The sequence below is a fragment of the Rhodococcus sp. T7 genome, assembly GCF_009872365.1.
Classification (GTDB): Bacteria; Actinomycetota; Actinomycetes; order Mycobacteriales; family Mycobacteriaceae; genus Rhodococcus_F.
Genome location: NZ_WXYH01000011.1, coordinates 1 through 57671 on the forward strand (window position 1 = coordinate 1; position 57671 = coordinate 57671).

Sequence of the window (57671 nt, forward strand, 5' to 3'; positions counted from 1 at the left end):
GACTTGACGCTCCACAGCGGATCGCCGGGTTCGGCGTTGTACGAGAAGATGGTGGCACCGCCCATGAGAACCGCGATCGCGGCGGCAGCGCCTGCGATGGGTCGCAACAGGCGGAGCTTGTCGCGGGCGGCGCTGCGTGCCGAACGCGTGTCGGAGGCGTCGATCGCCGCGATCACGTCGTCGAGCAGCGGTCCGGTCGGCATCGGCGTCGACACGATGTCGGCACGCCAATTGGTCAGCAGAAGCGCGAGCTGGTCCTGTTCCGGCGAATCCGTTGCGCCGGGACCGCCACCGGCGATCGCGTCGATCAGCGCATCGTCGCGGCGCACTGCCGCGAGGTCCACGGGTGCGTCGTCGTCTGGGAGGTCGGCATCGGGATTGCCGTTGCGATTGGTGCTCCTAGCCAAACCTCTCACCTGCCCTCGTCACTTGCGATGGCTTCGTGTCGAGCGAACAACTCCCGTGTATTACCCACGGCCGCGGCCGTCTCCTCCGCTGACATATCGACCACGAGCCGGAGGGTCAAGATCTGCCGGTGCTTCTCCGGCAGCGTGCTCAGCAGTTCGTTCACCTGCCTGCTCTCTTCCGAGTCCAGCGCCCGTTGTTCGGGCCCGTCATCGTTGGCTACGTCATCTGGTTTGTCGGCGACGGGCTCCGATTTGTTACCGCATGTCAGTGGAGTGAGACTAGAAATCGGAGCCCTCCACGTCCATTGTGGGTTCGCGGTGTCGGTTCGAACGCAGTCGGTGACCCCACGACCACACCCGTCGTCTGTGGGCCGACCCCGGCGCACTCGGGCGGTCCTGAGGCCCTGGGCCGGGGTCGACGTTTTTGCAAGGGCATCGCTTCGTCGGGGTGGACGATCCTCCTGGTTGGATTATTCCACCGGTGGCCGCCGGCTGGCGAGGCTCAGCAGTTGTCGCACACCCCGCGCGGGCGAAGATGTTCGTTGACGAGCGGCAGATGTTGCCCACCTGGTCGGAGTCGAGGCGCTCTCTACATAGGTCTGGCCCACTACGCCAGCTCGTTGTGGTCGGCAACGATGACACACGGCGCCGGACTCATCTTCTGGGTGCTGATCCAAATGTCACCCGTGCAAATCGGAGTTCCCCTCGACGGGATACGCGCTCGGATGAAACCAACCGGTCTTGTCGAGAAGTTTGTGTCATCGCGTGATGCCGGAATGGTTCGGGTAAGAGGCTGTCTCATAACCCGTGTTGGCGAATTGCTTGGGGGTTCGGTCTCGATATCCGGAACGCGTAAGTCCGCAACCTGAAGGTCCGCATCGGCTGACTACAACAGCGTCCTTTCGTTGTCCCGCACGAAATTTGAGTAGTCGGGAGCGGCAGGACCGCTCCTGTGCTCGCCGTGATCGACGTGGTCCGGACCCGCGTTCGAGGCCGTCAGGGCTGAGCGATCACGGCCGCATGGCCAGCAGTTCGCTGACGGTGATGAACCGGTAGCCGTCGGCGCGGAGGCGGTCGATGATCTGCGGCAGCGCTTCCCGATCCGCGGCGCATTCGGCCTCGCAGAACGGGTGCATGAGGATGATTGAGCCGGGACGGGTTTGGGTCACGGCGTAGTCGGCGCACGCCCGCGCGTCGCCGGCGTGGTAGGGGACGGGCTCGATGTCCCAGGTCACTGACGTGGTGCCCCGTTGGGACAGTTCCCACGGCAGGTCCAGCAGATCCTTCCCATAGGGCATGCCGCTGAAGGATCCCTGAGCGGACAGCTGGACCAAGGTCGTGCTCCACCCCTCAGGACTCTCAGCGTGCCGGTTCGAAGCTGGCCAGCATCTGCTCGAGCGCGGCCTGGTCGGGTCCGACGAAGGCATCGGCTTGCGGGGCGGCGGCGAGCATGTCGAGATACTCCGCAGTGCGGCCGTCCGCCGGTGGAAGGTGAGTGCTGAGGAGGCGTCGCGGTTCGAGAGAGCTCAAGGCCGACACGGTGGCCATGAATTTCTCCTGGTCCACCGTGTGCACCCAGGGGCTGTCCACGGTGGCCCACAGGTGCTGGGCGGCGCGTACGGCGCTCGGCAGGCAGTAGCCGATGTCGTCGGCGGTGGCGAGCTCCGCGGTCTCCATCGGGGCCCCGAAGCAGTCGGACGAGAAGTACGATCCGCTGTGGTTGTCGAAGCAACCGACCGTGCTCGGATTGTCGAACAGCGGCGGACGCAGCGCGGTCAGCAGTCGGTCTCCGACATCGAGGGACTGCCCCGGGTTGAGCAGGTACATGCGGTCCAACGGGACGGACCGTTCGCACGACATGATGCCGACACCGGCGAAGGTGGTGATCAGCCGCGCGTGGGGCGCCTGGTCGAGCAGGTCGAAGAGCGAGCCGGTGTGATCGCGGTCCGGATGGGTCAGCCATACCCATTCGACGTCGGCGGGGTCGACCACCGATCCGAGTGCGTCCAGGAACCCGCGGTCAGGCAGACTCAGTCCGGTGTCGACGACCACCGGTTCGGCGGCTTGGAGGACGTAGGCGTTCACCGGGAGGTGTCCGATGCCGGGCACTTCCAGTTCGTCGCTGAGGACCGCGATGTCGGGACTTATTCTGTTGATACGCATGGGAACTCTCCTTGACCGTCGTTGTCGACGCGGATCAGAGACCGGGCGATCTCGGCCGGCTCGGCTTCGAAAGGGACGTATCCCCGGGGAACCTTCAGGCCGAGTTCGAACGGTGAGGCCCTGTCGTCGAGAGCGGCACGGAATGGGGAGCCGGCCCCGGCGGGGTGGCCTCGAGCAACAGGGCGCCCTCGGCGAACCCGGTCGCGGTGGGTGACCATCACGGGTGCGCCGCCGGCGAAGTTGAACCGCCAGGGCCGCTCGGTGAAGATCAGCAACGGATCGACCAGCACCATCAATGGGGGAGGCGGGGGACTCAGCCGCACCTTTGCGGTCTCGGACTTGGACATGTCCCCGACGCTAGGCCCGGCACGGAGGGGGCACCATTCCAGATTTCTGGTATTTCCGGCGGTCGATCCGGGCTCCTAGGATGGACGGGTGAGCACGGATTCCGTGCAGTGCGCGGCCGACAAGATCGCACGAGTGTGCGCCGTACCGCGCGGCCTCGTCGCGTTGTGGCGTGACGCGTCGGAGGTCGTGGCCGGGGTGGTCCCGTACTACTGGACGCCGTGCTGGTTCACCGTCGACCCGTTGTCGTTGTTGATGACCAGTCACTATCACTTCGGCATGGACGAGTTCCCCAATGAGTGGCTGGCCGCCGAGTACTACGAGGACGATGTCCAGTCGGTACCCGGCGTGATGCGTTCGGCCACAGGTATTTCCACGCTGCACGACGCAGCCGAGGGGGATCCGTCGCGTAGCCCGCGCTGGCGCCGGAACCGCACACTCGGTGGCGATCAGGAGTTGATCGTCCGACTGCGCACCCGCTCCGGCGAGACCTGGGGAGCGCTGTCGCTCTACCGGGACGAGGGCATGCCCCGGTTCACCGACACGGAGAAGTCCTTCCTTCGTGAGATTTCGCCGATCCTCGCCGGCGGCGCCCGACGAGCGTTGCTGTACGGGCAGGCCGAGGAGCCGGAGTATTCCGATTCGCCGGGCCTGCTCGTCCTCGACCACAATTGGGACGTCGAATCGGCGACCCCGGGTGTCGACCGATGGATGGCGGATCTTCCCGGCGGGAACTGGGATCGCGGCGAGTTGCCGGCCGCCGTGATCGCCCTCGCCGCCCGAGTGCTGCGTTCCGCGGAAGATCGCGATCACGTCGGCGAGGTCGCGCTCTCACGGGTGCTCTCCCGCTCCGGAGCGTGGCTGGTGCTGCACGGTGCGTGCCTGGCGTCGACCGGCCGCCAGCGGATCGCCGTGATCGTCGAGCCCGCGCACCCCAGCCGGCTCTACCCCCTGCTGATGTCGGCCTACGGGCTGACCGAGCGCGAGAGGGAAGTCACCACGATGGTGTTGCAGGGGGCGTCGACCTCGCAGATCTCGGCCGCGCTCTCCGTATCTGCGTACACCGTGCAAAAACATCTCGAGAGCATCTTCGACAAGACCGGCGTCCGCAGTCGACGCGACCTGGTCGGCAAGATGTTCTTTCACCACTACGAACCACGGTTCCGCGACAACGAGAAACGCACGCTCGCCGACCGGCCGCTCCGGGGTGGCCCCTGGCCCGCGGATCGTTCACGCCGCACAGGTCGGTAGACGATCGCTGACCTGTCCGCGATGTGCACGGACCTCTCAGCCTGTCATCTGGGCATGACACCTCCACAGCCATTGGTTCGACACCGGCATCCCACTCGTGATCGAACTAGAGTCGGCGAGGTGACCGGCGTTCGTCCCACACAGAAGATAGAGCACGTAAATGCCAGTCGGGCAGACCTCGGCGATGTCGACGTCTCCCCGACCTATGCGGACTTGTTCACTCGCTGAGGTTGATCGATGTGCCGATGCCTCGTGCAGTGGCGTGTTCGATGACGAGCTCGGCTGCGGCGAGGTCTTGGAGTCCGATGCCGACCGATTCGTACAACGTGATGTCGGCATCGGACGTGCGGCCTGCAGCCTTGCCGACGATGACATCACCCAACTCGGTTCGTGCATCGTCTTCGGTGATGAAACCTTCGGAGATCGCGAGGAGCACGCCCCCCGATTTGGCCATTGACGTCGGGAAGCTATCGACGACTACCTTTGCTCGTTGCATGCCGATGCCGTCGACTTCCCGGTGATCGGCGCGGGGCGGTGCACCGACTGCATTGACATGTTGTCCCGGTCTGAATGACACACCACGCACGATGGGCTGCCGGGACGGAGTGAGCGTGCACACGATGTCGGAGACCGCCAGGGCATCTTCCGGGGATCCCGCCGATTCGACCGGGATACCGAGAGTTGCTGTTGCAGAGCGGAAGCTGTCGATCGTCGCGGCGCTGCGTGACCAGACCGCGATCCGTGTGATGTCCCGAACGGCGGCGATTGCGAATGCATGCTCGACCGCCAAGTTGCCGGCGCCGATCATCCCGAGTATCGAGGCGGACTGCCTCGCGAGATGGTCGGTGGCAACCGCACTCGCGGCGGCGGTACGGATCGCAGTGATCGCCCGCCCATCGAGGATGGCAAGGGACTCACCGGTGATGGCGGAGGACACCATGATCGTCGAGCGCTGGGTCGGCAGCCCTCGGTCGCGGTTCGCAGGTACATCGCACAGAAGTTTCACCGCCACCATCCCGCGCCCACCGGTAGCCATCGGGAGCGCGGTGCCGGATTCGGGTAACGCGATGGCAGAGGGAGCTGGGTTGGCACGCTCACCCGTCGCGAGACCCGCGTGCGCCTGCTCGACGGCTTTGCGTACTTCGTGTCGATCCAGGACCGAAAGGATGTCCGAGTGCGTCAGCACGAGAGTCATTGCAGGCTCTTTGAACTGGCGATGGGGGAGAGTTGATCGACGATACTGGTGTCGACCAGTTGCTCGAACGTAGGTGCCGTTCGGACCATCTTCTCCTCATGCAGAATTCGCATCCACCGGTTGGTTGCATCGGCGTCGATGCATACGGTGTCCCACGTACGCGAGTGCAGCATCGTGTCGCACGACTTCGCCAGGACCGCCGCCGGAATTGTCGGCCAGTGAGCGGCGAGGAGGGGGGCCAGGTCCTCCGAGGTCGCCGATTTGAGTAGCTGCATAGACTCCTGCAACGCTGATACGAACACGAAGAGCCGGTCGCTGAGCTCGGCGAAGCGGTCGGTGCGGCAGTAGTAGACGCTGTTGGGTCCGAGGCCGCCCGCGACGGTGTAGTCGATGGCGATGTGCCCGGATGCCCTGTGCTGCAGGGCTTCCGCAGTTGTCATGTCGAGGATGATCGCGTCGCCCAGCCCCGCGTCGAACAGTTCGACGAACATCGGCGTCGACAGATCGCGTAGGAAGGTGATCGAGGAAGGGTCGACGCCGGACTCTCGGATCAATCCCGAGGTGAAGGCGTAGGGGGCGCTGCCTCCGATTCCGGGTGCCAGTACCGTGGCGCCTTCGAGGTCGGACCAGGTGAAGTCCGGGTACTGCTTTCGAGTGACCAGCGCCTTGGGGAACTGGTGATTGACTTGTGCGAACACCGTGAGATCGCGTGGCCCTTGTGCATACATTCCAGGAACCCACAATCCGCCGAGTGCGATGTCGGCGGCGCCGCTGTCGAGGTCGTCGAGGACGCCGGTCCACGGATCGCATGCTGTGTCGTTGACAACGATGTCGCGTGCGGCGAACAAGCCTTCTTGTTCGGCGTAGTACTGGGGCAGGTAGTTCGGTCCGTGTGCGGTGGCGGAGATGTCGAGGTGCAACATGCCAGTTCCTTTCGGGGTGGTGGTCAGGCTGCGGTTGCAGCGAAGACCGGTTTTTCGGTGACGGTTTCCAAGGACTTGCCCAGCGTTTCGGGGCCGAAGCGCGCTGCGACCACGAGCAGGGCGTACATGACTGCGATCATGGAGAAGACGCCGGGAACCCCGAAGCGGTCGAAGAAGAACAGTGCGGCGAACGGCATGACTGCCCCCGCTACGTTGCCGATGCCGTTGACGACCGAGGTGCCCATGGCGCGCACCGATGTCGGAAACAGCTCGGGTGACCAGACGGAGAGCATGGTGTTGAGCATCATGGTGAAGAACTGAAAGATCATTCCCAGCAACAGGATCAGAGCTGTGGTGTTGGCGAACGAGGCGAAGCAGACGGCCGAGATGCAGCCCAGGACGGCGGCGACGGTCACGGTGAGCTTTCGGGGCGCTTTGCCGGCGAGGTACGAGGCGGCGCAAGCGCCGAACAGCGAGCCGATGTTCATGATCATGGTGAACGCCAGCGAGTCGGACAGGGAGTAGCCGCGTGAGACCAGCAGGATCGGCATCAGGAACAGCAGGGTAACCTGTGCACCGAACGACATCCAGGACGCTGCTCCGATTGCCGCTGTGCGCCGCAGGTTTTGGCCCTTGAACACCTCGGCGTAGCTACTCTTGGTCTGGAGTGGGATATCGGCAACGGTGACGAATTGCTGTGTGGGGCCGGGGTTTCGCAGTCCGGCGATGCTGCCGCCGGCCAGCCGGGTGAGGCTCTTGTTGGCGTCGAGGACCCGTCCCTTGGAGAGTAGGAATCGGGGGGATTCGGGCAGGTATCGGCGGAAGAACACCACGAGTACGGCAGGGAGGGCGAGGAGGACGTAAGTCCAGCGCCATGCGCTGTCATTGCCTCCGAGTGTTTCGTTGAGCGGGCCGAGGACGAGCCAGAAGAAGCCGAACGATGCGATGTTGCCGATTCCCCCGGAAGAGATGTTCAGCGTGGCCAGTAGTGATCCGCGGTGTCGGGTGGCGACGATCTCCGCCAAGATGGCCAGGCCGACGGTGAATTCGCCGCCCAAGCCGATGCCGACGATGAAGCGGCTGGCCAGGAGCATTTCGTAGCTCACCGACATCGCGCTGATGAGGCCGCCGAGGGTGTAGACCAGTAAGTTCAGGCTGAGTGCGGCTCGGCGCCCCCAGCGGTCCGCGATATAGCCGCCGACGATGCGGCCGACCAACCCGCCTATCACGGTGGCGGTGTTGATCATGGTCAGCTCGGTGTTGCCGATGCCGAAGGACTCTTTGAGAAGCGTGCCCATGGCGCCCGTCGAGTTCTGCTCCAGGGAATCGAAGAACAGGCCGGCCATCAAAAGGAGGATCAATGCGGCCTGCACGCGACCGAAGCCGATGCGGTCCAATGCTGCTGTGAGTCCGGGTGTAGAGCTGGGATCCGGGGCTGCAGCGGTAACAGCTGTCTTGTCTGGTTCAGAGGAGAGTGTGTCGTTCTGGTTCTGGGACATGGTGGGCTCCGGGTGCTGAGTTATGGCACCGGCAGCAATTCTGTCGGCGAGCCGATCGCAAGTCGTCCCTGACTCCAACCGCGCTGCACCAATTTGTATACGAAATCTGTTACGTCACCGTTTCTCAGCTGGGCGTTTTCGTTACCTTCCTGAAAACACACCCGAATCGGTATACAATCAGGTCTGTTGGCGGCGTCAAGCTCCCGTTTGATCGTGATCGAACTTCTCTGCGAAGTAGCGTTCGTCGCGGCGAAGGTGCTCGTCCATGAGGTATCCGGCCTGGGTGGCAGACCCCTTCACGATGGCCATTGCGAGGATGCGGTGGTCTCCGGACGAGGCTTCGGGATTGTGTCCCAATCCCCACTGCACTCGAAGGTTTATCGACTTGAGCATCTCGACCAGTTGCTGATTTCCGGACGCTTCGGCCACCAGTTCGTGGAACGGTGTGTGGTCATCTTCGATGGCTTCGCCGTCGGCAATCGCGGTCAATTCACGCATCACGGAACCCCCATGGTTCTGGGCGGCGAGCTGCGCGGACAAGGTCTCCAGGCCTCGTCGAATCTCCAACAATTCTCGGCCGCCCTTGAGCATGGCGTCGGATACGGTTGCACCCTTGTTTCTGACGATGTTGACGAATCCCTCGGACTGTAGGCGTGTCAATGCCTCGCGAACCGGGATTCGTGACACTCCGTATTGCTTGGCGAGCGCATCCTCGATCAGGCGCTCCCCGGCGGACAACCGTCCAGCGAGGATGTCCTCCCTGAGTGCATGCGTGACCGAATCGCCGGTCGACCCGGGATGTGATGGAGGCTCAGTCATGACGAGAAGCCTAATGCCGAGCCGAATCCAACTGCTGGTGCTCAGGTCGGTAACTTCGGCTCGTCCTACTCCGGGGTGTGGTCGCCGAGCTCGAGGGCGACCGCACGCGTGAGGGCGTCCTCGGCGGGAAGCGCGGCCTGCTCGGCGGGCGAGAGATCGTAGCGGGAGACGGCGATCGGCTGGGTGGTGCCCGCTAGCGCGTACCGGACGACGGACTCGTTCTTGTCCGCGACCAGGAGCATTCCGCCCGTGGGCTGGTCCTCGACGAGGGCGACATAGAAACCGAGCTGGCCGGCGTCGCGCGGATCGAATTTCGTGGTCTTGAGTTCGATGACCACGTACCGGAGTTGGTCGACGTGAAAGAACAGTGGACCTGACGGCCAACGAACGCGAACCCGGGGCCGAACTCGCGAAGGGTGTCGATGATGCGCTCGACCAGCCGATCCTCGAGCTGTCGCTCGGAGGCGTCCCCGTCGATGGCGAGGAACTCGAGCGTGAACGGATCCTTGGTGATCTGCTGAGCGAGTTCGGAATCGGTGCGCTCCAGGGCGTGCGGGAAGTTGGACGGGGCCGCACCCTCTCGGAGGTGCAGCTGGGTCTTGATCTGGTGAGCCAGTACGGGACGACTCCAGCCATGGGCGATGTCCTTGGCGCTGTACCAATCGCGCAACTCGGCGTCATCGAGCTTCTCGAGCTACTCGATCACGTGGCCCCAGGGCAATTGGCCAACGGGTCGTTGACCGATTGCATCGTGGTCTGGCCACGCCTCGGCGAGCGGCAATGGAATCTGGCCTACTGGCGGTCCGTTTGGAAACCCTCGCGGTGAGCAAGTGTTGACGACCACCTAAGTTGCGTGGGTCAACGCGCTGGGTCGTGTCGGCCGGGATCTGAACGTGCGTCAGTACGGCGCCCGCTGGGTGGGTGCGCAGGTCTTCGTCGATTCTGTCGCGAACCGGCAAAAACGTGTTCCCCGGTTCATCCTCCTGTGTAATAGACGGTATTCGGATGCTCATCGACTCTCCAGACCGTGCCCTGAGGCCCGACAAATCGTAACGCCATCCGCTTTGGGACAACCGTCGGCTGCGCAAGCGCGACAATAGGAGAATGACCACGCTGCAGATCCGCGAGGTGACGCCGGACGATGCCCGGATATGTGGGCGCATCATGTTCGACGCTTTCGAGGCGCTCGCCACGCGCCATCACTTTCCGATCGAAGCAGGCACGCCCGAATTCGCAGACTTCCAGATCAAGGCAATGCTGGCCACCGATGGCATATACGGTCTGGTTGCCGAGCGCGACGGCCACATCGTCGGCAGCGCGTTACAGGACGAGCGCGGCAAGGTCGTCGGCATAGGTCCCGTCGCCGTTGATCCGGCGGCGCCGGACGCGGGGGCGGGTCGTGCATTGATGAATGCACTGCTTCAGCGATCGGAGGAGCGTGACGTCGCTGGCATTCGGTTGGTACAGACGGCGTACAACTACCGGTCTTTCTCCCTGTACGCCAAGCTCGGCTTCGCTGTGCGTGAGCTGTTGACCGTCTTCCAGGGAACGCCAGGCGGGTCCGCGATTCCCGGCGCAGTCGTGCGGCCGGCGACACCGGACGATATCGCTGCCTGCGACGAGATCTGCCGGCAGGTGCACGGCCACGACCGCCACGGCGAGCTGCAGTTCTGGGTCAATGTCGGCACCGCCCGGGTGGTCGAGCGTGGTGGCCGGATCACTGGCTATGCGACGGGCTTCGGCTACACCTGCCATGCGGTCGGCAAGGCCGACGACGACGTCATCGCGCTGCTCGCCGCTGCCGAGGAGTTCACCGGCCTCGGGTTCCTCGTGCCGTCACGCAATAAGCGCCTCATGGCCTGGTGCTTCGATGCTGGACTGAAGATCGTCCAGCAATCGACGCTGATGACGATCGGGCTCTACAACGAGCCCCAGGGCGCGTGGCTGCCGTCGGTCGGCTACTAGTCGTCCTGGCGCAACGACGCACCGCGCAGCCCCGTGGTACACACCGAGGCTGAGCCGCACCCGACCGGTGCGCAGTCGCCCGGTCCATGCCAGTAGTCCGGTGACGATCGTCATTCCGGGGCGCTGATCGGGACACCCTCGAGAGGCTCGTGGACGCGGGGAGTCGGCGCGTTTGTCGCCGCGTGGGAGGTCTGGCTACCGAGAAGTCATTCCGTTTCCCGGGGCGTCGACTCCTCCTGCTGGTCGAGGACGCTGACGGTGACGCCGTAAGGGAGGAACCGCACCGAACGGTGGGGATCGGTGTTGTGCTTGTGCGCGCGGAGGGCATCGAGTTCGGTGGCATACACCTGCTCGACGCGGGCGACGCCCTCTCCGTCGACGGTGTAGATCGCCCACACGCCGTCGCCGGTCTCCCCGGTCGTTTCCGGCTTCGACGCGGCGCGCGGCGACCGGGCGAAGTCCGCGAACACACCCGTCCACGGGATCTGTGAATCCGCCTGGTCCAGGAACCTGACGATCCGGTCCTTGACGCCCTGCAACTCCTCGCCGGCCTCACGGATCACGCGGTCGAGATCGTCGGGGTCGAACCCGAACGGCCTGTTGTCGCCCATCACTGTCTCCTGACTTCGGCGGGACACCTCCAGTGTGGTCGCGAATGCCGATCGGCGCCACGAGGGTCGGCCGATCGGCATCCGCAGGGGGTGCCGCCTGCAAGGGACGTCAGGCGCACGGTGCCGCGTAGACGCGGTCGCCACCCACGTAGGTGAGGACTGCCCGGGTCTCCGCAATCAGCTCGGCGGGTCCGGTGAACGGATCCCGGTCGAGGATCACCAGGTCGGCGAGCTTGCCCACCTCGATGCTCCCCGTGTCGTCGAGGTGATTCACATACGCGGACCCGGCGGTGTAGGCGGTGAGTGCGGACGTGAGGTCGATCCGCTGGTCCGGTAGGAACACCGGACGCCCCTGACCGTCTCGACCCGGTAGTACACGATTGACCGCGACATGGATTCCATGGATGGGGTCGGCACTGCTGACCGGCCAGTCGCTGCCGGCCGCCAGCGTTGCACCCGAGCGCAGCAGGGAACCGAAGGGGTACTGCCGTCGGGTGCGTTCGTCGCCGAGGAACGGGATCGTGAGCTCGTCCATCTGCGGTTCGTGGGCGGCCCACAGCGGTTGCATGTTGGCGGTGACACCGAGCGCGCGGAACCGGGGGATGTCCTCGGGGTCCACGACCTGCAGGTGGGCGAGGTGAGGGCGGGTGTCGCGGAATCCGTTCGCAGTCCGGGCGGCCTCGACCGCGTCCAGCGCGTCCCGTACGGCCCGGTCGCCGAGCGCATGGAAATGCACCTGAAATCCGAGGGCGTCGAGCTCGGTGACGTAGCCCTGCAGTTCGTCCGGGTCCACGAAGCTGGTGCCGGAATGTGTGGTCGCGCAGCCACATCCATCCAGATACGGAGAGATCATCGCCGCGGTGCGGGATTCGGCGACACCGTCGAGCATGATTTTCACGGTGTCGGCCCGCATCCTCCCGACGCGGAGACGGGAACGCCTCCGGAGCAGGTCGGGGATCTGCTCGGCGCCCTTGTCGCGATCCCACCACAGTGCGCCCGCCACGCGAGCGGTGAGGGACCCGTCGCCGGCCGCGGTCAGGTAGGCGTCCGAGACGTCGGAGATTCCGGAGGTGTCACCGAGCAGCGCGTCCTGCCAGGCGGTGATGCCGAGCGAATGCAGGTACTGCTGGGCGTGGAGCAGTGCCTCGAGCCGGTCGTCGGGGGTGTGCTGCGGGGTGTGGCGGCCGACCAGGTCCATCGCGGACTCCTGGAGCATGCCGGTCGGCTCGCCGTCGGCGTCGCGTTCGATGCGTCCGCCGACGGGATCGGGAGTCTCACGTGTGATTGCGGCGATTTCCAGGGCCCTTGTGTTCACCCACGCGCCGTGGTGGTCGCGATTGGGCAGGAACACCGGCCGGTCCCGCACCACGGTGTCGAGGAGTTGCGCGGTGGGTGTGCCCCCGTCGAACGCCTCCATCGACCACCCGCCGCCCACGATCCACGGCAACTCCGGGTTAGCGTCGGCATAGCTGCGGACGGCAGCGAGGGTGGAATCGGCATCGCTCGTGCCGGTGAGGTTGCAGCGGGCATGCTCGAGGCCCGCCACCACAGGATGGATGTGCGCGTCCTGAAAGCCGGGCAGCAGCAGCCTGCCGGTGAGGTCGACGACCTCGGTGCGGGCGCCGATCAGCTCCCGGACCTCGTCGTGGCCGACGGCCGATATCCGGCCCCCGGTGACGGCGACCGTCGTGGCTCGGCGGCGGGCCGGATCGAGGGTGGCAATCGATCCGCCGGTGAAGACCAGATCTGCGGGTAGTGCTGACATCGAGAATCTCCTGTCGGGAAGTGCTTTTCGTCGGTATTCGGAGCACGCGGCGGTGGGCTGATCAGGAGCGGGTGGTGACGGCGGCTTCTGTGGGCGCATCTCCGGCGAGCAGGGTCGCGTCGTCGGCGTCGGTTCCGCGGCCGGTGACGAAATAGGGTGATCGGCGGACCCATTTCGCGTGCGCGGCCACGATCAGTCCCGAGATCACGACGACGACCGGGAACAGCAGCTGAAACCATCCGTTGGTCGCGCTGATTTCGAGGTGATCGGCGGAGGTGTAGAAGATCCAGCCCAGATATCCGCCGAGCGCCAGTAACACCAGGGCACTGAGCGCGGGAAACACGACCGCGCGCAGTCCCTCCCACGGATGTTCCCGCAGGAGTCCGCGGAACCGCACAGCGGCCGCGAGTGCCGTCAGGCCGTACCAGAGTGCGACCACCAGTCCGATCGAACTGATGCCTGCCCCGAGAAGATCGCTCAGCTTGGGGATGACCGTGGCCAGCAGCGCGACCACGGCGGAGATGCCGCCGAGCAGCACGGTACCGGCTGCGGGGGTTCCGTAACGGGAGTGGATCCGGGTCCACACCGGGCCGAGGGTGCGGTCCCTGCCCATCGCGAACAGTCCACGCGCACTGGGTATCACAGTGGCCTGGAGTGAAGCGACGACGGAGAACATCAACGCCACCACGGGGAGCGCGGCCAGCGGCTGATCGGCGAGCGCCTCGCCGAGATACGCGAGTCCGACGGTCCCGTTGTCCGCGAGTTCCGCGGGGGTGAGGACGCGCTGGAATGCCACGGCTCCGAGCAGGAACAAGCCGAGAACCAGAAAGACGGTGATCACACCGGCGCGGGACGCGTCGCGCGGATCGCGCACCTCCTCGCTCACGCTGAACGCCGCTTCGAAACCCCAGTAGAAGAAGACGGCGATCACCATGCCCTGCGCCAGCACGGCGAACGACGGAATTTCGAAGGGGTTGAACCAGGAGAGCGAGAACGGCTGGCTCCCGGCGAACAGCCCGTACGTGCAGAAACCGATCAGCACGACGTACTCGAAGACGAGGAGGTACTTCTGCAACCGTGCCGCGACCGCGACGCCGCGGACGGCGGTGAACGTCACCGCTCCCAGAACGGTGAGGCCCAGCAGCGTCGACTGCAGTGTGGAATCGGGATCGAGCGGGAGTCCGGCGACACTGTGCACGCCGGCCATGCCGCCGAGCTGCAGGATCGCCGACCCGGCGATCGCGGTGGTGTAGGCCATGAACACGACGACGGCGACGATGGCCATCCAGCCGGTGAGGAAGCCCAGCCACGGACTGAGGCTGCGGCCCACCCATACGTAGCTGTTGCCGCAATTGGGTTCGACCCGGTTGAGCCGGGCATATCCGCTGGCAATTCCCAGGATGGGGACGAAGGCCAGCAACAGCACCACCGGCATCTGGAGCCCGACCACGGTGGCGACGACTCCCAGTCCGACACCGATGCTGGTCGTCGCCGCCGTACTCGAGGCGGCGATCGCAATGCCGTCCATGACACCGAGGGATTTGCGGAAGGCCGTCGCCCTGGGTGCGCCGGCCGCGCCGTCGTTCACTGTTGCCATCTGCGTCGCTTTCGCTCGAAGGGTGGGGAGGGTGCGATGTCACGCGCCGATCCAGACGTGTCGTGCCCGGTGCCTGGGCTTTCGCTCCCTGCGTGTGACATGCAACACTGTCGATGTCGACATGGTCAACGGTGTTGGCATAAGGCAGGGTGCGAGGGAAGGAGCCCGGAATTGGCGAAGCAGATGGTCTCGGACTCGCCCAGGAGGAGACACCGGCCGACGAAGCAGGGCGTCGTTCTCTCGGAACAGACGATCATCGAGACGGCGCTGCGATTGCTCCGGCATCACGGCAGCGCAGGGTTGTCCGCCCGCCGTCTCGGGGCTGCGCTGGGTGCCGACCCGAGCACCCTGTACCGGTACTTCCACGGCATCGACGACCTGACTCTGGCGATCGCCGACGAGCTGATCGGCCGGTCGTTCGACGGCTGGGAACCCACCGGGGACTGGTGGCGGGACCTGTACGCACTCGGAATACGTTCACATGCGGCATATCTGGACCACCCGCAGGCGGCAGTCCTGTCGGCCAGCAGGGTCAGCGGCCGCGCGTCCGAGCAAGCCGCCGTCGACACGATTCTCGGAATACTGCGTGAGGCGGGTTTTCCCGACGGTGCAGCCGTCCGCCTCTACCGGGCGTTCGTCGATCAGATGCTGGCGTTCGCCGCACTCGATGGCGCCGAACTCGCGCTACCCGACGACGTCCGCGAGTCCGACCGGGAACTGTGGCGATCGTCCTACACGCAACTGCCGGCCGAGACGCACCCGCATATCGCTGCGACCGCGGGACTTCTCGTCGGACTCTCCGACCGCAGTGCATATCCCGACGCACTCGAACTGTTCCTCGACGGAGCACGCGCCCTGCTTCAGCGACTCGAAACGACGAGGGACCCGGCGAGCACGTGACGGTCGGCAGACACCGGCTGCCCGGTCGTAGAATTCAGCGGGGGAGAACCTGATGCGTTCCATTCGTCGAACCGTGTTGATCGCTGCCGCCGTCGCCGACGCTGCGGCGGTAGCCACCGGCGTGTCCGCCGCACGGAAAAGGGACGTGCCGCCACCGGCTTTGGACGGCGAGTTGCGCTTCGACCAGGCGACGCGCGACGCCACCGCCGACGATTTCGGGCACCTGGTGGGTACGTCGCCGGACGTCGTTCTGCTGCCGGGTTCCACCGCCGACGTCGCCGCGACGATCTGCTGGGCCGCGAAGCGGGGCCGCACGTTCGCCGCGCAGGGACAGCGGCACTCGGTGTGGGGACGATCGTCCGCCCCGAACGGTGTCGTGGCCGACATGTCGACTCAGCGGTTCGTCGGCAGGGCCCGGGGCGACCGTATCGTCGTCGGTGCGGGCGCGACGTGGAGTGAGGTGCTCGCCGCCACGCTGCCGCAGGGAAAGACCCCGACCGTGCTCACCGACTACCTCGGGCTGTCGGTTGGCGGGACACTCGCCGTCGGGGGCGTCGGAGGCACGACCTGGCGGCACGGCGTCCAGAGCGACAACGTCCTTTCGATGGTCGTGGTGACCGGTGCGGGGCGGACGATCACCTGTTCGGCGGAGCACCACCCGGACCTGTTCGACGCGGTGCGCGCGGGCCTCGGCCAGGTGGCCGTGATCACCGAGGCGACGCTCGCGCTCGTCGAGGCGCCACAGCAGGTCCGCAGGTTCGTGTTGTCCTACCCGGACCTGGCGACGATGCTGCGGGACGAGCGTCTCCTGGTTCGCGACGGCCGCTTCGGTGCCGTGCAGGGGGCGATTCCGGTAGCACCGTCCGGTGGAGTGGCGTTCCAGGTGGACGTCGCGAAGTTCTTCACCGGGAGCCCACCGGACGACGGCGTCCTGCTCGCCGGCCTGTCCGACGATCCGGCCGGGCGGAAGCCGAGCACAATTCCGTACCCCGACTACCTGGACCGGTTGGCCGGGCTGGAATCGGCGTTGCGCGCCAACGGTCAGTGGTTCCACCCGCATCCCTGGATCACCACGTTCATCGGTGACTCCCGGGTCGAGGACGTGGTCGACGACGAGCTGGGCAGGATCGACCCCGCACACGACCTCGGCGCACTCGGCCAGATCGTCCTGTCGCCGATCCGCACCGGGGCGATCACCAGTCCGCTGCTGCGCACACCCGCGGAGGAGTTGTGCTTCGCGTTCAACTTCGTCCGGGTGCCGACGACCGCCGACCGCGGCAACGCCGACCGGCTCGTAGAATCCAACCGGGCCGTGTACGAACGAGTCCGACGCAACGGCGGCACGCTCTACCCGGTCAGCGCGTTCCCCATGTCACCCGAAGACTGGCGCCGGCATTTCGGGCCTGCGTTCGACCGCCTCCGTGAGGCCAAGCGCACCTTCGATCCCGATCACGTCCTCACCCCCGGCTACGAGATCTTCGAGGACGGTCCGCGCCGAATCGTCGAAGGCGTTCCACGCCGCCGCCTCAGCCGGCGGTGAGCGGCACCAGGGTGAAGTGGCCGACTCCGCGGGCCGCGGAGAACACCTCCCACGACATCGGACCGCCGGGACCGCGGCCCTCCCCGTACCGGAGGTCGAAGGCGGGGTTTACCGGCGCCAGCCGGTAGTCGAAAAACGCGTAGTTGGCGCGCAGCAGCGTTCGCGCCGGCTCGGAGGCCTCGGCGAGCCGCGGCACCAACCGGTCCTCGACCACCAACCCGCGGTCGGAGAACTCGTCGACGATGACACATTCGCAGAAGTACGCGAGCGTGCCGATCTCACCGGGAGACCGGACCGGTGCGTCCCCGACGAGTGCCCCGACCGCACGGCCGACCCGCTCGTAGTCCTGCGCACTCGCCCAGTTGCCGAAAATGGGTGGTGCCTCCCACGGGAGGCCGCCCTCGACGTCGAAATACACTGCGCCGGCGCCCAGCACGGCGAGCAGACCGGCGAGTGCACCGACGGCGGCGCGGTCCGTGGTGTCGCGAGCGGCCGTCCAGTAAGTGCCGGCGGCGAGGACGGCGAACATCGCCAGCGTCGTTGCGGGCGCCACGTAGTACCAGTGGTACGGCACGGTGTCGAGGACGACGTAGGCGATGTAGTACAGGGCGCCGGACAGCCCGAGCGCGAGGATCGCCCCTGGCAAGGGCGCAGGTCGCTTCCGGTAGCGGGCGTACGAGAAGAGCGCGAGGAGAAGCAGGACGAATCCGAGTGCCGCGGGCCCGAAAGCGGCGACGGTCCGCCATAGGCTGGACTCGAAGTACATGATCGGGCCGGTGAGGTAGTTGAACCCGCCCACGTCGGAAGCCTGGCCCTGCTTGATCAGGAAGGTATCGGGCAGGGCCGAGCCGAGGACGAGCCAGCTGAACAGGTACCACGGCCCGGCGATCGCGGCGAAGCCGGCGAGGGCCCGACTCACCTGGCCGCGAATCGCCGGCGACAGGGTCGCGATGACGAGAACGAACACGAGCAGGTCCAGTCGCACCAGCGCTGCCGTACCCGCGGCCGCACCGAACCACACGGCCCGCCCGTCGAGCGCGAACCACACCATCACCGCGACCGCGGCAGGGATCAGAAGCACCTCGAGCCCGACCGCCGACAACACGAACGGGTTGAACACCACCAGCGCACCGGCGAGCGCCGCCCAGAACGTTCCGAGGCCGAGTCGCCGCCCGATCAGGGCCAGCACCCACCCCAGCAGCGCGGTGACGGCGACGTTGAGCATCCCGAGAGCGAGCAGCGGATCGCTCGGGCCCCACAACCGGGTCAGGAACGTCAGTGCCCCGAGCACCAGCACGTTCAGCGGGGACGTCGACGTGTTCGCGGTCAGTCCGTGCACGATCGCCCACTCGCCGTGGACGGCCAGGTTCCGGGCGGCCGACAGACTGATGTAGGCATCGTCGGTGAGGCTGCCGGACACGACCCAGAACAACACGGCCGCCACCACCGCGCCGGACGCGGCGAGGATCGCCGGCGCCCGGTGCGGGTTCGCGACCGGCGACGGGGTGGACCGATCGAGCGGTGGGTTCAGCAATCCTGTGGACACCGCGACATCGTAGAGGGCAGGCGCGGGCGCCGCGCAGCCACCGAACCCGAACGTGACGAGGTCGTACGCGCGGTGAGTGTTTAGCGGCGCGGGTTGGCGGGAAATCGACGGCGCAGGGTCGGAGGCGCAACCGGTGGCACACCCGGTCCAGGTTCCGCGGGTTGAGTCCCCAGGCCGCGGGACCGCCCGCCGCCGATGGGTTCCGGCGTGCTACTCGCTGAATTCGCCCATCGCAGGCGCCCATTCGCGGATCTGCACCTTCGCCACGAGGTTCTCCTCGGCGAACGGATCGTGCGCGAACAGCCGTGCGACCGCGCCCTCGTCCTCGGCGTCGACGATGAACAGCGCACCGTGACCGCTCGCGAGAGGTCCGCTCGATCGCAAGATCTTGCGACGGAGAAGTTCGGAGAGCCACGCACGGTGCTGTGTTCGGTGATCGTCGCGAAGGGCCGACGTCTCGGGGCTGTACGTGTACTCGACGACGAACAGGGGCATGGGGTCCTCGCTCAGCCGTGGTCGATGTAGGACTCGAGTTGGTCACGTTCGGTCTGCAACTCGCCGATCCGGCTCTTGACCACGTCGCCGATGCTGACGATGCCGACCAACTGGCCGTCCACGATCACCGGCAGGTGCCGGATCCGGCGTTCGGTCATCGTCTCGGCGAGACTGTCCACGGTGTCGCTCGGCAGGCAGGCGAACACCGACGTCGTCATGATGTCCACGACCCGCGCATTCAGGATGTCGGGGCCGCGTTCGTGGATGCGGCGCACGACGTCGCGTTCGGTGACGATCCCGACGACGGCGTCGTTCTCCGTGACCACCAGGGCTCCGACGTTGTGCCGGGCGAGTTCGCCGATCAGGGTGCTGACCGGCATTTCCGGATCCACCGTCACCACGGCGGGACCTTTGTTCCGCAACACATCCGCGATTCGCATCTGGACACCCCGATCCGTGGGCTCTCCGACCTGTCCGCCGTCTCGATCATAGGCAGACTTCGAGCGTATGCCAGGGCTAATGGCTGTCTTCGTTTGGTTATCCACTCGTGACCGCCCGTCCCGCGGGCTGCGCATGCATCCGGAGCGCGGTGTTAGGTTGGCGCTGTGCCGATCACCGTGCTACTCGTCGACGACCAGGAACTGATGCGGATGGGCCTCAACATGGTGCTCGACGCCCAGGACGACATCACCGTGGTCGGTGAGGCGAGCGACGGGGCGGCGGCCGTCGCCGCGGTGCGCAAACTCGAACCCGACGTGGTGCTGATGGACGTCCGGATGCCGGTGGTGGACGGGGTGAGCGCGACCGCCCAGATCCTGGAGTCCGGGGTCGCGAGCCGCGTGCTGGTGATGACCACGTTCGACCTCGACGAGCACGCCATGGGTGCGTTGCGGGCGGGGGCCAGCGGGTTCCTGCTCAAGGACACCCCGTCTGAAGACCTCGTGTCGGCCATTCGCAGCGTGGCCGCGGGGGATGCCGTGGTGTCGCCGAAGGTGACCCGCCGGCTGCTGGCGAGATTCCTCGAGGACGGTCCGGCGCCGCTGCGCGATCCGGAGGTCCTCGACGTGCTGACCGAGCGTGAGCGGGAGGTTCTGCAGTTGGTCGCCACCGGGCTGTCGAACACGGAGATCGCCGCTCAGCTGTTCCTGTCGGAGTCGACCATCAAATCGCACGTGGGCCGGATTCTCACCAAGTTGAACGTCCGCGACCGGGTGCAGGCCGTGGTGCTGGCCTACGAGACGGGCCTGGTGCGACCCGGCTCGTAGGCCGGCGGGTGGGGAAGCGTACTGCGGTCAGACGGTGAAGGTGCCGACGGTCGGGACCACCGTGCACGTGACCGCGTCGGCGTAGCCGACCGTGCCGAACATCGTCGCGAGAACCGTGCCCTTGCCGGTGTCGACGATCTTCGACAGCAGCGGTGTGTTGATGATCGGCAGTTTGTCGTCGAGTTTGACGATGCCGCCCTGGAACGTGGTGAGGTTGATCCACGCGACGCTGAGTTCGGACGACTGCGGGATCGCGACGTAGGCGGGGATCGCCTGGAAGCGGAGTTGGTTCGCGCTGATCTGGGGGAACAGGTTCGGTCCGCCCTGTGCGCTGGCCAGCGTGACCGTCGCGGGCTTGTCGGCGACGCCGCACCCGAGGGTGGGGGACGGGTACATGAAGTCCTGCGGCGTGGTGAGTCCGACTTCGAGCACGTCCTTCGGGATGAACACGCTGGCGCCGAGAAGCGCGTCGACGGCGGCGCTCGCGGCGGGGGAGACCTCGGTGGCCAGCGCCTGCAGTTCGGCGGCGCCCTTCGCGAAGTCGGCGACCGGTGCTGCCGACGCCGGTCCCGAGGACAGCATGCCGAAGGCGGCTGCGGACGCGAGAACGATTGCGGCTCGGCGGAAGACGGTGGAACGAGTCATTTCGGCTCCTCGTTGTGCGCGGGATCGGAAGACCCCCATCGCAGTGAACTGCATCATGCGCAGAGTCTCAATGTCAACTTGAGGTTTAGCATCGTGCCCGCTTCGATATCTGCGGCCGGGAGAAAAACGGCGACCTCGAACGTTGAACGATCAGACGGTTGACCCAGACCCTCGATGAACCGGCCGTCCGAAAGGGGGCGTCATGTACGCCGCACTGTTCCTGTTGTACGTAGTGGTGGAGATCGCCGCGCTCGTCCTGGTCGGTCACGCGATCGGCGTGCTGTGGACGGTGCTCCTCCTGCTCGGGGGAACGCTGATCGGACTGCTGCTGATGCGGTCGCAGTGGCGTCGTGTGATGGACGGACTGCGCCGGGCGGCGGGCGGCGACGGCTCACCGGGGGCCGCGGTCGCGGACGGCGCACTCGTCGCGCTGGGCTCCGCCCTGATGTTCGTTCCCGGCCTGGTCACCTCGGTGCTCGGACTGCTCTTCCTCATTCCGCCCACGCGGTGGGCCCTCCGGCCCGTCGTCGTCCTGCTGGCGGGACGACGCGCCGCGACCGTCGCGGCAGGAGCCGAGGCGTTTGCGCGGGCACCCCGGCGCGGTCGCGGTGAGGTGATCGAGGGAGAGGTGGTCGACGAGGTCTTCGAGGGCGAAGTGATCGACGAGGAGCCCCGAACCCCGACCCGTGATCCCCACGTTCTGCCCTAACAGGCAGACTGGTTGCCTGTGACTACACAACTGCTGGTCGGCGGCCGAATCTACAGTTCCTTTGCACCAGACGCCACGTCGATGGCAGTGACCGACGGAGTCGTGTCGTGGGTCGGCGACGACCGCGCGGCCCGCGCGCTGCACCCCGGCGCCGAGGTGGTCGACCTCGGCGGCGCGTTCGTCACTCCGGCGTTCGTCGACACTCACGTGCACGTCACGGCGCTCGGCCTGAACATCGTCGGACTCGACCTGGTGGGGGTCGGATCGCTCCGCGAGTGCCTCGACCGGCTCGCGTCCTTCGCCCGCACCCATTCCGACGCGGTCATCTGGGGACACGGCTGGGACGAATCGGCATGGCCGGAAGGTACCGGCCCCACCACGGCGCAACTCGACGAGGCCGCCCCCGGACGCACCGTGTACCTGTCCCGGATCGACGTCCACTCGGCCGTGTGCTCGACGGCCCTGCGCCGGTCGGTTCCGGGCCTGAGCGAGACCTCCGGGTTCTCGTCCGAGGGACCGCTGACCTTCGAGGCGCACCACGCCGCCCGCACCGTCGCCCGCTCACTGCTGACGGCCGAGCAGCGGTCCGCCGCCCGCATCGCCGCGCTCGACGCCATCGCCTCGCGCGGCATCGTCGCGGTCCACGAGTGCGGCGGACCCGACATCGCCGGACTCGACGATTTCCGTGAACTCCTCGCTACCCCGCACGGCGTCGAGGTCCGCGGCTACTGGGGTGAGGCGGTCACCGACGCCGACGAGGCCGGGAAGCTGCTCGACGCCACCGGCGCGCACGCGCTGGGCGGCGACCTGTTCATCGACGGATCCCTCGGCTCGCACACGGCGTGGCTGAGCGAACCGTATGCGGACCTGGACGGGGGAACCGGCAAGAGCTACCTGGGAGTCGACGAGATCGCCGCCCACGTGCGCGCCTGCACGATCGCCGGAATCCAGGCCGGGTTCCACGTCATCGGCGACGCCGCCGTCCGGGCCGCGGTCGACGCGTTCGCCGTCGTCGCCGACGAACTGGGCGGTCCCGCGATCGCGGCGGCCGGGCACCGACTCGAGCACGCCGAGATGATGACCGGAGACGACGCGGCGCGCCTGGCGCAGTGGGGTGTGATCGCCAGCGTCCAGCCCGCATTCGACGCCCTCTGGGGCGGAACCGACGGCCTGTACGCGCAGCGCCTCGGAACCGATCGCGCCCTCACTCTCAACCCGTTCGCTGCCGCCGCTTCCGCTGGGGTGTCGCTCGCGCTGAGCTCCGACGCACCGGTCACCCCGGTGGAACCCTGGGCGATGCTGCGCGCCGCAGTCCACCACCGCACGCCCGGCAGCGGGATCTCCCCCCGCGCGGCGTTCTCGGCGGCCACCCGCGGTGCGTGGCGTGCCGGTGGGGTCCGCGACGGTCTCGCCGGGACACTCTCTCCGGGCGCACCGGCGTCGTACGCCGTGTGGGATGCGGGCGAACTGGTGGTCAGTGCCCCCAAAGACTCCGTGCAGCGGTGGTCGACCGATCCCAGGTCCCGGGTGCCCGCCCTTCCACGTCTCGAGGACGACGCGCCCACGCCGGTCCTGCTGCGTTCGGTTCACCGGGGGAGCGTCGTCCATGAGCGGTAGCACGACGGCACGCTGGACCACCGGAAAGCGAGGCGTGCTCGTGCGCTCCGTCCTGTCGGTCGCCGCGGGATTCCTCGTCTTCGCCGGATTTCCGCCCCGCCCCCTGTGGTTTCTCGCGCCCCTCGGCATCGCCCTGCTGACGCTGGTCCTCACCGGTGCCGGCGGTGCGGCGCCGCGGCTGCGCGCGGGGTTCGGCTACGGCTACCTCGCGGGACTCGGTTTCCTCGTGCCGCTGCTCCCGTGGATCGGGGTGTTCGTCGGCGCCCTCCCGTGGCTTGCGCTCGCAGCGGTCGAGTCGCTGTTCATCGGACTGTTCGGGCTGCTCGCGGTGCTGGTGTCGCGGCTGCGCTGGGCGCCGCTGTGGATCGCGGCGTGCTGGTCGCTGACGGAATGGCTGCGGGCAAGTGTGCCGTTCGGCGGCTTCCCCTGGGGGCGGTTGGCGTTCGGTCAGTCCGAGGGCTGGTTCCTGCCGCTAGCGAGCATCGGGGGTTCCCCGCTGCTCAGCTTCGCCGTCGCGCTGACCGGTGCCGGACTGGCGTCCGTCGCGGTGACGGTGGGGGCCCGGGCAAGGGGCGCCGCGAACTGGGTGCGGCCGCTCGCGGGCGGTCTGGTCGCCGCCCTCGCCGCGACGGTCGTCTCGCTCGCGTTGTGGCCGACGCTGCCGGGAATGGACTCGGGGGACCGGACGATCACCGTCGCCGCGATCCAGGGCAGCGTCCCCAAACCCGGCCTCGACTTCAACGACCAACGCAAACGCGTCCTCGACAATCATGTGAACCGCACCCTCGAGCTCGCCGACGACGTCGCGTCTGGCGCGGCACCACAACCCGACCTCGTCATCTGGCCGGAGAACGCATCCGACATCGACCCGCTGCGCAACGCCGACGCCGCCGCGGACATCTCCCGCGCATCGGAGGCGATCGGCGCACCCATTCTGGTGGGAGCGGTGCTCGTGAACTCCGACCGCACCACCACCAACTCGGTGATCGTGTGGGACGGCGACGCCGGACCGCAGGAGCGGCACGACAAGAAGATCATCCAGCCGTTCGGTGAGTACCTGCCGTACCGCGGATTCTTCCGGCACTTCTCCTCCTACGCCGACCGGGCGGGGAACTTCGTTCCCGGTGACGGCGACGGCGTCGTGCACGCGAACGGGATCGCCGTCGGCGTCGCGACCTGCTACGAGGTGGCCTTCGACCGGGCGTTCGAGCAGTCGGTACGTAGCGGCGCCGAACTCCTCGCCGTCCCCACCAACAACGCCACGTTCGGCGACACCGAGATGACCTACCAGCAACTGGCGATGTCGAAGGCGCGGGCCGTGGAGCACGGGCGCGCCGTCGTCGTGGCGGCCACCAGCGGTGTGAGCGCGATCATCGGACCCGACGGATCCACAGTGCAGCAGACCCCACTCTTCGTCCCCGCGGCCCTGGTGTCGCAGGTGCCGCTGAGCACCGGTACTACGCTGGCAAGTCGGCTCGGCCCGATTCCGGAGATTCTTCTGTGTCTCGGCGCCGTCGCTGCCGTCGCGTTCGCCGTGGTGCAACGACGACGCACCGTTCGCACACCGATTCACAGCAGTACCGAGAAGGCGCCGGCAGTTGCCGGCAGGGAGGATCCTCATGGCATCGGAGACCGATTCCGGGCAGAGCGGGGCACCGAGCGCACGGACTCTGGTGATCATTCCGACGTATGACGAGCGGGAGAATCTCGGCCTGATCGTGCGGCGCCTGCACGCGGCGCTGCCGCGGACACACGTTCTCGTCGTCGACGACGGCAGCCCCGACGGCACCGGCGACGTCGCGGACGCCCTCGCGTCGAACGACGACGCCGGTCGCATCCACGTGATGCACCGGACGGAGAAGAACGGTCTCGGCGCCGCCTACATCGCCGGCTTCCGGTGGGGCCTGGACCGCGACTACACCGTCCTCGTCGAAATGGACGCCGACGGAAGCCACGCCCCGGAACAGTTGCATCGCTTGCTCGATCAGGTCGATGCCGGCGCCGACCTCGTCCTCGGGTCGCGCTACGTGCCGGGCGGCACGGTGGTCAACTGGCCGAAGCACCGCGAGTGGCTGTCACGCGGCGGGAACATCTACTCCCGGCTGGCGCTCGGCGTGAAGATCAAGGACATCACCGGCGGATTCCGCGCATACCGCCGCGAGGTGCTCGACAAACTCGACCTCGCCGCGGTGGAGTCGCACGGCTACTGCTTCCAGGTGGACCTGGCGTGGCGGACCATCCAGGAGGGCTTCACGGTCCGTGAGGTTCCGATCACGTTCACGGAGCGCGAGATCGGCGAATCCAAGATGAGCGGCGGGATCGTCCGCGAGGCCCTCCTCAAGGTCACCCAGTGGGGGCTGCGGAACCGGATCGCCAGGATCAAAGGCGTGGCTGCCAGATAGCGCCCCGGTACCAACCGCTGCCCCATTCCTTCGACAGAAGGAGTGGGGCAGTGCTGGGTTAGGTGCTCCAAAACGTGATACCCAGGGGTAAAGCGCCGTTCGCCCACATTCTGAGACGCCCTGAAACGGTTTGCACCGCACGTCCGATAGGAACCTGAAGCGTACTCCCGGGTAAGGTTCGGTTAATTCCCAGGTTCGCAGGTCACTATGAGTTTCTTGGGTGGCCGGTGGGTTCATCCCACCGCCGGAGTGGGAAGAGGACGTACAAGGTGGTCGAAGCTGTGCCGGGTGGTGACGTGACCGCCGTGGATCGTATTCCGGACGGTGCATTCCCACTCTCCACCGCTCAGCGGGGGATGTGGTTCGCCCAGCAGCTCGATCCCGACGTGCCCGTCAACATCGCGCAGTGCGTCGAATTGGTGGGTGCCCTCGACGTCACGCTGCTGTCGGAGTCGCTGATCGCCGCAGGCCGCGAACTCGGCTCCGCCTTCCTCCGCCTCGTCGAGGTCGACGGAGTTCCCTATCAGCTGGTCGATCCGACCCTGGACGCGTCCGTCAGGTTCGTCGACCTGCGGCACGAGCCCGATCCGAGGGCGGCGGCCAAGGAATGGATGCGGCAGGAGTACACCACTCCGCTCGATATGTGCCGCGATCGGCTCGTCACCTCGGCGGTCCTGTGCACCGGGCCGGATCGTCATTACTGGTACAGCCGTGTCCACCACGTCGCGCTCGACGGCATGGGATCGATGACGCTCATCGACCGGACCACACAGCTGTACACGGCGGCCGTCGAGGGGCGCGCCGTCGCGCCGTCCAAGGCTGCCGCACTCACCGACGTCGCCCGCGCGGACGACGACTACCGGACGTCGTCGCGCTACGCCACAGACCGGGAGTACTGGTCCGAGAAGGTATCGACCATCGGCGAACCGCACAGCCTCGTCGACCGGACGTCGCCCGCGCGGGCACGCAGCCGCACGACGGGCGGCCAGATCCCCGGCCCCCTCGTCGACCACCTCGACGCCGCGACGGACCGCCACGACTCGTCGGCCGCGTTCGAAGTCATCGCCGCCTTCGCCGCCTACCTCGCCCGGATGACCGGACGCGAGGAGGTCGCCGTCAGTCTGCCCGTCACCGCGCGCACCACCGCGCTGCTCCGCCGCTCCGGCGGCATGGTGTCCAACGTCGTCCCGCTTCGCCTCCATGTGCCCCCCGACATGACGAACACCGATCTGGTGACAGCGGTCCGGCTGGAAGTCACCGCGGCACTCCGCCACCAGCACTACCCGCACATCGACATCCGGCGCGACGCGGCCGCCGAGCACCAGGGTTTCTACGGCCCCCTGATCAACGTCATGCTGTTCCACGACGAGATCACCCTCGGCAGCATCGTCGGCCGACTCGAACTGCTGTCCACCGGTCCGGTCACGGACCTCGCGGTCAACATCTATCACGGCGTCGCCGGCACCAGCCTCACCCTCGACCTCGAGGCCAACCCCGACCTGTACTCCGAAGACGTCCTCGACGCCCACCACGCCCGCTTCACCCGATTCCTCGGTGCCTTCCTCACCTCCGACACCGGCACGCTGCACGGATGGGCGAGCAACGGGCCGCCGCGACTGATCGGCGACCTCCCGATCCTCGACGAGGACGAACGCCGCAGCCTGGTACCGGCCACCGGACGCGCCGGATTCGCACCGGTCACGCTGCCGGACCTGCTCGTCGGCGCCGTGCGCAGCAACCCGGACGGCGACGCCCTCGTCGCGCCCGGGCACGGACTCGCCGCCGACACCCTGAGTTACCGCGCTCTGGACGAGGCGTCGAACCGGCTGGCCCGCCTCCTGATCGACCTCCAGGTCGGCCCGGAGGTCATGGTGGCGCTGGCGTTGCCGCGGTCGCGGGAGTCGGTGTCGAGTGTGTGGGCGGTGGCGAAGACGGGAGCCGCGTTCGTTCCGGTCGATCCGAGCTATCCGGCTGACCGCATCGCGTTCATGCTGGAGGATTGTGGTGCGCCGATCGGTATCACCACCGCCGCGTGGCGGGACGGTCTGCCGGAGTGCACGCACTGGATCGTATTGGACGACGACGAGTTTCGGGCGACCGCGGCGGCGTATCCCGCGGATGCGGTCACGGACGCCGATCGGACGCGGGCGTTGTCGGTCGATCATCCGGCGTATGTGATCTACACGTCGGGGTCGACGGGCCGGCCGAAGGGTGTGGCGGTTTCGCATCGGGGTGTGGTGAATCTGGCGGCGGACGAGCGGGACCGTCTGGTGGTGTCGGCGGATTCTCGCGTGTTGCATTTCGCGTCGCCGAGTTTCGATGCGTCGGTGTTCGAGTTGGTGATGGCGGTGTGTGCGGGGGCGACCCTGGTGGTGGCGCCGACCACGATCTACGGTGGCACCGAGTTGGCGGAGTTCCTTGCCGAGCAATGGGTGACGCATGCGTTCTGCACGCCGGCGGCGTTGGCGTCGCTCGATCACCGCGGTTTGGACCATCTGAAAACGGTGGTGGTGGCGGGGGATGTGTGCCCGCCGGAGTTGGTGGCGCGGTGGGCGCCGGGCCGGATCATGGTCAATGCGTACGGTCCGAGTGAGACGACGATCATGTCGTCCGCTACCGGACCGATGGCGCCCGGGCAGTTGGTGAGTATCGGGTCACCGACCGTGGGTGTCGATCTCGTCGTCCTCGACCACCGGTTGCGTCCGGTCCCGGCCGGCGTGCGCGGTGAACTCTACGTCCTCGGCTCCAGTCTGGCTCGCGGCTATGTGCATCGGGCCGGGTTGACGGCGGAGCGTTTCGTGGCGAGCCCTTTCGGCACCGGCGCGCGGATGTACCGCACGGGTGACGTGGTCCGCTGGGTGACCGCCCCGGACGGGCCTCCGGTCCTGGAGTTTCTGGGCCGCAGTGATTTTCAGGTCAAGATCCGGGGGTTCCGGATCGAATTGGGTGAGATCGACGCCGCGCTGGCTGCGCATCCGGTGGTGGAGTTCGCCCACACGGTCGGCTGTGACGACGAGAGCGGGAACAGTCGCCTGGTCTCGTACGTGCTGCCGGCGCCGGCAACCGACGTCGACATCCGGGTGTTGTCGGAGTTCGTCGGAGAGCGTCTTCCCGGGTACATGGTGCCGTCGTCGATCATGGTGCTGGATTCGCTGCCGCTGACCCCGGCGGGCAAACTCGACCGGGGCGCCCTGCCTGCACCGGTCTTCGCCGCACGTTCGGCGGACGTCGTGCGCCCGAGGACGGTCACCGAGGAGATCGTTGTCGGGATCTTCCGCGACGTCCTCGGCCTGCCCGAACTGAGCGTCGACACCAGCTTCTTCGACCTCGGCGGCAACTCGCTGACGGCCACCCAGGTCGTGTCCCGGGTGAACACCGCCCTCGGTGTGCGGATCGGGGTCCGGGACCTCTTCCAGTCGCCGTCGGTGGCGCAACTGGCGGTCGCGGCGGCGAACACCGGCCCGCGGGCCGACTCGCGTCCGGTGCTGGAGGCGCGGGAACGACCCGCTCACGTGCCCCTCTCCGTTGCGCAGCAACGCATGTGGTTCCTCAACCAGTTCGACACGGCGTCGCCTGCGTACAACCTGCCGATCGCCCTGCGACTTACCGGCGCACTCGACCGGGACGCCCTGCGAGCGGCGCTCGGCGACGTCCAGGAACGGCACGAGGCGCTGCGCACCGTCTTCCCCGACACCGCGGACGGTCCCCACCAGTTGGTCGTGCCCGTCGTGAGCGTGCTGGCCGAGACGGATCCGATCGACGTCGACGCGGAGTCGCTCACCGTCGCGGTGACGGCCCTCGGCGGTGCCGGATTCGACCTCACCACCGACACACCGCTGCGCGCCGGGCTGTTCCGGGAGGCGCCCGACCGGCACGTTCTCGTTCTCGTGGTTCATCACATCGCCGCCGACGGCTGGTCCATGACGCCGCTGGCCGCCGACGTGATGCTCGCGTACGCGGCACGCGCGGCCGGTCACGCCCCCGCCTGGGCGCCGCTCCCGGTGCAGTACGCCGACTACAGCCTCTGGCAGCGTGAACTCCTGGGGTCGGAAGACGACCCGAACAGCCTGTCCGCCAGGCAGATCGACCATTGGCGGTCGGTGCTTGCCGGAGTGCCCCAGGTGATCGAACTGCCCACCGACCGGACCCGGCCCGCCGAGATGTCGTATCGCGGTGGTCGCGTCGAGTTCACGATCCCCGCCGACGTCCATCGGCGTCTTGCGGATCTGGCGCAGAGCACCGGCACGACGTTGTTCATGGTCACCCACGCAGCCCTCGTGGTGCTGTTCCATCGCCTCGGCGCCGGGACGGACATCGTCATCGGTACCCCGGTCGCCGGACGCGGCGAGGAGGCGCTCGACAACCTGGTGGGCATGTTCGTCAACACCCTGGTGCTTCGCGCGACCGCCGAGCCCAGCGACACGTTCGAGGAGGTTCTCGACCGGGTCCGCGACGCCGACCTCGCCGCATTCCAGCACGGCGACGTCCCCTTCGAGCGCCTCGTGGAGGTGCTCAGCCCCACCCGGTCGTCCGCGCACCATCCGCTGTTCCAGGTCATGCTCTCGTTCCAGAACACCGCGCCGACCGCCGTCGAACTGCCGGGCCTCGAGGTCGCGGCGACAGAAATCGACGTCCACGTCGCGAAATTCGACCTCCAGTTGACCGTCACCGAACGGTTCGTCGAGGGAGGCGCGCCGGGTGGTCTCGCCGCCGGTTTCGATTACGCCACCGATCTGTTCGACGAGTCGACCGTCGCGTCGATGGCCGAGCGATTAGAGAACCTGTTGCGCTCGGTCGCGGCATCCTCTGCGACGGCGGTCGGTGATCTGCCCCTGCTCCACGCCGCCGAACGCGACCGCCTTCTCGGCACGTGGAACGACACCGGGCACCACGTGCCCGCGATAAGTCTGCCCGAACTGTTCGACGCGCAGGTCGCCCGTACCCCGGATGCGGTGGCGGTGGTGTTCGGCGACGTCACGCTGTCGTATTCGCAACTCGATCGCCGCGCGAACAGTCTGGCGCGCCATCTGATCGACCGCGGGGTGGACCCGAATCCCGTGTCGGGCTGGCAATGCGGCGCTCACCGGACCTGCTGGTGGGCATGTACGCGATCGTCAAGGCCGGCGGTGCCTACGTGCCGGTCGATCCCGACCACCCGACGGACCGGATCGGGTATGTGCTCGACTCCGCACAGCCCGTCTGTGTGCTCACCACCTCGGCCGACCGCGGCGCACTTCCCGCGGGTTCGTCGTTCGTCGAGATCGATCGGATCGCGCTGGATTCCTGTTCCGGCGAACCCGTCACCGACTCCGACCGACTGGCACCGCTCCGCCCCGACAACCCCGCATACGTCATCTACACCTCGGGCTCCACCGGTCGGCCCAAGGGGGTGTCGGTGCCGCACCGCGGGATCGTCAATCAGCTCCTGTGGATGCAGTCGGAATACGCGCTCACCGAACGGGACGTGCTACTGCAGAAGACCGCAACCACCTTCGACGTATCGCTGTGGGGTTACTTCTGGCCGCTGCACACGGGCGCCACGATGGTGCTGGCCACCCCGGACGGTCACCGCGACCCCGAGTACCTCGCTCGGGTCATCGACGAGCACGGTGTCACGGTCACGGACTTCGTGCCCTCGATGCTCGACGCCTTCGTCGCGTCCGTGCCCGCCACCTCGTGCGCCACTCTGCGGCACGTCTTCGTGATCGGCGAGGCGCTGCCCCCGGAGACCGTCACCCGGTTCCGGGCGCTGTCCGGTGCCGGACTGCACAACCTGTACGGGCCCACCGAGGCGGCAGTCTCGGTCACGTACTGGGACACCGCGGCCACGGTCACCGGCACGGTGCCGATCGGCATGCCCGAGTGGAACACCCAGGTCTACGTTCTCGATTCGCGTCTGCACCCGGTTCCCCCCGGCGTTGCCGGTGAGCTGTACCTGGCGGGCGAGCAGCTGGCCCGGGGTTACCTCGGCCGCGTCGATCTCACCACGGACCGGTTCGTGGCCAATCCGTTTACTGCCGGCCTGCGTATGTACCGCACCGGCGACCTCGTGCGATGGACGTCGGCGGGTGCACTCGAATACATCGGGCGCACCGACTTCCAGGTCAAGTTCCGAGGCCAGCGCATCGAGCTCGGTGAGATCGAATTCGTGCTGCGGGCGCAACCGTCGGTCACCAGCGCCGCCGTGCTGGTCCATTCCGATCCCGGCACCGGCGATCATCTGGTCGCGTACGTCGTGCCCGAGCCGGGACACGACCTCGATACCACGCGACTTCGGGAGTGCATCGCCGCGTCCCTGCCGGCGTACATGATTCCGGCGGCGCTGATGGTCGTCGACGAATTCCCGCTCAATACGAGTGGAAAGCTCGATCGTCAGGCGCTGCCCGCACCCGAATTCGGTGGTTCCGCCACCGAGTACGTGGCCCCGCGCACGTCCGTCGAGGCCACCCTCGCGGTGATCTTCGCCGAGGTTCTCGGTCTCGACCGTATCGGCCTCCGGGACAACTTCTTCGACGTCGGCGGTAACTCGCTCGTCGCCACGCGGGTCACCTCGCGTATTCGGGCCGAGTTGGGTGCGCCGCTCGCCCTGCGTGACCTGTTCGATGCCCCCACCGTCGGGGCGCTCGCGGAGCGTATCGAGGGAACAGTGCCGACGGCACCACGTGCCCCACTGGTCGCCGCCGCGCGTACCGGACGGATTCCGCTGTCCCCGGCGCAACGTCGCATGTGGTTCCTCAACCAGTTCGATACCGCATCCGCGGCCTACAACATGCCCTTCGCTTTGCGCTTGTCCGGCCCTCTCGACGGCGACGGCCTGCGTTCGGCGATTCGCGATGTCCTCGAGCGGCACGAGTCCCTGCGCACCCTGTATCCGGACTCGAACGACGGTCCCCATCGGGTGATCGTCGGCGCCGACGAGGTGTCCCTGGATCTCGCCGTGCAGCCGATCACCGAGGCCGAGCTGCCGGCGCGACTCGTGGAGCTCGCCACCGAGGGCTTCGACGTCACGGCGGCTGTGCCGCTGCGGACGGCACTGCTGCGACCGTCCGTCGACGACGACGACGAGTACGTGCTGGCCGTGGTGGTGCACCACATCTCCGCCGACGGATCGTCGATGGCCCCGCTCGCACGTGACATCCTGCTCGCCTACACGGCGCGTACGGCCGGCCGGGCACCGTCGTGGCCGCCGTTGGACGTGCAGTACGCGGACTACAGTTATTGGCAGGCGGAGTTTCTCGGCGACGAGACCGACGGTCGGTCGCAGGCCGCCGAGCAGATCGAATTCTGGTCCGCGGCGCTCGACGGCATCCCCGACCTGCTGGAGTTGCCTGCCGATCGGCCCCGCCCGGCCGTGCCGACGAATTCTGGTGCGACGGTCCCGTTCTCGGTCGACGCTGCCACGGCGAAAGCCGTCGCCGACCTCGCGGCCCGCTCCGCTGCCACGCCGTTCATGGTGTGGCACGCCGCGCTGTCGGTTCTGCTCTCACGGTTGTCGAACGCGGTGGACATCACCGTGGGCACGCCCGTCGCCGGCCGCGGCGAACCCTCTCTGCAGGACCTCGTCGGCATGTTCGTCAACACTCTCACCCTGCGCGCGCGAGTATCCGGAGACCTGTCATTCGCCGACCTGCTCGCGCAGGTCCGCGAGTTCGACCTCGCCGCGTTCGCGCACGCCGATCTGCCGTTCGAGCGTCTCGTGGAGGTACTCGAACCCGCCCGGTCCACAGCCCGTCACCCACTTTTCCAGGTGGGTCTGTCATACGAGAACTTCGAACCGGGAGTGCTGGAACTACCGGGTCTGACGGTGAGCGCCGTCGACATGAATCCGGAGATCGCGAAATTCGATCTGAACGTGACGCTCACCGAGATCCGAGACGAGCGCGGCACCGTGTCCGGTCTCACCGGTGCGTTCACGTATGCGGTCGATCTGTTCGACCGTGACACGGTGGAGTCGTTCGTGGACCGTTTCGCGCGGATCGTGGCGGCGGCGCTGGCCGATCCGGGCACGGCGGTGGGGGATCTCCCGGTGCTGGATCACCGGGAACTGGTTCGCATACTGCGCGAATGGAACGCCACGGACGTGGAGGTGAGCGAGCGGCCCTACCTCGCCCGCTACGACGAGCAGGCAGCACGGACGCCTGACGCGGTGGCGGTGGTGTACCGCGACGTGTCCGTGACGTACCGGGAATTCAACGCGCGGGTCAACCGGTTGGCCCGCAAACTCATCGCCGAAGGCGCCGGAACCGACACCACCGTCGCGGTCGCGGCCCGCCGCTCGATCGAATTTCTGATCGCCCTGCACGCCGTGCTGCGCAGTGGTGCGGCGTACGTGCCGCTCGACGTCGACCTTCCGGCGGAGCGAGTGGCCCACGTCATCGAGGCAGCCCACCCTGTTCTCGTTCTGACCGCGGTCCGGGGCGAGTTCGAGTCGGACTCCGGAGTCCGGGTTCTCCCGATGGACGGTCTCGAACTCGACCGGTTCGACGATGCCCCGGTGACGGACCGCGACCGGCTCCGGCCCCTTCTGGCCGACAACCTCGCCTATGTCATCTTCACCTCGGGTTCGACCGGCCGGCCCAAGGGAGTGGCCGTCTCGCACGCCGGTCTCGGAAGCCACTTCGAGTTCCTGGTGTCCCTCGGTGCGCTGGACGAGACCGATCGGGTTGCCGTCAAGACACCACAGTCGTTCGACGCATCCCTCTGGGAACTGTTGTGGCCCCTGGCTGTGGGAGCACGGGTGGTGATCGCGGAACCGGACGGACACAAGGATCCCGACTACCTCGCGGAACTGATCGACACCGAGCAGATCACGGCGATACATTTCGTCCCGTCGATGCTCGCCGTCTTCACCGACGTGATCGTGCCGTCCCGGTTCTCGTCGCTGCGTACCGTGTTCGTCGGCGGCGAGGCACTGTCCGTCAATGTGGCGCGGCGGTTCGCGGCCGTCTCCGACGCTGCCGTCCTCAACGCGTACGGTCCCGCGGAGGTCGCGCCCACTTCCACCACCTCCTGGGTGGACACCTCGAACTCGGGCATCGTCACCGTGGGCACACCGGTGTGGAACACCCGCGCCTACGTGTTGGACCAGCGGCTCCACCCCACTCCTGCCGGAGTGACCGGTGAGTTGTACCTGGCCGGCACACAGGTGTCTCGCGGATACGCGGGACGCCCCGACCTGACCGCCGAACGGTTCGTGGCCAACCCCTTCGACGCGCCGGGTACCCGGATGTACCGGACCGGTGACCGTCTTCGCTGGACCGGCCGAGGGGAATTGGAATACTTCGGCCGCAACGATTTCCAGGTGAAGCTGCGCGGACTGCGGATCGAACTCGGTGAGATCGAGGCGGTACTCGAGGCGGCGGACTCGGTTGCCCAGGCGGTCGTGACCGTGTATTCCGGAGCGGCGAGCGAACAACTGGTGGCCTATCTCGTCGCACGCACGGGCACGACGGTCGACATAGACGCACTGACGGCGTTTGCCGAGAGTCGGCTGCCCGAATACATGGTTCCGGACGGGTTCGTCACGCTCGACGCCCTCCCGATCAACGCGAGCGGCAAACTGGATCGGGCGGCATTGCCTGCCCCGCCGGTCGGTGATGTCGCGGTCGATCGAGTGGAGCCACGTACTCCGATGGAGGAAACACTCGCGGCCCTGTTCCGGGAGGCGCTCGGCGTCGACGACCTGGGGGTGAACGACTCGTTCTTCGCTCTCGGCGGCGACAGCATCGTGTCGATCCAGCTGGTGTCGCGAGCGAAGGCCGCGGGGATCGTATTCACCCCACGGGACGTGTTCGAGCGCAAGAGCATTGCCGCGCTCGCCGAAGTGGCTACCGCCGCGTCGGCGGATCGACTCGCGCTCGCCGAACTGGCGGGCGGCGGCGTGGGAAACGTCGAGTTGACCCCGGTTGTCCGATCACTGTTCGACCGGTCGGGTTCGGTGGGCCGGTATTCACAGTCCGTGCTCCTCACGCTGCCGACCGGGATCGAGCGATCGGACATCGTGGCGACGGTGCAGGCGGTGCTCGACAGGCACGACGCGCTGCGGTCCCGGCTGGTTCGCGACGGTGCGGACGTGCGTCACTCGGTGTTGCCTGCCGGTGCCGTCGACGCCGATCGACTGGTCACGACGGTGCCGGTGAATCCCGACCTCGAGGACGCCGCCTTCGATGCGCTGATCGACCGCGAACTCTCCGCCGCGGCCGACCGGTTCGACTTCGAGACGCCGGTGCTCACACAGTTCGTCTGGCTGGATCGTGGTGCGACCAGGCCCGGGCGACTGCTCGTGGTTGCTCATCACCTGGTCGTCGACGGTGTGTCCTGGCGGATCATCGTGCCGGACCTCGTCGCGGCGGGAGGTGCCGTCGCAGCCGGTCACACTCCGAACCTGCCGGAGGTCGGTACCTCGTTGCGGCGTTGGTCGCACGGGTTGTCGGAGGCTGCCGGTCAGCCGTCCACCCTCGCGCAGTTCGACTACTGGCGACGTGTCGTCGATGGTCCGGACCCGCTCCTCGGTGACCGGGCTCTCGATCCGGTGCGGGACCGGACCTCGACCACGCAGGAGCTGCACGTCGAGTTGCCCACCGAGATCACGGGCACGCTGCTGGCCCGCGTTCCGGAGGCATTCGGGTGCTCCATCGGTGATTCCCTGCTTGCCGGCTTCGCGGTGGCCCTCACGGAGTGGCGCCGTGCGCGCGGGGTGCCCGCCGCCTCTGCGTACGTCACCCTCGAGGGTCACGGCCGCGAGGAGTCGGTCGTGCCGGGCGCCGATCTGTCGCGGACCGTGGGCTGGTTCACCAGCGTGTACCCGGTACGGCTCGCCCTGGAGGGGGTGGACACACAGGACGCACTCGTCGGCGGCGCGTCGGCCGGCGCCGCGATCAAGGCGGTGAAGGAACAACTCCGGGCGGTCCCCGACCGGGGCGTCGGGTACGGACTGTTGCGACACCTCAATCCGGCGACGGCCACGATTCTCGCGGGCTTCGACCCGCCCCAGGTCGTCTTCAACTACCTCGGAAAGACCGGGATGGGCGATCTGTCCCCCGAGATGCGTGAGATCGGCTGGGTGCCGGATCTCGCATCGTCGCGTGTCTTCTCGGGTGAGGCCGATCAGGACATGAGCGCGTCCGCAACGATCGAGATCAATGTCGGAGTGACGGATACCGATACCGGACCGCGACTCGGCGCTTCGGTGCGGTTCGCCGCTGAACTGCTCGCAGCCGACGACGTTCGCGAACTCGTCGACCTGTGGCAGCACGCGCTCGTCTCACAGATCGAGCACGTCGTCGCCGGATCCGGTGGGGGACTGACCCCGTCGGACATCGGCACGGTGACGCTCACCCAGTCCCAGATCGAGGTCTGGGAACGGACCTACCCGGCCCTCGAGGATGTGTGGGCGCTGTCGCCGCTGCAGGCCGGTTTCCACTTCCATTCGCTGTTGGCCGCCGAGCACGGTGTCGACGTCTACCATTCCCAGCTGCGGATGACGCTGCTCGGCGACGTGTCGGCGGACCGGATGCGGGCCGCTGCCGCTGCGCTCCTGGACCGCTATCCGAACCTGCGGGTGGTGTTCGCGCAGGACGGCGACGTCACGGTGCAGATCCCCCTCCGCGGGGTGGAGGTCCCACTGACCGTGGTCGACCTCGCGGGCCGTGAGAGCGATTCCGGAGAAACGGAACTCGAGGCGCTGGTCGCAGAGAACCGGACCGCACCGTTCGACCTGTCCGAGGCGCCGCTGCTGCGTTTGCTGCTCGTGCGCACGGGCGCCGACCGGCACGAGTTGGCGATGACCAACCACCACATCCTGCTCGACGGATGGTCCATCCCGCTGATCGTCCAGGACCTGCTGGTGCTCTACGCGACCGCGGGCGATCGGTCCGCGCTGCCCGCGGTGCCGCCGTACCGGGACTACCTCGACTGGCTGGCGCGCCGAGACCCCTCCGCCTCACGGGCCGCGTGGGCGCACACGTTGGACGGTTTCGACGAGCCGACTCTGCTCGCGCCTGCCCGCACCGGCGGCGGCGCGACGGCGGACCCGGAGGAAGTTCCGATCCACTTTTCCGCCGCGGACACCGCCGAGCTGCTGGCCTTCGCCCGACAGCACGGCCTCACGCCGAACACGGTGATCCAGACTGCCTGGGCTCTGCTGCTCAGGCGACTCACCGGACGGGACGACGTCGTATTCGGTGCCACCGTCTCCGGCCGCCCCCCGCACATCCCCGGAATCGACTCGATGGTCGGGCTCTTCATCAACACCGTCCCCGTCCGGGTACGAATCGACGCCGACGAGTCGGTGGCCGGGTTGCTGGAACGGGTGCAGGGGCAGCAGGCCGATTTGCTCGAGCACCACTATCTCGGCCTGACGGAAATCCAGGCCGAGGCGGGGGTCGGGGCGCTGTTCGACACGCTCACCGTCTTCGAGTCGTACCCCATGGATCAGGCGGCGCTGCAGGCGCAGACCGACATCGCAGGTATGCGCGTGGACTCGGTCCGGGTGCACAGTGTCACCCACTACCCGTTGAGCCTGATGGCCCAGGTCGACGACACCCTGCGGCTCGGGGTGGCCTACCTGCCGGACACCTTCGACCGCGGCGAGGCGAAGTTGATTGCGGCGCGACTCGATTCGGTGATCCGTGCGTTGATCGCAGAGCCCTCCGCCGCGGTAGCCCAGGTCACCGGATTCGTCCCGGGCGAGTATGCGCGGGTGATCCGCGACTGGAACGCCACCGCCCACCACGTGCCGGAGTCGACGCTACTGACGTTGTTCGAGGCGCAGGCGGCCCGCACACCCGATGCTGTCGCTGTCGAGTTCGACGGTGACGTGCTGACGTACGCAGCCCTCGATGCGCGCGCGAACCAGCTGGCCCGGCATCTGATCGCTCAGGGTGTGGCCCCCGAAACCCGCGTGGCCGTGGTGATGCGGCGGTCGCTGGAACTGGTCGTCGGAATCTACGCCGTACTCAAGGCCGGTGGCGCGTACGTGCCGGTCGATCCCGATCACCCCGCGGAGCGAACGAGTTACGTGCTCGCGTCGGCACAGCCGGTGTGCGTGCTGACCAGCTCGGCCGACCGGCCGGAACTGCCGAACCGGATCCCCGTGTCGGCCCTCGACACTCTCGACCTCTCGGATGTCGCTGCGGTGCCGTTGACCGACGCCGAGCGCATCGAACCGTTGCGCCCTGCACACCCCGCGTACGTCATCTACACCTCCGGCTCCACCGGCAAACCCAAGGGGGTCGCGGTACCGCACGCGGCCATCGTGAATCAACTGCACTGGATGCAGTCGGAGTACGCACTCACCGATCGGGACGTGTGGTTGCAGAAGACCGCAACCACGTTCGACGTGTCGGTGTGGGGCTACTTCTGGCCCCTGCAGGTGGGAGCCACCATGGTGCTGGCCACTCCGGACGGGCATCGAGAGCCTGCCTATCTGACCCGGGTCATCGACGAGCACGCGGTGACGGTCACCGATTTCGTGCCGTCCATGCTCGACGTGTTCGTCGCGGCCGCCCCGGAGGGGTCGTGCCGTTCGCTGCGGCACGTGTTCGTCATCGGCGAAGCGCTGCCGCCCGCGACTGTCCTGCGTTTCCGGGAACTCTCCGCGGCCGGACTGCACAACCTGTACGGGCCCACCGAGGCCGCAGTGTCGGTGACGTACTGGAAGACCGGTGCGGCCGACACCACGAACGTGCCGATCGGTGTGCCGGAATGGAACACGCAGGCCTACGTGCTCGATGCCCGGCTGCACCCGGTTCCCGTCGGCGTTCCGGGAGAGCTCTACCTGGGCGGTGCCCAACTCGCACGCGGATACCTCGGCCGCGTCGATCTCACGTCCGACCGATTCGTCGCGAACCCGTTCGGACGCACCGGTGAGCGCATGTACCGCACCGGCGACCTCGTGCGATGGACGTCGGCGGGAGCGCTCGTCTACATCGGACGTACCGACTTCCAGGTGAAGTTCCGTGGCCAGCGCATCGAACTCGGCGAGATCGAGACAGTGCTCCGGTCGCACCCGGCGGTCACCGGCGCCGTCGTGTCGGTGTACTCGGACACCACCGTCGGCGATCATCTGATCGCGTATGTCGTCGGCACACCCGGCGACGTGGACGTTGCGGAGCTTCGCCGGCAGGCGTCGGAATCCCTACCGTCGTACATGGTGCCGTCCGCCATCACCGTGCTCGACGAGTTCCCGCTGAACACCAGCGGAAAACTCGATCGCACAGAGTTGCCCGCTCCCGAATTCCACGGGAGTGCAACCGAGTACATCGCACCTCGAAACGAGGCCGAGCGCACAGTCGCGGCAGTCTTCGCCGACGTGCTCGGTGCTCCGGGCCGGATCGGCGCGCACGACAACTTCTTCGATCTCGGCGGCAACTCGCTCTCCGTCACCCGAGTGGCGGCGCGGCTCGGTGAGTTGTCGGGCACCGCAGTCTCGGTGCGCGATGTGTTCACCGCGCCCACGGTCGCGGAGTTGGCTCTTCGTCTCGCCGAGCCCACGGCCGCAGCAGGCGCGCGCCCGGTGCTGTCCGGGATACAGAGACCAGACCGGATACCGCTGTCACCGGCGCAGCAGCGGATGTGGTTCATCAACCAGTTCGACCCGGCCTCGCCCGCGTACAACCTGCCGCTCGCGATCCGCATGTCCGGCGCTCTCGACGTGACCGCGCTGTCTCAGGCACTCGACGACGTAGTCGGACGCCACGAGTCGCTTCGTACCGTTTTCCCCGACACGGAGGACGGACCCGCTCAGGTCGTCGTGCCCGCGGCAGATCTCTCGATGCCCCTCGAGGTCGTGGACGTGCCGGAGGGCGGGCTCGATTCCCGGATGATCGCGTTCTCCTCGCGCGGGTTCGACGTGTCCGAGGAATTGCCGGTACGGGCAACACTGTTCCGTACCGGTCCCGGCGAACACGTTCTGGCGATCACGCTGCATCACATCGCCGCCGACGGTTGGTCGTTCGGACCTCTCGGCCACGATGTCATGACCGCGTACGCGGCCCGAGCAGAGTCCCGCAGTCCGGAGTGGATTCCGCTCGCCGTCCAGTATGCCGACTACAGTGTCTGGCACAGGGCGGTTCTCGGCAGCGAGGACGAGCCCGAGTCCCTCGCCCGACGCCAACTCGACTACTGGACGCGGACGCTCGACGGTCTCCCGGACGAGCTGAAACTCCCCTTCGACCGCCCACGCCGGACCGAGCAGTCCTACGCCGGCGGATCGGTGGGCTTCACCGTCACCCCCGAGATCCACCGCGGCATCGAGCGGTTGGCGCGTGAACACACCGCCACGGTCTTCATGGTGGCGCGCACGCCGCCTTCGCGCTCCTGTTGGCCCGCCTGTCCGCGTCGGACGATATCGCCGTCGGCGCTCCGATCGCAGGACGTGGCGAACGCGCTCTCGACAACCTGGTCGGAATGTTCGTCAATACGCTCGTGCTCCGCACGCGCATCGAGAGCGCCGAGACCTTCGCGGAGTTGCTGACGCGGGTACGCGACGGCGACATCGGGGCATTCGGCCACGCGGACCTCCCCTTCGAGCGTCTCGTCGACGTTCTCGACCCCGTGCGGACGTCCGCGCATCACCCGGTCATCCAGACTGCGCTGTCGATGCAGCCGACGGCAATCGGCGACATCGAGCTCCCCGGACTCCGGGTGCGTGTCGAGGACATCGACGCGCGAGTCGCGAAATTCGACCTGCAGCTGACACTGGGCGAGAACATCGATCCCGCGGGCGTTCCGTCGGGTATTCGCGCCGAGTTCACCTACGCCGCAGACTTGTTCGATGACGCTACGGTGCGCCGGTACGCGGTGCAGCTCGTGCGAATCCTCGAGACGGTGATTGCAGACCCGACCACGGTGGTCGGCGACGTGAATCTCCTCGACGACGCCGAGAGGGCCCGCCTGGCACCGGTTCGCGGGCCTGCGAGTCGACCCACTCGACTGCTGCCCGACGTTCTCGCCGAGTCGGCGGCCGACCCGTCCGCGACTGCGCTCGTCTTCGGCGACCGTTCGATGACCTACGGAGAACTGGACCGGCGATCCAACCTCTGGGCGCGCCAACTGATCGAGGCCGGAGCCGGCCCCGAGACGTTCGTGGCCGTCGCACTCGCCCGGTCGATCGAATCGGTGCTCGCCGTCTGGGCCGTTGCCAAGACCGGTGCCGCGTTCGTGCCGGTGGATCCGAACTACCCGGCCGAACGGATCGCGCACATGCTCGGCGATTCGGGGGCCGCGCTCGGCCTGACGACGGTCGAGTTCCGAGCCGGACTACCCGACTCGGCACAGTGGCTCGTGATGGACGATCCCGACCACACTGCGCTGGTGGCGGCCCAGTCCTCGGCCGCGGTGACAGCGGCCGATCGCCTCGGGCGGATGCACGCGGACCAACTCGCCTACCTCATCTACACGTCCGGATCCACCGGACTGCCCAAGGGCGTCGCCGTCACCCACTCGGGGCTCGCGAACCTTCTGACCGAGCTGGCCGACGAATACGAGCTCACCGCCGACGCCCGTGTCCTGCACTTCGCCTCACCCAGTTTCGACGCCTCCGTGTTCGAGTATCTGATGGCCTTCTGCGGGGGTGCGACGATGGTTGTCGTTCCCCACTCGGTGTACGGCGGTACTGAGCTCGCCGAACTCCTGCGCGAGCAGAGAGTCACACACGCCTTCATCACACCGGCCGCGTTGGCGTCCGTCGACCCCACAGGACTCGACGAACTCGCCGTCATCGTCGTCGGCGGAGAGGCCTGGGGTACCGACCTCGCCGACCGCTGGGTACCGGGGCGGGCATTGTTCAACGGATACGGGCCGACCGAGTCCTCGATGATGGTGACGCAGAGCGGACCGCTGGTGCTCGGCGAGCGGATGACCATCGGCGCTCCCGTGCGCGGCGTCGAGGCTCTCGTTCTCGATGCGCGGCTGCATCCCGTGCCCCCCGGTGTGCCGGGGGAGCTGTACGTATCGGGGCCGGCGCTTGCCCGTGGCTACCACCAGCGACTCGGTCTCACCGCGGAGCGTTTCGTCGCGAACCCTTACGGTGCCCCCGGTCGGCGGATGTACCGTACCGGCGACCTCGTCCGGTGGGTCGAGTCCCGCACCGGGACATACGTCATCGAATACTTCGGGCGCAGCGACTTCCAGGTGAAGATTCGTGGATTCCGTGTGGAACTCGGTGAGATCGATTCCGTGTTCCGAGCGCATTCTGCGGTCGGATTCGCCGCGACCATCGCGCACGACACCGAATCCGGCGTCACGGCACTGGTCACCTATGTCTGCGCTGCACCGGGTAGCGACGTCGACGTCGACGACCTGACCGCGTTCGTCGGCGGGGCGTTGCCGGCGCACATGGTGCCCGGTTCGATCATGGTTCTCGACTCGATCCCGCTGACACCGGCGGGCAAGCTCGACCGCCGCGCCCTCCCCGAGCCGGTGTTCGTGAGCCATACCCGATTCACCGCACCCGGCACGGCGGACGAGCGCGCAGTCGCGGCAGCGTTCGCGGACGTTCTGGGCGAATCACGCATCGGTGTGGACGACAACTTCTTTGCTCTCGGTGGCAACTCGTTGTCCGCCACCCAGGTGGTGTCCCGGGTCGGTTCGGCGTTCGGCACCCGTGTCTCCGTTCGCACGCTGTTCGACAACCCCACCGTGCGTCAACTCGTCTCCGCAGTGGCCACGTCGGGGCCGGACGGGTCCGCGGACCGGCCCGCGCTGACGCGCCGCGAACATCCAGGACGGATCCCCTTGTCGCTGGCGCAGCAGCGGATCTGGTTCCTCAACCAATACGACCCTTCGTCGTCTGCGTACAACATCCCGCTGGCCCTGCGGATGTCGGGCAGGATCGACGTCCCGGCCCTGCGTGCAGCGCTCGGTGACGTCCTGGAACGTCACGAGTCGTTGCGGACCGTGTACCCAGGTTCTGCGGACGGTGCGCATCAGGAGATCCGGCCTGCCGCCGAGGCAGAATTCGATCTCACACCGATCCGAACCGCACCGGACCAGCTGATGCTCCGGATCGCCGAGTATGCCGTCGCCGGATTCGATGTGACCCGGGAGATCCCGTTCCGAATCCACCTGTTCCGGGAGAACCGTTCGGAACACGTGCTGCTGCTCGTCGCGCACCACATCGCTGCAGACGGATGGTCGTTCGGTCCGCTCGCCGCCGATGTGATGGCCGCCTATGCATCCCGAGTGGAAGGGCTGGCGCCGTCGTGGGAGCCGCTGCCTGTCCAGTACGCCGGCTACAGTGTGTGGCAGCGGGAACTTCTCGGTGCCGAGGACGATCCGGACAGTCTGTCCGCCAAGCAGATCGAGCGCTGGCGTGCGGCTCTGGACGGTGCGCCCGAGGCGCTCGATCTGCCTACGGACCACCCTCGCCCCGCGGTAGCGTCGCACCGCGGCGAACGCGTGGACTTCGAGATCGATGCCGACATCCACCGAGGGCTGGTCGAGCGCGCCCAGAAGAGCGGCACCACACTGTTCATGGTTGTTCATGCTGCGTTCGCGACGCTCTTGCACAGGCTCAGCGGCAGTACCGACATCGTGATCGGCACACCCGTCGCCGGCCGCGGCGACGAGGCACTCGACCCGCTCGTCGGAATGTTCGTGAACACCCTGGCCCTGCGCACACGGATTCACCCCGGCGGGCGTGTCGACGCACTCCTGGAACAGGTGCGCGATGTCGATCTCACGGCATTCCAGGACACGGAGGTTCCCTTCGACCGGCTCGTCGAGATCCTGCGTCCCACCCGGTCGTCCGATCGGCACCCGCTGTTTCAGGTGATGTTCGCCTTCCAGAACCTGCGACCGGTGACACTGGAACTGCCGCAGTTGGTGGTGGAGGCCGTCGACTTCGATCCCCACATCGCGAAGTTCGATCTGGATCTGGGGCTCGCCGAGATCGTGGACGACACGGGACACCACGGGATCTCCGGTGCCTTCACCTTCGCGTCGGAACTCTTCGAACGGGCCACTGTCGCGGGATTCGCGGAGCGATTCCTGCGGATCCTCGAGTCGGTCGCTACCGGCGACGACATCGCCGTCGGCGATATCGCCATCCTGGGTGCGGCCGAGCAACAATCCCTCGCACCGGTGTGGGGCGGGCCGCTGCTCGCGAACGCCACCCTGCCCGAGCTGCTCGTCGCGACGGCGGAACGGTATCCGGACTCGACTGCGGTCGTCTTCGACGGTGTTTCGATCGATTACCGTGAGCTGGACCGGCGATCGACGCAGCTGGCCCGTGCACTCATCGGGACGGGTGTCGGCCCGGAAACCTACGTCGCGATAGCCCTGCCGCGCTCTGTCGAATCGGTGCTGTGCGTGTGGGCCGTTGCCAAGACCGGTGCGGCCTATGTTCCGATCGACCCGGGGCATCCGGTGGACCGCATCGCGCACATTCTGCGGGATTCGGGATTCGGGAGTCGTCGTCGGTGTCACCTGTGCGGAGTTCGCCGAACACCTCCCGGGTGTGACCGACTGGCTGGTACTCGACGACCCGGAAGTGCTCCGCGAATTGTCCTCGGCGAGTACGGCGCCGGTCGGGGATGCGGATCGCACCTGCGCTCTGCATGTCGATCATCCCGCATATCTCATCTACACGTCGGGTTCGACGGGACTGCCCAAGGGCGTGGTGGTGTCCCACCGCGGTCTCGCGAATCTCGCCGGCGCGTATACCACCGCAGTGCGGGCCACCGAGAAGTCCCGGGTCGCGCAACTCGCGGCCCCGACGTTCGACCTGTCCGTCCTCGAACTGCTTCTGGCCCACACGTCCGGGGCCGCGCTGGTGGTCTGCCCGCCCGGTGTGTACGGCGGCGTCGAGCTACACGAGGTGCTGCAGTCCGAACGCGTCACGCACATGACCATCACGAATGCCGCTCTGGCGTCGGTCGATCCGGAGGGACTGGACGATCTACGCTCGATCGTCGTCGGCGGCGACGCCTGCCCACCGGAGACGGTGGCGCGATGGGCCGACCGACTCGACCTCGTCAACGGGTACGGTCCCACCGAAGTGACGGTGGGCGCCACGTTCACCTCGGTGCTCGGCCAGGACCGGGACATCACCATCGGCGGGCCGCTGCCCGGGGTCGCCGCCGTGGTTCTCGATTCGAGGTTGCGGCCCGTGCCGGTCGGTGTCGTGGGAGAGCTGTACCTGCTGGGACCGGCTCTGGCACGCGGATACCACGAGCGTGCCGCGCTCACGGCAGACCGCTTCGTGGCCTGTCCGTTCGAGGCGGCCGGTGCCCGGATGTACCGCACCGGTGACATAGTGCGCTGGCGCGCAGTGCATTCCGGTGTGACCGGCAGAATGACCGACGGCACTCTTCCCGGGCATGCGATCGAATACCTCGGCCGCTCCGACCACCAGGTCAAGGTTCGTGGACTTCGTATCGAACTCGGCGAGATCGATGCCGCCCTGGGCGCACATCCCGATGTCGAATTCGCTGCCACCCTGGGCTACGAGTCGCCCTCGGAAACACGACTGGCATCGCACGTGCTGGTCGGTGCGGGCGCCGACCGTGATCCGGCGGCTCTGCTCGCGTTCCTACGTCAGGCATTGCCGGGGTACATGGTTCCGTCGGCACTCGTGTTCCTGGACACGATCCCGCTGACCCCGAATGGCAAACTCGACCGGGGCGCCCTGCCCGCGCCCGACTTCGGCGCGGCAGCCAAGGAGATCGCGTACCGGGCGCCGCGGAACCCCCCGGAGCAGTCGATCGCGGATGCGTTCGCCGACGTGCTGGGCGGCACGGACATCGGCCTCGACACGGACTTCTTCGATGCAGGCGGCAACTCGCTCTCCGCGACCCGGGTGACCGCCCGGGTCGGCGCCGCGCTCGACATCCGGGTCACGGTGCGCGACACCTTCGAAGCCCCCACCGTCCTCGCGCTGGCAGAGTCGCTGGCACCGCGCATGTCCGGGGCGGGCGACGGCGCTTCCGCCGGACCGGCGCTGGTGCCGCCGCCGCGCCCCGACCGGATCCCGCTGTCGCTGGCGCAGCAGCGGATGTGGTTCCTCAACCAGTTCGAAACGTCCTCGCCCGCCTACAACATGCCCGCCGCGGTCCGGCTGACCGGCCCGCTGGACACGGCGGCGCTGGACGCGGCGATCGGTGACCTCATCGCCCGGCACGAATCGCTGCGGACCGTCTTCCCCGATTCCCGGGGTGGGCCGCACCAGGTGATCCTCGAGCCCGGAGACTTCACCCCCGACATCACACCGTTCCGCGTGAGCGAGGCCGGGTTGCGCGCCGACCTCCAGGAATTCCTCCTGGCCGGCTTCGACGTGTCCCAGGCCGTGCCGCTGCGGGTCAAGGTGTACTCGCTCGGCGACGCCGAACACGTGCTCGCCTTCGTCGTCCACCACATCTCCGCCGACGGCGTGTCCATGGAACCGCTGATCCGCGACGTGATGATCGCCTACGCGAGCCGCGCCGCAGGCCACCCGCCCGCCTGGGCGCCGCTGCCGGTGCAGTACGCCGATTACGCGCTGTGGCAGCGGGAGGTCGTCGGCGCCGAGTCCGAGCCGGGCAGCCTCGCCGCCGCCCAACTGGACTACTGGACCCGCACGCTCGCCGGTGTCCCGGACCAGCTGTACCTGCCGGGCGACCGGGGCAGGCCCCCGGTGCCGTCGCATCGGGGTGCGGCGACCCGTTTCACCCTGGACGCCGGCACGCACCGGGCCCTGGCCGAACTGGCACGGGCACACGGCGCCAGCATCTTCATGGTCGCCCACGCCGCGCTCAGCGTCCTCCTGGGACGCCTCAGCACCACCGCCGACATCGCCGTCGGCACCGCCGTCGCCGGTCGCGGCCGGGTCGAACTCGACGACATCATCGGCATGTTCGTCAACACCCTCGTCCTGCGGACGACGCTGGACCCGGGAGCGTCGTTCGTGTCGCTGCTCGAGCAGACGCGGGACGTCGACCTCGAGGCGTTCGCCCACGCCGACCTGCCCTTCGAGCGGCTGGTGGAGGTCCTGAGCCCGGTCCGCTCCACCTCGCACCACCCGCTGTTCCAGGTGGCGCTCGGTGTGCACGCGGTGTCCGCCAGCGGACTGGAGCTGGACGGACTGTCGGTGGAACCGCTCACCCTCGATGCGAGCATCGCCAAGTTCGACCTGCACTTCACGCTCACCGAGCGGCTCGACGACACCGCCGGGCCCGCGGGCATCGACGCCGAACTCGTCTACGCCACCGACATTTTCGACGAGGGCACCGCAGCCGGGTACGCGACCCGGCTGCGCCGGATCTTCGAGGCCGTCGTCGCCGACCCGCAGCGGCCGATCGGCGACATCCCCGTTCTCGGCGAAGACGAATACGCGGCGCTCACCCCGGTCCGCGGCGCCGATCCGCGACCGGTGCAGATGCTGCCCGAGATCCTCGCCGACGCCGTCGCCGCGGCACCCGACGGCCTCGCCGTCGTCTTCGGCGGTGCCGGCCTGACGTACCGTGACCTCGACGAACGGTCGAACCAGCTGGCCCGGTTGCTCGTGGACAGGGGAGTGGGACCCGAATCCAGGGTGGCGCTGGCGCTGCCCCGGTCCTTCGAATCCGTGGTGGCCGTCTGGGCGGTGGCCAAGACCGGTGCCGCCTTCGTGCCCGTCGACCCCGGCTACCCCGCGGACCGCATCCTGCACATGGTGCAGGACTCCGGGGCGATGGTCGGGATCACCGTGTCCGGGAAGCGGGAACTGCTTCCGGACTCGATCCGGTGGATGCTCCTCGACGACCCGGCACTCGAGGTGCGCTGCACCCACGAGTCCCGGTTGCCGCTCACCAACCGCGACCGCATGCGGCCGGTCCTGTCCGACCAGGTGGCGTACGTCATCTACACGTCGGGATCGACCGGCAGGCCGAAGGGTGTCGCGGTGACGCACCGCGGTCTGATGAACCTGGTGACAGACGAACGTGAGCTGCTCGGCGTGACGTCCCGTTCGCGGACACTGCATTTCGCGTCGCCGAGCTTCGACGCCTCCGTGTTCGAGATGCTGATGGCACTCGGTGCGGGAGCCACGATGGTCATCGCGCCGCCCACGATCTACGGCGGATCGGAACTCGCGGAACTGCTCGCGGCGGAACGCATCACCCATGCGTTCTCCACCCCGGCGGCGCTGGCGTCGGTGGACCACCACGGGCTCGACGACCTCGCCGTGGTCGTCGTCGCCGGTGACGTGTGCCCGCCGGAACTGGTCGCCCGCTGGGCGCCCGGACGCCGCATGGTCAACGCGTACGGCCCCAGCGAGGCGACGATCATGTCGTCCATCACCGAACCGCTCCGCGCCGGCGAACCGGTCACCATCGGCGGCCCGAGCCGCGGGGTGCGGGCACTCGTGCTCGACGGGCGGCTGCGTCCGGTGCCGGTGGGAGTGCCGGGCGAACTGTACGTCGGGGGACCGAGCCTCGCCCGCGGCTACCTCGGACGGCCGGGACTGACCGCCGAACGATTCGTCGCCGACCCGTACGGCGAGCCCGGCGACCTCATGTACCGCACCGGCGACCTCGTCCGGTGGCGGGAGAACCGCATCCTCGATTTCGTCGGCCGCACCGACCACCAGGTGAAGATCCGTGGATTCCGGATCGAACTCGGTGAGATCGATGCCGCCCTCACCGCACACCCGCAGATCGAGTACGCCACCACGATCGGCTACGAGCACCCGAACGGGGAGACCTCCCTCGTCGCGTACGTGCTGCCCTTCACCGGCGAGGACGTCGACCGCGTCGAGGTCGCGAATTTCGTCGGCCGCACCCTGCCCGCGTACATGGTTCCCGCGTCCGTCACCCTGCTCGACGCCCTGCCGCTCACCCCGGCGGGCAAACTCGACCGGGCCGCGCTGCCCGAACCGATCTTCGCCGCCGCGGCCACCACGTTCGAGGCGCCGCGGAACCCGATGGAGGTGATCGTCGCCGGCATCTTCGCGGACATCCTCGCCCTGCCCGAGATCGGCATCCACGACAGCTTCTTCGACCTCGGCGGCAACTCGCTGCTCGCCACCCAGGTGGTGTCGCGGATCAACGCCGCCCTCGACGTCCACGTCGGCGTCCGCGAGGTGTTCGAATCGCCCACCGTCGCCGCACTCGCGACCCGGATCACCGAGACCACCACCCACGGTGCGCGACGGCCCGCGCTGACGGCGAGGGTGCGCCCCGAACACATTCCGCTGTCGCTCGCCCAGCAGCGGATGTGGTTCATCAACCAGTTCGACACCGCGTCACCGGCCTACAACTTGCCGGTCGCGCTCCGGCTGTCGGGCGAGGTGGACCTGCGCGCCATGCAGATCGCGATCGCCGATCTCGTCGGACGGCACGAGGCGCTGCGCACCGTCTACCCCGATTCCGTCGACGGCCCGCACCAGGTGATCGTGCCCGCAGCCGACGCGGTGCCCGACCTGACCCCGGTGCCGGCGCACCCCGACGACGTCCTCGGACGGGTGCTCGCACTCGTGTCGACGGGCTTCGACGTGACCTCGGACGTGCCGCTGCGAGCGCGGATGTACCGGGTCGGCGCCGACGACTACGTGCTGGCCATGGTCGCCCACCACATCTCGGGGGACGGCTGGTCGCTCGCCCCGCTGGCCCGCGACGTCATGCTCGCCTACACCGCCCGCACCGAGGGGCACGTCCCCCTCTGGACGCCGCTGCCGGTGCAGTACGCCGACTACAGCCTGTGGCAGCGGGAACTCCTCGGCGACGAGGCCGACCCCGAATCGGTTGCCGCCGAACAGATCGCGTACTGGACGCGCACCCTGGACGGTCTGCCGGACCGGCTGTCGCTGCCGACCGACCGCCCCCTGCCCGCGGTCGCGTCGCACCGCGGCGCGCACGTGCCGTTCACCATCGACGCCAGCACCCACCGCGCGCTGCTGACCCTCGCGCGCGGCCGGAACACCTCGCTGTTCATGGTGATGCACACCGCGCTCGCGGTGCTGCTCGCGCGACTGAGCAACGAATCCGACATCGCCGTCGGCGCGCCCATCGCCGGCCGCGGTGAGGAATCCCTCGACGAACTCGTCGGCATGTTCGTCAACACCCTGGTCCTGCGCACCCACGTCGACCTGTCGAGTTCGTTCGCGGACAGTCTGAACGTCGCACGGTCCACCGACCTGGGCGCGTTCGCGCACTCGGACATCCCGTTCGAGCGCCTCGTCGACGTGCTGAACCCGGCCCGCTCCCGTTCGCACCACCCGCTGTTCCAGGTGGCGTTCTCGTTCCAGAACCTCGCCACCGCTACACTCGAACTTCCCGGGTTGCACGTCGAGGGACTCGACGTGCCGAACATGATCTCCAACTTCGACCTGCACCTGACGCTGTCGGAGAAGCACGACGCCGACGGCGCCCCGGACGTGATCGAGGCCCAGTTCACCTACGCCACCGACCTCTTCGACGACACGACCGTCCGGACGTTCGCGGAACGCTTCCTACGCATCCTCGGGTCGGTCGTGCAGAACCCGGACCTCGCCGTCGGTGCCATCGATCTCCTCGACGACGCCGAACGGCAGTCGGTGATTGCCGAATTCAACGACACCGCGGTGGATCTGCCGCCGACGACCCTCGCCGACCTGTTCTCCGCCCAGGTGGCGCGGACACCCGACGACCCCGCGGTGTTCTTCGAGGGCACCGAACTGACGTACGCCGAGTTCGACCGCCGCGTCGACGCGCTCGCCCACCGGCTGATCGATTCCGGCGTGGGGCCGGAAACGGTGGTGGGGCTGGCGATGAACCGGTCGATCGAACTGCTGACCGGGATGTACGCGGTGCTGCGGGCCGGTGGCGCCTACCTGCCGATCGATCTCGGACATCCCGCCGACCGGCTGGCGTACGTGCTGGAGACGGCGCGCCCGGTGTGCATCCTCACTACGTCCACGGACGGGTTCACCGCTGAGAACGTCCCCGTGCTCGAGGTCGACACCCTCGACCTCGACCCGCGTGGACCGGTGACCGACCCGCAGCGGCGCGCCCCGCTGCGGCCGGAGAACACGGCGTACGTCATCTTCACGTCCGGGTCCACCGGCCGGCCCAAGGGTGTCGCGGTGTCACACGCCGCCATCGCGAACCAACTCTGCTGGAAGCAGCACGAATACCCGCTCGGCACCACCGACGCCGTCGTGCAGAAGACTCCGGTCACGTTCGACCTGTCGGTGTGGGAACTGTTCTGGCCGCTGACGTCGGGGGCCCGGCTCGTCATCGCCCGCCCGGACGGTCACCGCGACCCGGCCTACCTGGCGGACCTGATGCGTCAACAGCGCATCACGACAGCACATTTCGTGCCGTCCCTGCTGGAGGCATTCATTCCGGGTGCGGGGGAACAGCCGGCCCTGCGTCGGGTGCTGTGCATCGGTGAGGCGCTGCCCGTCGACACCGCCGCCCGTTTCCGCCGCCGGTTCGGCTCCGTCGCCCTGTACAACCTGTACGGGCCCACCGAGGCGGCCGTGTCCGTGACCGCCTGGGCCAACACCGACGCCGACGCCGGCACCGTCCCCATCGGCGGACCGGAATGGAACACGCAGGCCTTCGTGCTGGACGCCCGGCTGAACCCGGTCCCCGTCGGGGTGGCGGGGGAGCTGTACCTGGCCGGTGACCAGCTGGCCCGCGGTTACGTCGCCCGCACCGATCTGACGGCCGAGCGCTTCGTCGCCAACCCGTTCGGCGCACCCGGCTCTACCGCACCGGTGACGTGGTCCGCTGGCGCATCCGGGACACGACGGGGGTCCTCGAGTACCTGGAGCGCTCCGACTTCCAGGTGAAGGTCCGCGGATTCCGCATCGAACTCGGCGAGATCGAAGCGGCACTGGTCCGGTCCGCCGGGGTGGGGCAGGCCGTCGTGGTCGCCCACCGGAACCCGCACACCGGGACCGCCCTCGTCGCCTACGTGGTCCCCGAAGACGGCGCGACCGTCGACCCCACCACGGTGCTGGCCGACGTCGGCGCCGCGGTGCCGAGCTACATTGTGCCCGCCGCCCTCGTCGTGCTCGCGGACCTGCCGCTGACCGCGAACGGAAAACTCGACCGCAAGGCCCTCCCCGCACCCGACTTCGCCTCGACGGCAGTCGAATACCGCGCACCCGCCACACCCACCGAGGAGATCGTCGCCGCCGTCTACGCCGACGTGCTCGGCGTCGAGGAGGTCGGGACCGCCGCGAACTTCTTCGACCTCGGCGGCAACTCCCTCGTCGCCACCCGGGTGGTCGCCCGGCTGTCCGAGGCACTCGGTCGGCGCGTCGAGATTCGGTCCCTGTTCGAGGCGCCTTCCGTCGGCGCCCTTGCGGCGCTGCTGGATGCGACGGACTCGACCGCACCCACCCGCCCGGCGCTGACCCCGGCAGTGCGCCCCGAACGGCTCCCGCTGTCCTCGGCGCAGCAACGGATGTGGTTCCTCAACCGGTTCGACCCGAACTCCGCCGTGCACAACATTCCCGTGGTGGTCCGGCTGTCGGGCGTCCTGGACGTCGACGCACTGCAGCACGCGGTCACCGACGTCCTCCACCGGCACGAATCGCTGCGGACGATCTACCCGGACTCCGCTGACGGCCCGCACCAGGTGATCCTGCCGACAGACCGGGTCGGGGTCGAGGCGTCCGTCGTCGCGACCGACGAGACCGCGCTGTCCGCTCTGATCGCCGACTTGGTGACCACCGGGTTCGACGTCACCGCGGAGGTTCCGGTACGGGTTCGGATCCTCCGGATCTCCGCGACGGAGCACGTCCTCGCCGTGGTGGTCCACCACATCTCCGGCGACGGCTGGTCGATGGCGCCGATGGTGCGGGACGTGATGGCGGCGTACGCGGCGCGGTCGGCGGGCACGAGCCCGGACTGGGCGCCGCTGCCGGTGCAGTACGCCGACTATGCCCTGTGGCAGCGAGCCCTCCTCGGCGACGAGACCGACCCCGGCTCGGTGGCAGCGCGGCAACTCGCGTTCTGGACGCAGACCCTCGCGGGCGCCCCGGATCAGCTGGATCTGCCCACCGACCGGCCGCGTCCCGCGGTCGCGTCGTATCGGGGCGGCACCGTCGACTTCACCGTGCCGTCCGACCTGCACAGCACCCTGCTGGGTGCGGCGCGGGACGCGAACGCCTCCGTGTTCATGGTGGTGCACTCGGCGCTCGTGGTGCTGTTGAGCCGGCTCGCCGGTTCCGCGGACATCGCCATCGGAACCCCCGTCGCGGGCCGCGGCGAACGCGAGCTCGACGACCTGATCGGCATGTTCGTCAACACGCTGGTCCTGCGACAGCACGTCGACGCCGGGCGCACGTTCGCCGAACTCCTCGCCGACGTGCGCGAGACCGATCTCGCCGCGTTCTCCCACGCCGACATCCCGTTCGAGCGTCTCGTCGAGGTCGTCAATCCGTCGCGCTCCACCGGGCGGCACCCCCTGTTCCAGGTGATGCTCGCGTTCCAGAACCTCGACCAGGCGACCCTGGAACTCGGCGACCTGTCGGTGAGCGGTGTCGAATTCGACGTGGACATCGCCAAGTTCGACCTGCAGCTCACCCTGATGGAGCAGTTCGACTCCGAGGGAGGCCCCGACGGGATCGTCGCCCGCCTCACGTACGCCGCCGACCTGTTCGACGAGCCGTCCGCCCACGTGTTCGGGCAGCGGTTCCTGCAGGTGCTGCGGGCGGCGGTCGACGGTCCGGACACCGCGGTCGGCGACCTCGACGTCCTCGGCAGCGGTGAACGGAAGCAGATCGCCGGCACCGACGCGACATCGCACCCCGTGCCCGCCGGCACGCTCGCGTCGCTGTTCGACATGGCGGTGGCGACGGACCCCGACCGGATCGCGGTGGTCTTCGACCGCGACGAACTGACGTACGCGAACTTCGACGCCCGCGTGAACAGGCTGGCGCGCCGACTGATCGAGCAGGGCGTCGGCCCCGAGTCGGTGGTGGCGGTGGCGATGCGCCGCTCGATCGACCTGCTCGTGGGGATCTATGCCGTCGTCAAGGCGGGTGGCGCCTACCTGCCGATCGATCCCGACCATCCGGCCGAGCGCACCGCGTACGTTCTCGACACCGCACGGCCCGCATGTGTGCTGGTCAGCGGCACCGGACTCGCCGACAGCGGCTCGGTCCCCGTCATCGACATCGCCTCCGAGGACCTCTCCCGATACGGCAGCACGCCGGTCAGCGATCGGGACCGGCTCCGCCCGCTGTCCGCGGCGAACACGGCGTACGTGATCTTCACGTCCGGCTCGACGGGCCGGCCGAAGGGGGTCGCAGTCACCCACGGTGCGATCGTGAACCGGCTGCTGTGGATGCAGCACGAATACGCTCTGACCTGTGCCGATGTCGTTCTGCAGAAGACGCCGATGACGTTCGACGTGTCGGTGTGGGAGCTGTTCTGGCCGCTGCAGGTCGGGGCGTCCCTGGTGATCGCCGCACCCGACGGACATCGCGATCCGCGGTATCTGACAGGGCTGGTACAGGAACGTCACGTGACGACCATCCACTTCGTGCCGTCCATGCTGTCGGTGTTCACTGCCGAACCCGATGCGGCGCAGTGTGATTCGTTGCGGTTGGTGTTCTGTTCGGGGGAGGCGCTGACGCCGGAACAGGTGTCACGGTTCCGGGCGGTCAGCGGTGCGGGGCTGCACAACCTTTACGGGCCGACGGAGGCCGCGGTCGACGTGACGCACTGGGAGACCAGTGCGTCGGACACGCTGTCTGTCCCGATCGGCCGTCCGGTGTGGAACACCCAGCTGTGCGTGCTCGACGCCCGGTTGCATCCGGTGCCGAACGGGGTGGCGGGGGAGCTGTACATCGCGGGCGACCAGTTGGCGCAGGGGTATGTCGGCCGCGTCGATCTCACCTCGGATCGGTTCGTGGCGAACCCGTACGTCGCGGGTGGGCGGATGTACCGGACGGGTGATCTGGTGCGACGCCGCGGCGACGGGGCTCTGGAATATCTGGGGCGTACGGACTTCCAGGTGAAGTTGCGGGGGCAGCGGATCGAGTTGGGGGAGATCGAGTCGGCCCTCGAAGCGCATCCGGACGTCGCGCAGGCGGTCGTGGTGGTGCACCGCGACGAACGCGGCGAGGAAGGCCTCGTCGCCTACCTGGTGGGACGACGCGCGGCCGAGTGGTCCGGGGTGCGCGCACACTTGTCGACGCGACTCCCGTCGTACATGATCCCGGCGCACGTCGTGCACCTGGACGCGCTGCCGCTGTCGGTGAACGGCAAACTCGACCGCACGGCCCTGCCCGCACCGGAGGTCCGCTCGGCCGCCGCCGAGTATCAGCCCCCACGGACCGCGGCCGAACGGGCCGTCGCCACCGTGTTCGGCGAGGTCCTCGGCATCGACCGGGTCGGAGCCACGGACAGCTTCTTCGACCTCGGCGGCAACTCCCTGATCGCCACCCGGGTCGCGTCCGCGCTCGGGTCCGAACTGGGCATCGACTTCCCGCTGCAGTGGATGTTCAGCGACCCCACACCGCGGTCGCTGGGGCAGCGCATCCAGAACGCGGCGACCGACGGAGCGCACGGCGCCTCGCTCGACGTGCTGCTCCCGATCCGCACCCGAGGTACGGCGGAGCCACTGTTCTGCGTTCACCCGTTCATCGGGCTCGCGTGGAGCTACGCCGGGCTGAGCCGGGAACTGACCGAGGACAGGCCGATCTACGGGCTGCAGTCGCCGGCGCTGACCGAGGACGAGCCCCACCTGGAAACGATCACCGACTTCGCGGATCGCTACGTCCGCGAGATCCGTTCGATCCAGCCGCACGGCCCGTACCACCTGGTGGGCTGGTCGCTGGGCGGGGTCATCGCTCACGAGATGGCGGTGCAGTTGCAGGAGGAGGGCGAAGAGGTGCGTCTGCTCGGGCTCCTCGACAGCTACGTCGGGCTCGACCGCAGCGTGGAGAACACCGCGACCGTCGCAGACCTCCTCGGCGGTGCCGGCCTGGACCTGCCCGACGACGGTGTTCTCGACGAACTCGCGCCCGGCGGGCAGTTCGACGCCGAGCGGGCGGCCGCGCTGCTCCGGGTCGTCGGCGGTCCGCTGGCGTCGCTGAAGGCCTTGGAACTCGACCGGATCTACGGCAACGCGCTGCGGGCCCCCGACCTGATCGACGGACACCGTCCGAGGGTGTTCGACGGCGAACTGGTGTTCTTCACCGCTGCCTTGGACGACGGCTTCCACGTGGACCCGGTGACCTGCTGGGGCCCGTTCGTGCGCGGCAGGATCGACGAGCACCCGGTGGACGCGACGCACTGGACGATGACGACACCGGACGCTCTCGCCGCGATCGCGCCGCACCTCGAGCGTTCACGTCGCCGGCCGCGGCACGCCGCGCCCGACACCGGCAGGGACGCCGACCCCGACGACAGCGAGAACCGGCCGCACTCGGTGCGCTGACCGCAGCCCGCCGCCGCTCAACCGACCGTGAGGTTTGGTTTGGGCGGTGATGGGGGAATACCACGAAATGTGAGCGGTTGTAGTGGAAATGAGCGGTCGACCACCCGGAATGTCGTGGACGCCGGACGCGCTGTGGCTTCAGGGTGCCGGTTTCATACCCCAGGTGTGAGATCTGCCCGAAGAGAAGACCAAACCCTTGACTCCGCCGTACCGAATAGTAGATTGAGAGCGGTCATGTGACCTACCTCTCAAACGGTATGGAAGCCCGGGAGGTCGGTCATACGTGGTTTCTTCGACTGCGTGTTCGGGGCGTGACGCTCGGTGCTTGGTGTGCTCGGAATGTAACGCGCCCGCGTTCAGCAGATCGGAGTGCTTGGATGAGTCCTGTCGAGACGGTGACCAGCCCAGTGGCCTACAGAAGCTTGTCCGTGTCGAACATCCCGTCCCCGCCGGGGGCGCAGACTTCCCGGACCACGCCGAAGGCGGGGTCGCAGACCCCCCGGACGCGGCGAACGCCGCCCCGGCTGAGCCGAGACGGCGTTCGTACGGTTCGGTGGCCTGTGTCAGGCGCCGCGTCGCTTCGCCTTCAGCAGGTCGAGGCGCTCCTTCAGCAGCTCTTCCAGTTCCTCCTTGGAACGGCGTTCGAGCAGCATGTCCCAGTGGGTACGCGGCGG

General features: G+C 67.9%; 27 protein-coding genes and 9 pseudogenes (1 of these 36 running past the window's edge). 18 read left to right on the forward strand and 18 right to left on the reverse strand.

Translation table 11 applies throughout. The annotated features are described in order from the left end of the window. From MLGJGCBP_RS01405 to MLGJGCBP_RS01425, 5 genes and pseudogenes are all read right to left on the reverse strand, one after another. A partial coding sequence (locus MLGJGCBP_RS01405; RefSeq protein WP_268960716.1) for an anti-sigma-D factor RsdA occupies positions 1-416 on the reverse strand: 416 nt, incomplete at its 3' end. Further along, a pseudogene (locus MLGJGCBP_RS01410) lies at positions 400-664 on the reverse strand (sigma factor-like helix-turn-helix DNA-binding protein); the annotation flags it as partial. The pseudogene MLGJGCBP_RS01410 and the gene MLGJGCBP_RS01405, both read right to left, overlap by 17 nt. Positions 665-1417: 753 nt before the next feature. Then, positions 1418-1741 carry a hypothetical protein gene (locus MLGJGCBP_RS01415; protein ID WP_160093785.1) on the reverse strand — a complete coding sequence of 108 codons (324 nt, stop codon included), beginning with the start codon at positions 1739-1741 and terminating at the stop codon, positions 1418-1420. Between the two features lie 25 nt (positions 1742-1766). Beyond that, positions 1767-2570 carry an MBL fold metallo-hydrolase gene (locus MLGJGCBP_RS01420; protein ID WP_160093786.1) on the reverse strand — a complete coding sequence of 268 codons (804 nt, stop codon included), beginning with the start codon at positions 2568-2570 and terminating at the stop codon, positions 1767-1769. Continuing rightward, a complete protein-coding gene (locus tag MLGJGCBP_RS01425; RefSeq protein ID WP_160093787.1) occupies positions 2552-2917 on the reverse strand; it encodes a grhN in 366 nt (121 codons plus the stop codon). Before MLGJGCBP_RS01425 ends, MLGJGCBP_RS01420 begins: the two co-directional genes overlap by 19 nt. A gap of 88 nt (positions 2918-3005) precedes the next feature. Between MLGJGCBP_RS01425 and MLGJGCBP_RS01430 the strand changes: the two genes are divergently transcribed. Then, positions 3006-4166, forward strand: coding sequence for a helix-turn-helix transcriptional regulator (locus tag MLGJGCBP_RS01430; protein WP_236580867.1), 1161 nt, complete (start codon positions 3006-3008; stop codon positions 4164-4166). A gap of 217 nt (positions 4167-4383) precedes the next feature. Here the strand turns inward: MLGJGCBP_RS01430 and MLGJGCBP_RS01435 are convergent, their stop codons facing one another. From MLGJGCBP_RS01435 to MLGJGCBP_RS51300, 5 genes and pseudogenes are all read right to left on the reverse strand, one after another. Beyond that, positions 4384-5361 (reverse strand): ornithine cyclodeaminase family protein, encoded by a 978-nt coding sequence (locus tag MLGJGCBP_RS01435; protein ID WP_160093788.1) that lies wholly within the window; start codon positions 5359-5361, stop codon positions 4384-4386. Then, a complete protein-coding gene (locus tag MLGJGCBP_RS01440) occupies positions 5358-6284 on the reverse strand; it encodes an ABC transporter substrate-binding protein (RefSeq protein WP_160093789.1) in 927 nt (308 codons plus the stop codon). The genes MLGJGCBP_RS01435 and MLGJGCBP_RS01440 overlap by 4 nt, the downstream gene beginning before the upstream one ends. Before the next feature lie 23 nt (positions 6285-6307). Then, complete coding sequence (locus tag MLGJGCBP_RS01445; protein ID WP_201452931.1) at positions 6308-7783, reverse strand: MFS transporter; 1476 nt, start codon at positions 7781-7783, stop codon at positions 6308-6310. Positions 7784-7978: 195 nt separating this feature from the next. Then, a complete protein-coding gene (locus MLGJGCBP_RS01450) occupies positions 7979-8602 on the reverse strand; it encodes a GntR family transcriptional regulator (protein WP_160093790.1) in 624 nt (207 codons plus the stop codon). A 65-nt stretch (positions 8603-8667) separates the two neighbouring features. After that, positions 8668-9080: pseudogene (locus MLGJGCBP_RS51300) on the reverse strand (PDDEXK nuclease domain-containing protein). Between MLGJGCBP_RS51300 and MLGJGCBP_RS51305 the strand changes: the two are divergent. Together MLGJGCBP_RS51305 and MLGJGCBP_RS01460 are read left to right on the forward strand one after the other, a co-directional pair. After that, on the forward strand, positions 8970-9428 hold the full coding sequence (locus MLGJGCBP_RS51305; RefSeq protein WP_236580875.1) for a hypothetical protein: 459 nt from the start codon (positions 8970-8972) through the stop codon (positions 9426-9428). The pseudogene MLGJGCBP_RS51300 and the gene MLGJGCBP_RS51305 overlap by 111 nt on opposite strands. Before the next feature lie 254 nt (positions 9429-9682). Beyond that, complete coding sequence (locus MLGJGCBP_RS01460) at positions 9683-10567, forward strand: GNAT family N-acetyltransferase (protein ID WP_268960718.1); 885 nt, start codon at positions 9683-9685, stop codon at positions 10565-10567. 206 nt (positions 10568-10773) lie between these two features. Here MLGJGCBP_RS01460 and MLGJGCBP_RS01465 read toward each other — a convergent pair whose 3' ends face one another. From MLGJGCBP_RS01465 to MLGJGCBP_RS01475, 3 genes are all read right to left on the reverse strand, one after another. After that, positions 10774-11178, reverse strand: coding sequence for a hypothetical protein (locus tag MLGJGCBP_RS01465; protein WP_160093792.1), 405 nt, complete (start codon positions 11176-11178; stop codon positions 10774-10776). A gap of 109 nt (positions 11179-11287) precedes the next feature. Then, entirely contained in the window at positions 11288-12943 is a 1656-nt protein-coding gene (locus MLGJGCBP_RS01470; protein ID WP_160093793.1) for an amidohydrolase, read from the reverse strand. Positions 12944-13004: 61 nt separating this feature from the next. Next, positions 13005-14540 carry an APC family permease gene (locus MLGJGCBP_RS01475; protein ID WP_160093794.1) on the reverse strand — a complete coding sequence of 512 codons (1536 nt, stop codon included), beginning with the start codon at positions 14538-14540 and terminating at the stop codon, positions 13005-13007. Between the two features lie 171 nt (positions 14541-14711). Between MLGJGCBP_RS01475 and MLGJGCBP_RS01480 the strand changes: the two genes are divergently transcribed. Continuing rightward, a complete protein-coding gene (locus MLGJGCBP_RS01480; protein ID WP_160093795.1) occupies positions 14712-15440 on the forward strand; it encodes a TetR/AcrR family transcriptional regulator in 729 nt (242 codons plus the stop codon). A gap of 52 nt (positions 15441-15492) precedes the next feature. Continuing rightward, entirely contained in the window at positions 15493-16980 is a 1488-nt protein-coding gene (locus MLGJGCBP_RS01485; protein WP_236580869.1) for an FAD-binding protein, read from the forward strand. On the opposite strand, the gene MLGJGCBP_RS01490 is transcribed toward MLGJGCBP_RS01485, so the two are convergent. From MLGJGCBP_RS01490 to MLGJGCBP_RS01500, 3 genes are all read right to left on the reverse strand, one after another. Beyond that, positions 16967-18526 (reverse strand): hypothetical protein, encoded by a 1560-nt coding sequence (locus tag MLGJGCBP_RS01490; RefSeq protein ID WP_160093796.1) that lies wholly within the window; start codon positions 18524-18526, stop codon positions 16967-16969. The genes MLGJGCBP_RS01485 and MLGJGCBP_RS01490 overlap by 14 nt on opposite strands. Positions 18527-18736: 210 nt before the next feature. After that, complete coding sequence (locus MLGJGCBP_RS01495; protein WP_087557445.1) at positions 18737-19021, reverse strand: YciI family protein; 285 nt, start codon at positions 19019-19021, stop codon at positions 18737-18739. Between the two features lie 11 nt (positions 19022-19032). Next, the gene (locus MLGJGCBP_RS01500; protein ID WP_160093797.1) at positions 19033-19461 is read right to left on the reverse strand and encodes a CBS domain-containing protein; all 429 of its coding nucleotides are present in this window, start codon (positions 19459-19461) and stop codon (positions 19033-19035) included. A gap of 165 nt (positions 19462-19626) precedes the next feature. Between MLGJGCBP_RS01500 and MLGJGCBP_RS01505 the strand changes: the two genes are divergently transcribed. Then, positions 19627-20286: a response regulator gene (locus tag MLGJGCBP_RS01505; RefSeq protein ID WP_087557443.1), complete on the forward strand. Its 660-nt coding sequence runs from the start codon at positions 19627-19629 to the stop codon at positions 20284-20286. Between the two features lie 27 nt (positions 20287-20313). Here the strand turns inward: MLGJGCBP_RS01505 and MLGJGCBP_RS01510 are convergent, their stop codons facing one another. Then, complete coding sequence (locus tag MLGJGCBP_RS01510) at positions 20314-20931, reverse strand: hypothetical protein (protein WP_160093798.1); 618 nt, start codon at positions 20929-20931, stop codon at positions 20314-20316. Between the two features lie 202 nt (positions 20932-21133). Between MLGJGCBP_RS01510 and MLGJGCBP_RS01515 the strand changes: the two genes are divergently transcribed. The 12 genes and pseudogenes from MLGJGCBP_RS01515 (at position 21134) to MLGJGCBP_RS51325 (ending at position 56997) form a co-directional block, all read left to right on the forward strand. Then, the gene (locus tag MLGJGCBP_RS01515; RefSeq protein WP_160093799.1) at positions 21134-21640 is read left to right on the forward strand and encodes an FxsA family protein; all 507 of its coding nucleotides are present in this window, start codon (positions 21134-21136) and stop codon (positions 21638-21640) included. Positions 21641-21652: 12 nt separating this feature from the next. After that, a complete protein-coding gene (locus MLGJGCBP_RS01520; protein WP_160093800.1) occupies positions 21653-23257 on the forward strand; it encodes an amidohydrolase in 1605 nt (534 codons plus the stop codon). Next, positions 23247-24950: an apolipoprotein N-acyltransferase gene (lnt, locus tag MLGJGCBP_RS01525; protein ID WP_160093801.1), complete on the forward strand. Its 1704-nt coding sequence runs from the start codon at positions 23247-23249 to the stop codon at positions 24948-24950. The genes MLGJGCBP_RS01520 and lnt overlap by 11 nt, the downstream gene beginning before the upstream one ends. Then, a complete protein-coding gene (locus tag MLGJGCBP_RS01530; RefSeq protein ID WP_160093802.1) occupies positions 24877-25659 on the forward strand; it encodes a polyprenol monophosphomannose synthase in 783 nt (260 codons plus the stop codon). Before lnt ends, MLGJGCBP_RS01530 begins: the two co-directional genes overlap by 74 nt. Before the next feature lie 386 nt (positions 25660-26045). Beyond that, positions 26046-33643, forward strand: a pseudogene (locus MLGJGCBP_RS54125) (amino acid adenylation domain-containing protein); the annotation flags it as partial. A gap of 186 nt (positions 33644-33829) precedes the next feature. Continuing rightward, positions 33830-40897, forward strand: a pseudogene (locus MLGJGCBP_RS53110) (amino acid adenylation domain-containing protein); the annotation flags it as partial. Between the two features lie 83 nt (positions 40898-40980). Then, positions 40981-42810, forward strand: a pseudogene (locus MLGJGCBP_RS54130) (non-ribosomal peptide synthetase); the annotation flags it as partial. A 27-nt stretch (positions 42811-42837) separates the two neighbouring features. Then, positions 42838-44964: pseudogene (locus MLGJGCBP_RS54135) on the forward strand (condensation domain-containing protein); the annotation flags it as partial. A gap of 37 nt (positions 44965-45001) precedes the next feature. Then, positions 45002-46231 (forward strand): annotated as a pseudogene (locus tag MLGJGCBP_RS54140) (AMP-binding protein); the annotation flags it as partial. Continuing rightward, positions 46217-49426, forward strand: a pseudogene (locus MLGJGCBP_RS54145) (amino acid adenylation domain-containing protein); the annotation flags it as partial. The pseudogenes MLGJGCBP_RS54140 and MLGJGCBP_RS54145, both read left to right, overlap by 15 nt. Positions 49427-49609: 183 nt before the next feature. Then, positions 49610-52390: pseudogene (locus tag MLGJGCBP_RS54150) on the forward strand (non-ribosomal peptide synthetase); the annotation flags it as partial. Next, positions 52321-56997 (forward strand): amino acid adenylation domain-containing protein, encoded by a 4677-nt coding sequence (locus tag MLGJGCBP_RS51325; protein ID WP_236580870.1) that lies wholly within the window; start codon positions 52321-52323, stop codon positions 56995-56997. The pseudogene MLGJGCBP_RS54150 and the gene MLGJGCBP_RS51325, both read left to right, overlap by 70 nt. 563 nt (positions 56998-57560) lie before the next feature. Here MLGJGCBP_RS51325 and MLGJGCBP_RS01540 read toward each other — a convergent pair. After that, on the reverse strand, positions 57561-57671 hold the final stretch of the coding sequence (locus MLGJGCBP_RS01540; protein WP_005255751.1) for an RNA polymerase-binding protein RbpA. It continues 228 nt past the right edge of the window; only the last 111 of its 339 coding nucleotides appear in the window; its start codon lies off the right edge, out of view — the gene reads right to left on this strand; it ends in the stop codon at positions 57561-57563.

Bases quoted from the DNA above. Each gene is read 5' to 3' on its own strand.
- MLGJGCBP_RS01420 (WP_160093786.1), bottom strand. From the start codon at position 2,570: ATGCGTATCAACAGAATAAGTCCCGACATCGCGGTCCTCAGCGACGAA.
- MLGJGCBP_RS01425 (WP_160093787.1), bottom strand. From the start codon at position 2,917: ATGTCCAAGTCCGAGACCGCAAAGGTGCGGCTGAGTCCCCCGCCTCCC.
- MLGJGCBP_RS01435 (WP_160093788.1), bottom strand. From the start codon at position 5,361: ATGACTCTCGTGCTGACGCACTCGGACATCCTTTCGGTCCTGGATCGA.
- MLGJGCBP_RS01440 (WP_160093789.1), bottom strand. From the start codon at position 6,284: ATGTTGCACCTCGACATCTCCGCCACCGCACACGGACCGAACTACCTG.
- MLGJGCBP_RS01445 (WP_201452931.1), bottom strand. From the start codon at position 7,783: ATGTCCCAGAACCAGAACGACACACTCTCCTCTGAACCAGACAAGACA.
- MLGJGCBP_RS01450 (WP_160093790.1), bottom strand. From the start codon at position 8,602: ATGACTGAGCCTCCATCACATCCCGGGTCGACCGGCGATTCGGTCACG.
- MLGJGCBP_RS01465 (WP_160093792.1), bottom strand. From the start codon at position 11,178: ATGGGCGACAACAGGCCGTTCGGGTTCGACCCCGACGATCTCGACCGC.
- MLGJGCBP_RS01470 (WP_160093793.1), bottom strand. From the start codon at position 12,943: ATGTCAGCACTACCCGCAGATCTGGTCTTCACCGGCGGATCGATTGCC.
- MLGJGCBP_RS01475 (WP_160093794.1), bottom strand. From the start codon at position 14,540: ATGGCAACAGTGAACGACGGCGCGGCCGGCGCACCCAGGGCGACGGCC.
- MLGJGCBP_RS01485 (WP_236580869.1), top strand. From the start codon at position 15,493: ATGCGTTCCATTCGTCGAACCGTGTTGATCGCTGCCGCCGTCGCCGAC.
- MLGJGCBP_RS01495 (WP_087557445.1), bottom strand. From the start codon at position 19,021: ATGCCCCTGTTCGTCGTCGAGTACACGTACAGCCCCGAGACGTCGGCC.
- MLGJGCBP_RS01500 (WP_160093797.1), bottom strand. From the start codon at position 19,461: ATGCGAATCGCGGATGTGTTGCGGAACAAAGGTCCCGCCGTGGTGACG.
- MLGJGCBP_RS01510 (WP_160093798.1), bottom strand. From the start codon at position 20,931: ATGACTCGTTCCACCGTCTTCCGCCGAGCCGCAATCGTTCTCGCGTCC.
- MLGJGCBP_RS01515 (WP_160093799.1), top strand. From the start codon at position 21,134: ATGTACGCCGCACTGTTCCTGTTGTACGTAGTGGTGGAGATCGCCGCG.
- lnt (WP_160093801.1), top strand. From the start codon at position 23,247: ATGAGCGGTAGCACGACGGCACGCTGGACCACCGGAAAGCGAGGCGTG.
- MLGJGCBP_RS01530 (WP_160093802.1), top strand. From the start codon at position 24,877: ATGGCATCGGAGACCGATTCCGGGCAGAGCGGGGCACCGAGCGCACGG.